This is a genomic window from Microvirga aerophila, assembly GCF_003332305.1.
Taxonomy (GTDB): Bacteria; Pseudomonadota; Alphaproteobacteria; order Rhizobiales; family Beijerinckiaceae; genus Microvirga; species Microvirga aerophila.
Map to the genome: position 1 here is coordinate 1 of NZ_QOIO01000044.1, position 51179 is coordinate 51179.

The 51179-nt window shown below is 63.5% G+C and carries 59 protein-coding genes; 18 read left to right on the forward strand and 41 right to left on the reverse strand.

The annotated features are described in order from the left end of the window. Window positions 1–387: 387 nt before the first annotated feature. From DRB19_RS20760 to DRB19_RS20815, 12 genes are all read left to right on the forward strand, one after another. The gene (locus tag DRB19_RS20760) at window positions 388–654 is read left to right on the forward strand and encodes a heavy-metal-associated domain-containing protein (RefSeq protein ID WP_114187942.1); all 267 of its coding nucleotides are present in this window, start codon (window positions 388–390) and stop codon (window positions 652–654) included. A 59-nt stretch (window positions 655–713) separates the two neighbouring features. Beyond that, window positions 714–944 carry a heavy-metal-associated domain-containing protein gene (locus DRB19_RS20765; RefSeq protein ID WP_114187943.1) on the forward strand — a complete coding sequence of 77 codons (231 nt, stop codon included), beginning with the start codon at window positions 714–716 and terminating at the stop codon, window positions 942–944. A gap of 10 nt (window positions 945–954) precedes the next feature. Further along, the gene (locus tag DRB19_RS20770; protein ID WP_114187944.1) at window positions 955–1461 is read left to right on the forward strand and encodes a DUF4396 domain-containing protein; all 507 of its coding nucleotides are present in this window, start codon (window positions 955–957) and stop codon (window positions 1459–1461) included. A gap of 108 nt (window positions 1462–1569) precedes the next feature. Further along, a complete protein-coding gene (locus DRB19_RS20775) occupies window positions 1570–2034 on the forward strand; it encodes a hypothetical protein (protein ID WP_147021860.1) in 465 nt (154 codons plus the stop codon). A 62-nt stretch (window positions 2035–2096) separates the two neighbouring features. Then, window positions 2097–3815, forward strand: coding sequence for an efflux RND transporter periplasmic adaptor subunit (locus DRB19_RS20780; RefSeq protein ID WP_114187946.1), 1719 nt, complete (start codon window positions 2097–2099; stop codon window positions 3813–3815). 7 nt (window positions 3816–3822) lie between these two features. Then, a complete protein-coding gene (locus DRB19_RS20785) occupies window positions 3823–6948 on the forward strand; it encodes an efflux RND transporter permease subunit (protein ID WP_114187947.1) in 3126 nt (1041 codons plus the stop codon). 21 nt (window positions 6949–6969) lie between these two features. Beyond that, complete coding sequence (locus DRB19_RS20790) at window positions 6970–7344, forward strand: hypothetical protein (protein WP_114187948.1); 375 nt, start codon at window positions 6970–6972, stop codon at window positions 7342–7344. A gap of 26 nt (window positions 7345–7370) precedes the next feature. Continuing rightward, a complete protein-coding gene (copM, locus tag DRB19_RS20795; RefSeq protein ID WP_174799981.1) occupies window positions 7371–7808 on the forward strand; it encodes a CopM family metallochaperone in 438 nt (145 codons plus the stop codon). A gap of 113 nt (window positions 7809–7921) precedes the next feature. Continuing rightward, the gene (gene dmeF, locus DRB19_RS20800) at window positions 7922–8890 is read left to right on the forward strand and encodes a CDF family Co(II)/Ni(II) efflux transporter DmeF (RefSeq protein WP_114187949.1); all 969 of its coding nucleotides are present in this window, start codon (window positions 7922–7924) and stop codon (window positions 8888–8890) included. Window positions 8891–8910: 20 nt separating this feature from the next. Next, window positions 8911–9396, forward strand: a complete 486-nt coding sequence (locus DRB19_RS20805; protein WP_373867376.1) for a DUF411 domain-containing protein — start codon at window positions 8911–8913, stop codon at window positions 9394–9396. Window positions 9397–9783: 387 nt separating this feature from the next. Next, on the forward strand, window positions 9784–10944 hold the full coding sequence (locus DRB19_RS20810) for a TAXI family TRAP transporter solute-binding subunit (RefSeq protein WP_162815787.1): 1161 nt from the start codon (window positions 9784–9786) through the stop codon (window positions 10942–10944). Between the two features lie 43 nt (window positions 10945–10987). Further along, entirely contained in the window at window positions 10988–11392 is a 405-nt protein-coding gene (locus DRB19_RS20815; protein ID WP_114187992.1) for a DUF5602 domain-containing protein, read from the forward strand. A gap of 237 nt (window positions 11393–11629) precedes the next feature. Here DRB19_RS20815 and DRB19_RS20820 read toward each other — a convergent pair whose 3' ends face one another. Both DRB19_RS20820 and DRB19_RS20825 read right to left on the reverse strand, forming a co-directional pair. Continuing rightward, window positions 11630–14758: a PAS domain S-box protein gene (locus tag DRB19_RS20820; RefSeq protein WP_114187993.1), complete on the reverse strand. Its 3129-nt coding sequence runs from the start codon at window positions 14756–14758 to the stop codon at window positions 11630–11632. A gap of 326 nt (window positions 14759–15084) precedes the next feature. Further along, the gene (locus DRB19_RS20825; protein WP_114187951.1) at window positions 15085–15999 is read right to left on the reverse strand and encodes an MBL fold metallo-hydrolase; all 915 of its coding nucleotides are present in this window, start codon (window positions 15997–15999) and stop codon (window positions 15085–15087) included. Between the two features lie 200 nt (window positions 16000–16199). Between DRB19_RS20825 and DRB19_RS20830 the strand changes: the two genes are divergently transcribed. The 5 genes from DRB19_RS20830 to DRB19_RS31560 all read left to right on the forward strand — a co-directional run bounded on the left by DRB19_RS20830 (window position 16200) and on the right by DRB19_RS31560 (window position 23205). Beyond that, window positions 16200–16742 (forward strand): DUF2243 domain-containing protein, encoded by a 543-nt coding sequence (locus DRB19_RS20830; RefSeq protein ID WP_114187952.1) that lies wholly within the window; start codon window positions 16200–16202, stop codon window positions 16740–16742. Window positions 16743–17106: 364 nt separating this feature from the next. Next, complete coding sequence (locus DRB19_RS20835; protein ID WP_147021859.1) at window positions 17107–18036, forward strand: ABC transporter substrate-binding protein; 930 nt, start codon at window positions 17107–17109, stop codon at window positions 18034–18036. After that, window positions 18033–21695, forward strand: a complete 3663-nt coding sequence (locus DRB19_RS20840) for a PAS-domain containing protein (protein ID WP_114187954.1) — start codon at window positions 18033–18035, stop codon at window positions 21693–21695. Before DRB19_RS20835 ends, DRB19_RS20840 begins: the two co-directional genes overlap by 4 nt. Next, complete coding sequence (locus DRB19_RS20845; RefSeq protein ID WP_114187955.1) at window positions 21692–22060, forward strand: response regulator; 369 nt, start codon at window positions 21692–21694, stop codon at window positions 22058–22060. The genes DRB19_RS20840 and DRB19_RS20845 overlap by 4 nt, the downstream gene beginning before the upstream one ends. Further along, entirely contained in the window at window positions 22057–23205 is a 1149-nt protein-coding gene (locus DRB19_RS31560) for a response regulator (RefSeq protein ID WP_114187956.1), read from the forward strand. The genes DRB19_RS20845 and DRB19_RS31560 overlap by 4 nt, the downstream gene beginning before the upstream one ends. Before the next feature lie 20 nt (window positions 23206–23225). On the opposite strand, the gene DRB19_RS20855 is transcribed toward DRB19_RS31560, so the two are convergent. From DRB19_RS20855 to DRB19_RS20870, 4 genes are all read right to left on the reverse strand, one after another. Beyond that, window positions 23226–26411: an efflux RND transporter permease subunit gene (locus tag DRB19_RS20855; RefSeq protein ID WP_114187957.1), complete on the reverse strand. Its 3186-nt coding sequence runs from the start codon at window positions 26409–26411 to the stop codon at window positions 23226–23228. Window positions 26412–26434: 23 nt separating this feature from the next. Further along, a complete protein-coding gene (locus tag DRB19_RS20860) occupies window positions 26435–27583 on the reverse strand; it encodes an efflux RND transporter periplasmic adaptor subunit (protein ID WP_114187958.1) in 1149 nt (382 codons plus the stop codon). 126 nt (window positions 27584–27709) lie between these two features. Then, entirely contained in the window at window positions 27710–28777 is a 1068-nt protein-coding gene (locus tag DRB19_RS20865) for a patatin-like phospholipase family protein (RefSeq protein WP_114187959.1), read from the reverse strand. Window positions 28778–28846: 69 nt separating this feature from the next. Next, window positions 28847–29431 (reverse strand): 3'-5' exonuclease, encoded by a 585-nt coding sequence (locus tag DRB19_RS20870; protein ID WP_114187960.1) that lies wholly within the window; start codon window positions 29429–29431, stop codon window positions 28847–28849. Between the two features lie 204 nt (window positions 29432–29635). Here DRB19_RS20870 and DRB19_RS20875 point away from each other — a divergent pair, with 204 nt between their 5' ends. After that, window positions 29636–29815 carry a hypothetical protein gene (locus DRB19_RS20875; RefSeq protein WP_245439707.1) on the forward strand — a complete coding sequence of 60 codons (180 nt, stop codon included), beginning with the start codon at window positions 29636–29638 and terminating at the stop codon, window positions 29813–29815. Between the two features lie 12 nt (window positions 29816–29827). Here the strand turns inward: DRB19_RS20875 and DRB19_RS20880 are convergent, their stop codons facing one another. The 35 genes from DRB19_RS20880 to DRB19_RS31940 form a co-directional block, all read right to left on the reverse strand. Continuing rightward, on the reverse strand, window positions 29828–30505 hold the full coding sequence (locus DRB19_RS20880) for a protein-L-isoaspartate(D-aspartate) O-methyltransferase (RefSeq protein ID WP_114187962.1): 678 nt from the start codon (window positions 30503–30505) through the stop codon (window positions 29828–29830). A gap of 141 nt (window positions 30506–30646) precedes the next feature. Then, a complete protein-coding gene (locus tag DRB19_RS20885) occupies window positions 30647–31252 on the reverse strand; it encodes a GNAT family N-acetyltransferase (RefSeq protein WP_114187994.1) in 606 nt (201 codons plus the stop codon). 124 nt (window positions 31253–31376) lie between these two features. Then, window positions 31377–31838 (reverse strand): hypothetical protein, encoded by a 462-nt coding sequence (locus tag DRB19_RS20890; protein ID WP_174799980.1) that lies wholly within the window; start codon window positions 31836–31838, stop codon window positions 31377–31379. Between the two features lie 109 nt (window positions 31839–31947). Beyond that, on the reverse strand, window positions 31948–33180 hold the full coding sequence (locus tag DRB19_RS20895; protein ID WP_114187963.1) for an RluA family pseudouridine synthase: 1233 nt from the start codon (window positions 33178–33180) through the stop codon (window positions 31948–31950). 42 nt (window positions 33181–33222) lie between these two features. Then, a complete protein-coding gene (crcB, locus tag DRB19_RS20900; RefSeq protein ID WP_114187964.1) occupies window positions 33223–33609 on the reverse strand; it encodes a fluoride efflux transporter CrcB in 387 nt (128 codons plus the stop codon). Window position 33610: 1 nt separating this feature from the next. Then, window positions 33611–34927: a replication-associated recombination protein A gene (locus DRB19_RS20905; RefSeq protein ID WP_114187965.1), complete on the reverse strand. Its 1317-nt coding sequence runs from the start codon at window positions 34925–34927 to the stop codon at window positions 33611–33613. A gap of 63 nt (window positions 34928–34990) precedes the next feature. After that, the gene (locus DRB19_RS20910; protein WP_114187995.1) at window positions 34991–36394 is read right to left on the reverse strand and encodes a Do family serine endopeptidase; all 1404 of its coding nucleotides are present in this window, start codon (window positions 36392–36394) and stop codon (window positions 34991–34993) included. A gap of 144 nt (window positions 36395–36538) precedes the next feature. Further along, window positions 36539–36958 (reverse strand): 50S ribosomal protein L17, encoded by a 420-nt coding sequence (gene rplQ, locus DRB19_RS20915; protein ID WP_114187966.1) that lies wholly within the window; start codon window positions 36956–36958, stop codon window positions 36539–36541. A gap of 114 nt (window positions 36959–37072) precedes the next feature. Further along, complete coding sequence (locus DRB19_RS20920; protein WP_174799979.1) at window positions 37073–38095, reverse strand: DNA-directed RNA polymerase subunit alpha; 1023 nt, start codon at window positions 38093–38095, stop codon at window positions 37073–37075. A gap of 87 nt (window positions 38096–38182) precedes the next feature. Beyond that, window positions 38183–38572 (reverse strand): 30S ribosomal protein S11, encoded by a 390-nt coding sequence (gene rpsK / locus DRB19_RS20925; RefSeq protein ID WP_047186967.1) that lies wholly within the window; start codon window positions 38570–38572, stop codon window positions 38183–38185. A 167-nt stretch (window positions 38573–38739) separates the two neighbouring features. Beyond that, window positions 38740–39108 carry a 30S ribosomal protein S13 gene (gene rpsM, locus DRB19_RS20930; RefSeq protein ID WP_114187967.1) on the reverse strand — a complete coding sequence of 123 codons (369 nt, stop codon included), beginning with the start codon at window positions 39106–39108 and terminating at the stop codon, window positions 38740–38742. Window positions 39109–39352: 244 nt separating this feature from the next. Then, complete coding sequence (locus DRB19_RS20935; protein WP_114187968.1) at window positions 39353–39934, reverse strand: adenylate kinase; 582 nt, start codon at window positions 39932–39934, stop codon at window positions 39353–39355. Window positions 39935–39988: 54 nt separating this feature from the next. Continuing rightward, entirely contained in the window at window positions 39989–41326 is a 1338-nt protein-coding gene (gene secY / locus DRB19_RS20940; RefSeq protein WP_114187969.1) for a preprotein translocase subunit SecY, read from the reverse strand. A gap of 102 nt (window positions 41327–41428) precedes the next feature. Then, on the reverse strand, window positions 41429–41902 hold the full coding sequence (gene rplO, locus DRB19_RS20945) for a 50S ribosomal protein L15 (protein WP_114187970.1): 474 nt from the start codon (window positions 41900–41902) through the stop codon (window positions 41429–41431). A 10-nt stretch (window positions 41903–41912) separates the two neighbouring features. Then, window positions 41913–42122, reverse strand: a complete 210-nt coding sequence (rpmD, locus tag DRB19_RS20950; RefSeq protein ID WP_114187971.1) for a 50S ribosomal protein L30 — start codon at window positions 42120–42122, stop codon at window positions 41913–41915. A 14-nt stretch (window positions 42123–42136) separates the two neighbouring features. Next, window positions 42137–42706 carry a 30S ribosomal protein S5 gene (rpsE, locus tag DRB19_RS20955; protein ID WP_114187972.1) on the reverse strand — a complete coding sequence of 190 codons (570 nt, stop codon included), beginning with the start codon at window positions 42704–42706 and terminating at the stop codon, window positions 42137–42139. A gap of 62 nt (window positions 42707–42768) precedes the next feature. Further along, complete coding sequence (gene rplR / locus DRB19_RS20960; RefSeq protein WP_114187973.1) at window positions 42769–43131, reverse strand: 50S ribosomal protein L18; 363 nt, start codon at window positions 43129–43131, stop codon at window positions 42769–42771. Between the two features lie 12 nt (window positions 43132–43143). Next, a complete protein-coding gene (gene rplF / locus DRB19_RS20965; RefSeq protein ID WP_114187974.1) occupies window positions 43144–43677 on the reverse strand; it encodes a 50S ribosomal protein L6 in 534 nt (177 codons plus the stop codon). A gap of 36 nt (window positions 43678–43713) precedes the next feature. Continuing rightward, the gene (gene rpsH / locus DRB19_RS20970) at window positions 43714–44109 is read right to left on the reverse strand and encodes a 30S ribosomal protein S8 (RefSeq protein WP_114187975.1); all 396 of its coding nucleotides are present in this window, start codon (window positions 44107–44109) and stop codon (window positions 43714–43716) included. Between the two features lie 13 nt (window positions 44110–44122). Continuing rightward, window positions 44123–44428 (reverse strand): 30S ribosomal protein S14, encoded by a 306-nt coding sequence (gene rpsN, locus DRB19_RS20975; RefSeq protein WP_114187976.1) that lies wholly within the window; start codon window positions 44426–44428, stop codon window positions 44123–44125. A gap of 39 nt (window positions 44429–44467) precedes the next feature. Continuing rightward, a complete protein-coding gene (rplE, locus tag DRB19_RS20980) occupies window positions 44468–45034 on the reverse strand; it encodes a 50S ribosomal protein L5 (protein WP_114187977.1) in 567 nt (188 codons plus the stop codon). Continuing rightward, window positions 45027–45344 (reverse strand): 50S ribosomal protein L24, encoded by a 318-nt coding sequence (gene rplX, locus DRB19_RS20985; RefSeq protein ID WP_114187978.1) that lies wholly within the window; start codon window positions 45342–45344, stop codon window positions 45027–45029. Before rplX ends, rplE begins: the two co-directional genes overlap by 8 nt. After that, on the reverse strand, window positions 45344–45712 hold the full coding sequence (rplN, locus tag DRB19_RS20990) for a 50S ribosomal protein L14 (protein ID WP_114187979.1): 369 nt from the start codon (window positions 45710–45712) through the stop codon (window positions 45344–45346). Before rplN ends, rplX begins: the two co-directional genes overlap by 1 nt. Before the next feature lie 163 nt (window positions 45713–45875). Further along, the gene (gene rpsQ, locus DRB19_RS20995; protein ID WP_114187980.1) at window positions 45876–46115 is read right to left on the reverse strand and encodes a 30S ribosomal protein S17; all 240 of its coding nucleotides are present in this window, start codon (window positions 46113–46115) and stop codon (window positions 45876–45878) included. Between the two features lie 12 nt (window positions 46116–46127). Next, a complete protein-coding gene (rpmC, locus tag DRB19_RS21000; protein WP_114187981.1) occupies window positions 46128–46340 on the reverse strand; it encodes a 50S ribosomal protein L29 in 213 nt (70 codons plus the stop codon). Window positions 46341–46350: 10 nt separating this feature from the next. Beyond that, on the reverse strand, window positions 46351–46764 hold the full coding sequence (gene rplP, locus DRB19_RS21005; protein ID WP_114187982.1) for a 50S ribosomal protein L16: 414 nt from the start codon (window positions 46762–46764) through the stop codon (window positions 46351–46353). Window positions 46765–46788: 24 nt separating this feature from the next. After that, entirely contained in the window at window positions 46789–47493 is a 705-nt protein-coding gene (rpsC, locus tag DRB19_RS21010) for a 30S ribosomal protein S3 (protein WP_114187983.1), read from the reverse strand. Window positions 47494–47504: 11 nt separating this feature from the next. Continuing rightward, window positions 47505–47885, reverse strand: coding sequence for a 50S ribosomal protein L22 (gene rplV, locus DRB19_RS21015; protein ID WP_114187984.1), 381 nt, complete (start codon window positions 47883–47885; stop codon window positions 47505–47507). A 1-nt stretch (window position 47886) separates the two neighbouring features. Then, the gene (rpsS, locus tag DRB19_RS21020; RefSeq protein WP_114187985.1) at window positions 47887–48165 is read right to left on the reverse strand and encodes a 30S ribosomal protein S19; all 279 of its coding nucleotides are present in this window, start codon (window positions 48163–48165) and stop codon (window positions 47887–47889) included. Between the two features lie 15 nt (window positions 48166–48180). Continuing rightward, complete coding sequence (gene rplB / locus DRB19_RS21025) at window positions 48181–49017, reverse strand: 50S ribosomal protein L2 (RefSeq protein ID WP_114187986.1); 837 nt, start codon at window positions 49015–49017, stop codon at window positions 48181–48183. Between the two features lie 20 nt (window positions 49018–49037). Beyond that, a complete protein-coding gene (locus DRB19_RS21030) occupies window positions 49038–49334 on the reverse strand; it encodes a 50S ribosomal protein L23 (RefSeq protein ID WP_114187987.1) in 297 nt (98 codons plus the stop codon). Beyond that, on the reverse strand, window positions 49331–49951 hold the full coding sequence (rplD, locus tag DRB19_RS21035) for a 50S ribosomal protein L4 (RefSeq protein ID WP_114187988.1): 621 nt from the start codon (window positions 49949–49951) through the stop codon (window positions 49331–49333). The genes DRB19_RS21030 and rplD overlap by 4 nt, the downstream gene beginning before the upstream one ends. Then, window positions 49951–50682 (reverse strand): 50S ribosomal protein L3, encoded by a 732-nt coding sequence (gene rplC, locus DRB19_RS21040; RefSeq protein WP_114187989.1) that lies wholly within the window; start codon window positions 50680–50682, stop codon window positions 49951–49953. Before rplC ends, rplD begins: the two co-directional genes overlap by 1 nt. A gap of 48 nt (window positions 50683–50730) precedes the next feature. Then, complete coding sequence (rpsJ, locus tag DRB19_RS21045) at window positions 50731–51039, reverse strand: 30S ribosomal protein S10 (RefSeq protein ID WP_009764298.1); 309 nt, start codon at window positions 51037–51039, stop codon at window positions 50731–50733. Window positions 51040–51103: 64 nt separating this feature from the next. Continuing rightward, window positions 51104–51179 (reverse strand): EF-Tu C-terminal domain-related protein (locus tag DRB19_RS31940; protein WP_162815788.1); only part of this gene is annotated, 76 nt, incomplete at its 5' end.

Sequence of the window (51179 nt, forward strand, 5' to 3'; positions counted from 1 at the left end):
ACTTGTTCGAGCCTCAGGAGTGCTGGAACTACCTCAAGGCAGCCGGATATGCGTCTGTTTAACCGTCCGATGCTTTAACACGGAACATTTCCTGAGCTCTGGATGAGGAGACCCCCATGCAGGGCGGACCCTGAAAACCCCCTGCCCTCCTGGAATATCCGGTGTTCCCCTTTGATGCAGACATTCGGTTCGGTTCAGCTCAGTGCCACATCCGGATGCTCCAAGTTCCCAATGGCAGTATGAAGTGTTCTCATAGCAGGAGTCGTTGCGAGGCTTCCGCGCGGGTTTCCGCCCTGCGTTCAAAAATCCTTCGCAAACCCACTTGACCTTCCCATGATGGGAAGGCGCACCGTCTGCACATTGTCAAAGCCAATCGGAGTTCATCCTATGTGCGGATGCAGTACCCACCAGCCTCATTCCAGCACGACCGCCGTGCTCCATCCGAACGCCGTGACCCTCAAGGTTGAGGACATGACCTGCGGGCACTGCGCAAGCACGATCATAAACGCCGTCGAGGCTGGCCTCCCGGGTGCCAAGGTGCAGGCTGACCCGGCAACGAAGCTTGTCTCGATCCAGAACACCCTAGACCTCGCAAAGGTCGAGTCCTTGATTACCGCCGCCGGCTACACTCCGACGCCTCCAGCACTCGGATAAGCGCAGGCGAGATCCTAGTTTCCTCTCGGATCCTGCCGTGTAAACCAAAGAGCTAGACCATGAACCGCTTCCAAGCCGACAACCTCTTTCGCATCCCAAAGATGATGTGCGCCTCCTGTGTCGCCGCCCTGACCAGCGCCCTGCATGCCCTAGACGGGGTCGCTCACGTCGAGGCTAATCTAATGGCACGGACGGTTCGTGTCGTCTCACGACACTACGAGTCCGCACTCCTGCGAACCTTACGTGAAGCCGGCTTCCCCGCCGAGCCTGTTCTACAGCCTCTCGGGTGAGGAGATCGTCATGCAAACCAACGCTCCTCACCACAATTCTCATCACGACTATCATGAGCACCAAGGCTCCACGGCCCCCGCCCCGAGCCTCAACCGCGTTGCGTTCAGCGCCACCGTCCACTGCCTCACGGGCTGTGCCATCGGCGAGGTGCTTGGCATGGTGATCGGCACCGCCCTGGGCTGGGGCGCCGGCGCGACAATCGCGCTGGCGGTGGCCCTCGCCTTCCTGTTCGGCTACGCCCTGACCATGCTGCCGCTCCTGCGCAGCGGCATGGTGTTCGGCACCGCGATCAGCCTCGCCTTAGCCTCGGACACCGCCTCGATCACGATCATGGAGATCGTGGACAATGCCATCATGCTGGTGATCCCGGGCGCCATGGACGCGCCGCTGTCGAGCCCGCTCTTCTGGGCGAGCCTTGCCTTCGCTCTCGTGATCGCCGGTGTGTTCGCCTTCCCGGTCAACCGGTGGCTCATCGCCCGCGGACAAGGGCACGCTCTCGTCCATACTCATCATTGAAGCAGTCCGCATGGCGGTCCGCCTCACATCCGCCATGTCTTCCGTCGAGGTAACCGCCTGGAAACCTTGCGTCTGCCAGGTCGTTTCCCAGCCTGAAGGAGTGATTCGTTGAGTGCTGTCTGGAACCACTTCCGTCGTCTTGTCGCGAGCCTCATGCTCGTGGTGATGACGTCGTTCGTGCTCCACGGCGGCGCCATGGCGGGCATGCATCAGCATGGCCCGGGTTCGACCGACTGCGCAACGAACGCTACGACGGGGCACGTGCACCAGGCCGCAGCCCATGACCACTCCTCCGAGCAAGTCCACCAGGCGGAGCATGACCACACCGGCAGTGTGACCTACCAGCATCTCGACGCGGCCCTGGACACGGCCGAGGCCGGCGATCCTGCCTCCGACGGGAAGCCTTCGCCCTGCTGTGCCAGCTTCTGCGCCATCGCCCTGACGGCGATCGGACCTGGCTCTATCTCCGCGCCGATAGGCATCGCGGTTGCACTCCTGCCCGTATCCCAGAACGGCACGGGCATGAGCCTCGACGGCCTCAAGCGCCCACCACGAACCCCCAGCATCGCGTAACCGAGCGACCGGCCGAAGCCGTGTCGCTCCCGACGACGTGCTCATGACCCGGGGTCTTCCCAATGTTTACCTGTTCCGACGGCGCCCTGCGCCGCATCCAGTCCACGCTTGCCGGCCTGGGCCTACTGGCTACCATTGCCACCGCGGCGGTTGCCCATGAGGGGCATGACCACAGCGCCCCGCCGCCCGCCGCAGTGACCACCAATCATCCGCGGGTTACTGCCCAGTCGGATGCCTACGAACTCGTTGGGGTCCTGCGTGGCGACCGTCTCGGCATTTACTTGGACCGGTTCGCCTCGAACGAACCTGTGAAGATTGCCAAGATGGCCGTGACCATCGGCGACGAGGAAGCCCAGGCTGAGGCGGCGCCCGATGGCACCTACACGGTGACATCGCCTAAATTTGCGGATGACGGCCCACTGGAACTCATCTTCGCCGTCACTGCGCCTAGTGGCCACGATCTTCTGATTGGCACCCTCCAGTTGCCGGGCAAGCCCGTTGCCGCAGCTCCAGCCCCGGCGCGCAGCTCACCGCTTCAGGTCTTGCAGAACGCACCAACTGTGCGGCTCGGCAGCATTGAGGTAGCCACTCCCTACGTGATCGCCGGCGTAGCGCTCGCACTCGGATTCCTGCTTGGCCTAGCGGCCCGGAGCCGGAGGAGGCTTGTGCCGGTGGCGGGCCTGGCGTTGGTCGTGCTCGTCGTCTCAACGGCTTATGCCTTTGCCCATGAGGGGCATGACCATGGGGCCGATGCAGCGAAGGCCGCTCTGCCCGCAGGCGACGCCCCGCGCCGCCTGCGGGACGGCACGGTGTTCGTACCTAAGCCGAGCCAGCGCCTACTCAATGTGCGGACAACCGTGACGAAACCGGAGGAGGCGCAGAAGGCGGTGAGCCTGATTGGACGGGTCATCGCAGACCCAAACCGGTCCGGCTTGGTGCAGAGCATCAATGGCGGCCGCATCATTGCCCCCGAAAACGGGCTGCCGCGCCTCGGTCAGGCGGTTAGGAAGGGCGACGTGATGGCCCTCGTCGAGCAGGCGGTCCCGCAGGCGGACCGCACCACATTGTCCGAGCGCGTCGGCGAGATCGAGCAGGAGATTGCGGTCGCCGAGACCAAGCTCAAGCGCGTGCGCCAGCTCTCGAATCGGGGCGTCGCCCCGCCAAGCCAGGTCACCGACGCCGAGATCGAGCTGGAGGGCCTGCGTCGCCGGCGCGAGATCGTGCGCCAAACCAGGATCGAGGCGGAGGTCCTGCGCGCGCCCATCGACGGCACCATCGCAGCCGCCCGCGTCGTTGCCGGCCAAGTGGTGGCGTCCCAGGACATCGTCTTCCAGATCGTCGACCCGAAGGGCCTCTGGGTCGAGGCCCTCGTCTACGGCGAGATCGATCCCGCGAAGGTCACCGGCGCCAGCGCCACCGCTGTCGACGGCACCCCCCTGAAGCTCGCCTTCCAGGGGTTCAGCAAGGCGCTCCAGCAGCAGGCCACCGTGGTGCAGTTTGCCGTCGAGAACCCGCCGGGCAACCTGTCGGTCGGCTCGCCGGTCACCGTGTTTGCGCAGAACGGGGCCTCCGTCCGGGACATCATCATGCCCCGGGATGCGGTCGTACGCGGTGCCAACGGCGAGGCGGTCGTGTGGCGCCACACGGATCCAGAGCGCTTCGAGGCCCGGCCGGTGCGGACCGAACCCTTTGATGCGACTCGGCTCGTCATTAGGGCTGGGGTCGGTGAGGGTGAACGGATCGTGATCCGCGGCTCCGAACTCATCAACCAGATTCGGTGAGGCTGCGATGTTCAACTTCCTCGTCAGCAGCAGCCTGAAGAACCGGCTTTTCGTCATCGCAGCGGCGCTCGTGCTCGTCGCCTACGGCTCGTGGATCCTGCCGCGGGTGCCGGTGGACGTGTTCCCGGACCTCAACCGGCCGACCGTCACCCTGATGACCGAGGCGGAGGGCCTCGCGCCGCAGGAGGTGGAGCAGCTCGTCACTTACCCGCTCGAGACTGCGATGAACGGCATGCCGGGTGTGACCCGGGTGCGTTCGGTGTCAGGCGTCGGCCTCTCCATCGTCTATGTCGAGTTCGACTGGAGCACGGACATCTACCGCTCGCGCCAATTGGTGGCCGAACGCCTGGCGCTCGTGGGCGAGCAGCTCCCGCGCGGCGTCACCCCGCAGATGGGTCCCGTGACCTCGATCATGGGCGAGATCATGCTGGTCGCCGTGACGAGCGATACGGTCTCGCCGATGGAGGTGCGCGAGATCGCGGATTTCATCATCCGGCCCCAGCTCCTCACCATTACGGGAGTGGCCCAGGTCATTCCCATCGGCGGCGAGGTGCGGCAGTACCGGATCGTACCCAACATCGCGGCCCTCCAGGCGCTCGACGTTACGCACGAGCAGATCGAGGCCGCCGTCACCCGCTTCGGTACCAACACCGGCGGCGGCTTCGTCGACCAGCACGGGCGCGAGTACCTGATCCGCAACGTCGGCATGACCCGGCGCCTGGAGGACCTGCGCAACACGGTGGTGGTTCACAAGCAGGGCCAGCCAGTCTTCCTGCACCAGGTGGCGCAGGTCGACTTCGCCCCGCGGGTGAAGCGCGGCGATGCGGGCTTCCAGGGCAAGCCCGCGGTGATCGTGTCGATCCAGAAGCAGCCCGGCGCCGACACGGTCGTCCTGACCGGCAAGATCGAAGCGGCGCTAGGCGAAATCCAGAAGACGCTACCGCAGGGCGTGTCGGCCACGAACCTTCAGTTCCGGCAGGCCACCTTCATCGAGACCTCGGTCGACAACGTGAAGCGGGTACTGCTGGAGGCCGCTGCTGTCGTCGCCATCATTCTGATCCTGTTCCTGATGAACGTGCGGGCGACCGTGATCTCGCTCACGGCGATCCCGATCTCGATCCTGGCGACCGTGCTCGTCTTCAACGCACTCGGGCTCACCATCAACACCATGACGCTGGGTGGCCTCGCCATCGCCATTGGTGAGCTCGTCGACGACGCGGTGGTCGACGTCGAGAACATCCTGCGCCGGCTGAAGGAGAACCGGGAGCTTCCGGAACCGCGGCCGGTGCTGGAGGTGATCGCGGCAGCAAGCCAGGAGGTGCGCTCGGGCATCGTCTACGCGACGATGATCATCATCCTGGTGTTCATCCCGCTCTTCGCGCTGTCCGGCATCGAGGGGCGCCTCTTCGCACCGCTCGGCGTGGCCTACATCGTCTCGATCCTGGCCTCGCTCGTCACCTCGATCACGGTCACCCCGGTGCTAGCCTACTACCTGCTTTCCAGACGGGTGAAGGGCCACGAGCACGACAGCTTCGTGGTGCGGCACCTCAAGCGCGGCAACGCGGCCCTGCTGCGATGGGCCTTTGCCCACCGGCGTTTCCTGTTCACCACGATCCTGCTGGGCGTCGGCCTCGCCGCCTACGGGGCGACCCTACTGCCGCGGGCCTTCTTGCCGCCGTTCAACGAGGGCACGCTTACCATCAGCCTCGCCTACAACCCCGGCATCGCGCTGGCGGAAAGTCACCGCCTCGGGCTTTTGGCCGAGACTCTGATCAAGGATGTGCCCGAGGTGATCTCGGTCGGACGTCGCACCGGGCGGGCTGAGCTCGACGAGCACGCGGAGGGCGTACACTCCTCCGAGATCGACGTCGACCTGAAACGGTCGGAGCGCTCGAAGGAGGAGGTGATGGGCGACATCCGCGCCCGTCTGGCCGTCCTGCCTGCGACGCTCAACGTGGGCCAGCCGATCTCGCACCGCCTCGACCACATGCTCTCGGGCGTACGCGCCGAGATCGCGCTCAAGATCTACGGCGAGGACATCGACACGTTGCGCACCCTCGCGGAGGGTCTGCGCGAACGCCTGTCGGGCGTGGAAGGGCTCGTCGACCTCCAGGTCGAGAAGCAGGTGCTTATTCCGCAGCTGCGCATCGACGTCGACTACGAGAGGGCCGGCCTCTACGGCCTCACCCCGGCGACGGTGACGCAAGGTCTGGAGACGATGTCGAACGGACGCACCGTCTCGCAGATCGTCGAAGGCAACCGCCGCTTCGACGTGGTGATGCGCCTGTCCGATCAGGACCGCTCCACGACCGGCCTCGGCAACGTGCTGATCGCCACGCCAACCGGCCACGTGCCGCTACGCATGATTGCGAATGTCGAGGAGACGGACGGACCCAACCAAGTCCTGCGCGAGAACGGCCAGCGCCGGATCGCGGTGCTAGGGAACACCGACGGCAAGCGCGACATGACGGCCATCATTGCCGACATCCGACGCGCCACCGCGGAGACGCAGTGGCCGCAGGGCTACGTCACCCGCCTGGAGGGCACCTTTCAGGCGCAGGAGGAGGCGACGCTTCGGATTGGGGCGCTGTCGCTCCTGTCGCTCGCGATGGTGTTCGTCGTGCTCTACAGCCGCTACCAGTCACCGGCGCTGGCGCTGATCATCATGGGCAACATCCCGCTAGCGCTCATCGGCAGCGTGATCGCCCTCAACATCGCCGGCCAGCCGCTCTCGGTCGCCTCGATGATCGGCTTCATCACGCTGGCCGGCATCTCGGCCCGCAACGGCATCCTGAAGGTCTCTCATTACATCAACCTCGCCCTCTATGAAGGCGAGCAGTTCGGCAAGGACCTCGTGATCCGCGGCAGCCTGGAACGGCTGACCCCGGTGCTGATGACGGCCCTGTCGGCCGGCCTCGCGCTCATTCCGCTGCTGATCGGAGCGGACGAGCCCGGACGCGAAATCCTGCATCCCGTGGCGGTGACGATCTTCGGCGGCCTGATTTCGGCGACGCTGATCGACACCTTCCTCACCCCGGTCCTGTTCCTGACCTTCGGCAAGAAGCCGCTGGAACGCATCCAGGCCAGCCGCGAGGGGCGCGCCGGCGGCCTCACCCCGGCAGAAGCCTTCTGATCCCTATCAAGGAGAAACACCGTGAAGCATCTCGTCCTAGCCCTTGCCATCGCAGCCGCTCCCCTAGGTGCGACGGCCCATGAGGTCGCCAAGGGACCGAACGGCGGCCCCGTTGTCGACAGCTCTGGCCATCACGTCGAGATGGTCGCCAAGGGTTCCGAGCTCGTCCTGTTCCTCACCGAGTCGGACGACAAGCCGCTCGCGTCCGCGGGCACGAAGAACGCCCGCGCCATCGTGCAGGACGGCGGCAGGACGGCGACCGTCCCGCTCCAGGCGGCCGAGCCCAACAAGCTCGTCGGCGCCCTGCCCCAGCCGCTCGGGTCGGGCGCCCGCGTCGTCGTCTCGGCCACCATGGCCGACGGTCACGCCGTGCAGGCCCGCTTCGTCAACAACTGACCTTCCCTCACGCCAAGGAGACAACGATGAAGACCATCACGAAGACCATAGCCGCTCTCGCGCTCACCACCCTGGCGGGCGTGGCGGTCGCGCAGACTTCGCACCAGGGCCACGGCAGCACGCCGCTGTCCGGCGCCATGCCCATGGGCCACATGGACCCGGCCGCGATGCAGAAGATGATGCAGGACATGATGCCGTCGCCGAACGATGTCGCCTCCACGAAGGAGTTCAAGGCGGCGGACATGCAGATGATGCACAACATGCACGTGCCCTACACCGGCAACCCGGATGTGGACTTCCGCACCCACATGATCCCGCATCACCAAGGGGCGGTCGAGATGGCGAAGGTCGCCTTGAAGCACGCCAAGGACCCCGAGACGAAGCGAATGGCCCAGAAGATCATCGACGATCAGGAAAAGGAGATCGCCGAGATGCAGGACTGGCTGAAGAAGAACGGCAAGTAGGATCCCCTGGGACGGTCGTCGAACAGGCGTCCGCCCAATACTCGAGCAACTACAGGCGGCTTCCCGTAACGAGCTGGGTTCCCCATCTAAGTCGGGACAACGAGAGCGATCAGATGCACCATGATGCCCTGCACCAGTGGCAACACGACCACGTCTTCCTTGGCGACGCCCACGACCGGCACGAGCAGCGCACCTGGCTGGTGGTCGGTCTGACTGCGGCCATGATGGTCGCCGAGATCGTCGCCGGAACGATCTTCGGGTCCATGGCGCTGATGGCCGACGGCTGGCACATGTCGACCCATGCTGCGGCGCTCGCCATCGCGGCGCTGGCCTACCGCTTTGCCCGCAAGCACGCGCACGATCCCCGTTTCTCGTTCGGCACCGGCAAGGTCGGCGAGCTCGCGGCGTTCTCCAGCGCGATCATCCTGGCCCTCATTGCCCTGCTAATCGGCTACGAGAGCCTCGTGCGCCTGATGAACCCGGTGCCGATCCAGTTCGGTGAGGCGACGGTGGTGGCGGTGATCGGGCTTGCCGTGAACCTTGTAAGCGCCTGGCTGCTGGCCGGCGACCATCATCATGGGCATCACCATCATGATCACGGACACCATCATGCCCATGGGCATGAGCATCATCATGGCGGCGACATGAACATCCGCGCCGCCTACCTGCACGTTCTCGCCGACGCCCTGACCTCCGTGCTTGCCATCGTGGCGCTGCTTGCCGGGCGGTTCTATGGCTGGACCTGGCTCGACCCCGTGATGGGCGTGGTGGGCGCGCTCGTGATCGCGCAATGGTCATGGGGGCTGATCCGGGCGGCCGGCGCCACTCTCCTCGACACGGTCCCAGATCAGCAGCTTTCCAGGTCGGTCCGTGAAAGGATCGAGGTCGGGAACGATCGCGTGACAGACCTCCATCTCTGGCGCCTGGGTCCTGGTCATACAGGCTTGATCGTCTCGGTCGTGTCGGACACCCCTCAGCCGCCCGACGTCTACAAGCAGCGTCTGAGCGGCATCGAAGGGCTGTCGCATGTGACCGTCGAGGTGCATGCTTGTCCCAACCACCCGCAGCGCGAGGCAGCCTGATCGGCTGCCGGAAAGGCGATCTGATGAACACCATGCATATGACCCGGCGCAGCCTCGTGACCGGTTTGGCGGCATGCGCCCTGCTTGCGTATTCCCGTCCCTTGCGAGCTGAGGATCTTCCGAAGATCGTCGTCAGCAAGGATCCGACCTGCGGCTGCTGCACCGGCTGGGTTCAACATCTGCGCCAGGCGGGCTTCACCGCGGACGTGGTCGAGACCTCCGAGATCAACCGCGTGAAGGTGCGCCTGGGGGTGCCCCAGGATCTTGCCTCCTGCCACACCGCAGAGATCGGCGGCTACGTCATCGAGGGCCATGTACCGGCCGACGCGATCAAGCGCCTCCTCGCCGAGAAGCCGGTGGGCAAGGGACTGGCTGTTGCCGGTATGCCGATGGACTCGCCGGGCATGGAGATGGAGGGCATGGGGCCGGAGACCTACGAGGTTATCCTGTTCGGACCAGCCGGACACAGGGTGTTTGCTCGCTATTCCGGAGCACAAGCCCTCTGATGCTTGAGGCAAAACGCAATAGCCTTTGCCTGGCATGCCCGGATGATCGCTCACGCCAAACCAGTGCACGAGCCTCAAGAATGGAGCTGATTTCCTTGTATGTCCGCTCTGGTCAAACTAGGAAATGCCTGTTCTCCAGGAACGTCCGGTATTCCTTGCTGGCCAACGTTTCATTTACTTCAGCTCAGTGCCGGCAACCGATCATCCGACGTTCGATGCGCAACAAACTGAACTTGCATCGCTCGTAAACGGCTGCTGAAGCGCTTTTGCCGACGAATCTGTGTTCAACATCCGCCGGGCTAACCCTTGAGTGTAGGCGCAAGGAGATAAAGGCTTGTGCTACTGTCTGATCCGCCACCGGTTTAGGTGCCCATGCGGGAGGCCAGCATGGTTCCTGGTAGTGTATCACCGTCCTGGGCAGGGGTACTGGCCGCCGTGCTGCTCCTGCTGACTGGGCTGATCCCGCCGCCGGTCATGGGGCAAACTCCACCATCGACATCATCCGGCAAACAGGCCGCACCAGCCCGGGACCCGAACACAATCGGGATAGTCGCAGGAAGCTCCGAAGGGGGCCAGCTTTCGCTGGTCAATGAGATCGCGAGAGTCCTCGCAGGAGGTCAGGAGACTGGCCCGCGTGGAGAGCTGGCGTTGCGCGTTCTCCCGATTGTCGGCCGCGGCGGGATCCACGACATCCAGGATGTCCTTGCGCTTCCCGGCGTAGACATGACGATTACACAGGAACACCTGCTCTCACGCCTGCAGGAGAGCAAAGAACTCGGGGATCTCAAGAGCAAGCTCGTCTACATCACCAAGCTGTTCAACGAAGAGCTTCACCTGATTGCCCGAGAGGAGATCCGGCAGGTCTCGGATCTTGCGGGTAAGCCCGTCAATTTCGGAGATTATGGCGGTAGTGTTGAGAACATCGCACGCGACCTCTTCAGAACGCTTGGCGTTGCGGTTTCAGAGGTCCACCTGGGCCCGGACGAGGCCATTGAAGAAATGCGCCAGGGCAGGATTGCCGCAACTGCCGTTCTAGCCTCGAAGCCGTCAGCCGTCGTGGAGAACCTCACCCGCGACGGCGGATTTCGTCTTGTTCAAGTTCCTTTCCCGGCCCAAGCAACACTCTACCTGCCCGCCGCGTTGCATCACGAGGACTATCCAACGCTTATTCCAGCCGGCGAGAGGGTAGAGACGATCGCCGCAGGAACGGTCCTCATTGCCTATAATTGGCCTGAGAAGAGCGCCCGCTACCAACTGCTCGGCAATTTCGTTGAATCCTTCTTCTCTCGCCTCTCCGAGTTTCAGGCGGCTCGGCGAAATCCCAGGTGGCAGGAGGTCAACATCGCGGCTGTTCTCCCGGACTGGAGGAGATTCAAGCCAGCCGAGCGCTGGGTTCAGACTTGGCAGGCGCGCCAAGCAGGCGCCGCTTCCACAGGATCGGTACCGCGCGAGACGCCTGGAGGGGCAACGTCGGAAGGGAGAAACAGCGAAACGGAACGTCTGTTTGAGGAATTTCTGCAATGGCGTGAACAACGAGGGAAACGCTGAAGAAGCCCATGCTGTACGGCCCGGAGTCTGAGGGATGATGGCCATGAAAAAGCAGTTAGCTGCGGCAAGCCTGTTGGCAATCTTGGCGGCTTCGGCGGTTGAGGCCCAGACCCCTCTCGGGCCGCCCCGTGGCTTTAAGAGGGTCAGCGATCTCGTGAAGATCCCACGTTTCCTGCCTGGGTTGGGCGTTCTCTACGTCCGGCCCGATACGCTACCGGCAGGCCCCTTCCTTGCTTACGACCGGCGAGGAAGGCGGGTGAGCACCATCTACATGATCCCGGTCGAGGATATCGGAAACCGGAAGAAGTTCGATCTGGCAGGCTTCGCAGGCCGGAATGATCATGTCTCAATCTATTTCAATGAGGGCCATCCTGGTGTCGAGGTGCCTCATTACCATGTCGTGATCTGGCATGTGAACAAGGCGGGTGAGGCGCGGGTCGCGAAGTAAGACACCACGTCGATCGTTCAGCGGGTCGAGGAAAACCCACCGACATCGAAGAAAACGAGCTTCAAGGATGCAATCCTGATGGAGTTGTGAGTCGCGGATTATAGGGGCCGAGAAATGGCACACGGCCGAACGCACCGGGCCTGCCACACGCATTGGACCGCGTGGGGGACAGGCGCGAAATGCGTCTACGGCCGGGTCTTCTGCCGACTAGCTCCATCGAAAACGTACGCTCGGCTCTCACCCGTTCTGGATGATGTCCCGGATTCTCGTCGCCAGCGCCTCGACCGCGAACGGCTTCGTGATCATCTCCATGCCCGGCTCCAGGAAGCCGTTGGCCAGCGTGGCGTTTTCGGCATAGCCCGTGATGAACAAGACCTTCAGGTCCGGACGCGTGACCCGCGCCTGGTCGGCGAGCTGGCGCCCGTTGATTCCAGGGAGCCCCACGTCGGTCACGAGAAGGTCGATGTTCTTGGGGGATTGCAGGATTTTGAGACCCGAGGGACCATCGGCTGCCTCCAGCGCTTGGTAGCCGAGCCCCTGGAGTACCTCGACGGTCAGGTTCCGGATCACGGGTTCGTCCTCGACGACCAGAACCGTTTCACCCGCCTCGGCCCGAGGAGCTTCGGTGACCGGCTCGCTGGGCAGCTCGTCCTCGGCGGCGCCCCAATGGCGCGGCAGGTAGAGCTTGATCGTCGTGCCTTGGCCCACCTCCGAGTAAATCTTGAGGTGACCCTCCGACTGCTTGGTGAACCCATAGACCATGGACAGGCCGAGCCCCGTTCCCTGCCCCAGGGGCTTGGTCGTGAAGAACGGCTCGAAGGCGCGAGCGATCACTTCGGGCGGCATTCCCGTCCCGGTATCGGTGATGCAGATCGCCACGTATTGCCCGGGCGTCACGTCACGCTGGGCAGCCACATAGGCATTGTCGAGATGCGCATTCGCGGTCTCAATCGTGAGCTTGCCGCCGTCCGGCATGGCATCTCGGGCGTTGATCGCAAGGTTGAGGATCGCGCTCTCGAGCTGGTTGGGGTCGCACAAGGTTGTCCACAGCCCGCCTGCGGTGACGATCTCCAGGGCATGTAGCGGGCCGATGGTGCGGCGGAGCAGGTCCTCCATGGATGCGACCAGCCGGTTGACGTTGACCGGCTTCGGGTCGAGTGGCTGGCGCCGCGAGAAGGCGAGGAGCCGATGGGTCAGCGCCGCGGCCCGCTGGGCCGAGCTCATCGCAGCCTTGGCGTAACGCTCGATGTTCTCGGTCCGGCCCTGGCTCATACGGATCTGCATCAGGTCGAGGGAACCGACGATCCCGGCGAGAAGATTGTTGAAGTCATGGGCGATGCCCCCGGTGAGCTGGCCCACTGCCTCCATCTTCTGCGCCTGCCGCAAGGCCTCTTCAGCCTGCCGCAGCGCTTCGGCCTGCTCCTTTTCGGCGTTCACGTCCCGCCCGACCGCATGGATGAACTGCTCATCCGGAACCGCGATCCAGGAGAGCCAGCGATAGGAGCCATCCTTGTGGCGGTAGCGGTTCTCGAACCGAAGCGTTGTGATTCCCTCGGACAGCCGCCCTGCCTCGGCCACCGTGGCGGCATGATCGTCAGGGTGGACAAGGCCCAGGAAGTTCGCGCCGATGAGCTCATCCTCGCGCCAGCCCAACAGGGTCGCCCAGGCCGGATTGACCGCCATGATCGTTGCATCGAAACGCGCCACCAGCATGACATCGGTGGACAGCCGCCACATCCGATCCCGGTCCGCGGTCCGTTCGGCCACCTGCGCCTCGAGGGTCTCGTTCAGCTTGCGGAGTGCATCGGCGGCAGTTTTCTGATCCTCGATGTCCGTGTTGGTGCCGACCCAGCGCACCACGGCGCCATTGTCGCCGCGGATGGGAACCGCCCTTGCGATGTGCCAGCGGTAAGCCCCGTCCGAACGCCGAAGCCTAAACTCGGTCTCGTACGGGATCCCCGACGACAGGGAGACGGCCCACCGGTCACCCACTAAGGCCAAGTCGTCGGGATGCACCATGTAGGTCCAGCCGTCCCCATCAAGCTCACCCGGCAAGGCTCCGCCGTATTCATAGACTTGGTCGTTGAACCAGTCGAGCTGCCCACTGGGAGGCGAGGTCCACACATGGTTCGGCATCGCCTGCGCGAAGGTCCGGAACTGCGCCTCGCTGGCGCGCAGCGCCGCCTCGGCGTGCTTGGTCGCGCTGATGTCGCGGTAGAAGGCAGCCACCCCGCCCAGCACCGGATAGATGCGCAGCGCCAGCCAGAGGTCGTGGCCCCTGCCCTCATCCACGTACCGGTGGTCAAGCTCCACCGGAACTCGTTCGGTCATCGCACGACGATAGGCAGCCTCCATAGGCGTGCCCATGGAGCTGGGGAAGACTTCCCAATGGCTCCGCCCGACGACCTCGCTCTCCGTGCGGCGGTCAAGCCGCAGCCCCTCCGCATTGATCTCGGTGATGCGAAACTCCTCGTCTAGAACGATGAACCCCTCGCTCATGGCAGCCAGCATGCTCGCATAACGCGCGTTGCTCGCGTTGATGGCCGCCTGGGCTAAATGCGCCTCGGTAACGTCGTGGCCTTCGCAGAAGATGCCGGTGACCTTGCCGGCCTCGTCGAGCATGGGTTCGTAGATGAAGTCGAGAAAGAGCTCCTCCATGACAGCATCGGGCGTCACCTGGAGGCGAACAGGGATGTGATGGGCGACGAACCGCTCTCCCGTGGCGTATACTTGGTCGAGCAACTCGTAGAAGCCTTGGCCGGCGAGTTCCGGGAAGACCTCGCGCACGGTCCTGCCGACGAAGTCACGGGCGCCGAACAGGCGTGAATACGCCTGGTTGACGAACTCGAATACATGCTCCGGCCCATCCAGGATCGTGATGAAGCCCGGGGCCCGCTCGAACAGGCGCCGCTGCCGGGCGGTCTCGGCCGCGAGCCGCCGCTCGGCCATGACCTGTCCGGTGATCTCCATGCACGGGCAGAAGAATCCGGCCACCTCTCCGGTCTCATCACGCACCGGCGTATAGGAAAAGGCGAAATGCGTCTCCTCCGGGTAGCCGCGGCGCTCCATAACGAGGGTGATGTCGTCCATGTGGACCGGCTCGCCCGCATACGCCTGCGCGACAATCGGCAGGAGGTCTGACTGAATCTCATGCCAAACAGCGAGGAAGTCACGACCCAGAGCGGCCGGATGCTTGCGCGCGAGGACCTCCACATAGGCATCGTTGTAGAGCAGTGTGCGCTCCGGCCCCCAAGCAATGAACATGGGCTGGTTCGACCCCAGCATGACCCCGACGAGGGCTTTGAGGCCTTGCGGCCACCCCTCGGGAGAGCCAACAGGCGTCGCGGACCAGTCGTGCGCACGCATGAGGGCGCCCATCTCCCTGCCACCAGAGAGAAAGTCCAGCCTTTTGCTTGGCTTAGACCTGCCGTGCATACTGCCTCGTTTCCTTGTTCGCGACGATCCGGGCTATCCCAGCTTCACGCGCTCGATTCCAAGAGTGTGACCCCGCGCCCCGGACCTTAGTGACAGGATGCTGTATCGGCTGCAACAATGCTTAGCGCGAGGAGAGCCCCCCGGCAGAGGTTGTTCCGTCCAAAAACGTTGACGGCGGCGTGAACACGCCCCCGGAGCTCAGGGACATGCCTGCCATTCGAAGACAAGCGTTTGCGGGCTTCCCTATGGTCGGCCCCTCATGCATCGCCCCACGGGGCGTCGTCCAGAGCATTGAGCGGCACCTTGAGGTAGCGCTTGCCGTTGCTCTCCGGTTCCGGTAGGCGCCCCCCGCAGATGTTCACCTGGAGCGCGTGGAGGATGAGCTTGGGCATCGGCAGCTCACGGTCGCGCGCCTCGCGGATTTCCACGAACTCCTCCTCGGACCGGGCCTTGACGAGATGCTTGTTCTCGCGTCGCTGTTGCGCAACCGTGCTCTCCCATTGCGGCTCACGGCCGCCGGGCATGTAGTCGTGCCCGGTGAACAGGCGCGTATCGTCCGGCAGGGCCATGATGCGCTGGATGCTTTGCCATAGGGCGCGGGCTGAGCCGCCGGGAAAGTCGGCGCGAGCCGTGCCCGCATCAGGCATGAAAATCGTGTCGTGAATGAAGGCCGCGTCGCCGACCACGTAGGTGACGGAGGCGAGCGTGTGGCCGGGCGTGAACATCACCTCCACGTCCAAGGAGCCGATCTTGAAGCGCTCGCCATCGGCGAAGAGCTTGTCCCAGTGAGAGCCGTCGGTCGGGAAGCTGTCCGGCCAGTTGTAGATACTTTTCCAGAGCTTCTGGACCTCGACGATCTTCTCGCCGATGGCAGTTAGTGCTCCAGTCCTTTCCTTAAGATAATCAGCCGCCGAAAAGTGGTCGGCATGGGGATGCGTGTCGAGGATCCACTCCGGGACATAGCCCTCACGTTCGATATGAGCGAGCAACCTGTCAGCCGAGGCCGTTGCAGTAGCGCCGGATTTTGGGTCGAAATCCAACACCGGATCAATGACGGCGCATTTCCTCGTCTCGGGATCCGCCACAACGTACTGAACGCTGTTGGTTCGCTTCTCGTAGAAACCCGTCACGAGCGGTCGAGCGTTCAACGGCAGTGAAGTCGGGGTCGACATACCCATGGCTCCTGTTCTCGCCCATGGCTCCTGTTCTCGGCGGGCGGCTCCCGATGCCTTCAGCCGTCCAGCTAGGCTTTACGCCGAAACGTGACTCAGGGTCGGCCCACCGGCAAGAGGCGAAAAATGGCCATGCCCAGGAGGGAAGCACCGGGCTGCCGCCGAGGAACCGCGCCCGCGAAGCACCGTTGCCCTCGTTGATGCAGGAAGCCGAGCATGGTTGCGAGGTTCACAGGGTGACGATCAACGGCAACGGACGAACCGAGGGCGGTTTTCCGGTTTCGGCCGGAATCCTGTTCGGCCTTGGCCTCGGTGGATTCTTCGACGGCATCGTGCTGCATCAGCTCCTGCAATGGCATCACCTGGTCACCAGCGCTGGATACCCGCCACATTCCGTCGAGAACCTGAAGGTCAACACGTTCTGGGACGGCGTCTTCCACGCCGGCACCTACGTGTTTACGATGCTGGGTCTGTATATTCTCTGGCGATACTCGCGAAAGAACCACGTGCGCTGGTCCGGGAAGCTGCTGCCGGGCACTTTCCTAATGGGCTTTGGCATCTTCAACCTCGTCGAAGGCCTCATCAACCACAACCTGCTCGGCCTTCACCATGTGAATGAAACGGTGCCGCGGGAGCAGTGGATCTACTGGGACATCGGCTTCCTGGTCTGGGGCGCCTCGATGCTGATCGGCGGCTGGCTGCTGCTGCGGGCCGGCCGCCGGGATACTGCAGCTAGGCGATAAACCCCTGCTGGCAACTTATCCGGGCCAAGAGAAGCCGTCGGCCCTGCATGGGCTTCGTCTGTTCCAGCCTCGGCCGCCATTCGGCCTCGATGGTGCGCTATCCATTCGGGGTAACCCCGATGCCAAATGGTTGAGCGCCTTCTCATCAGCGAATAGAATCCGCAAAGCTTGAATGTTGCCTGCGAGGCGTAAGTCCAAGGCGATCGACCATTGATCGACCCTCTCGCACAGGATCAGCCGAACGTTTGTACAAGGGCCATCTGCCATGCTGCAACGTATCGAGATGTTCTCGTCTTGCATGCTCCGGCCGAGCTCCCTCCGTCGGACACTGAAGCTTTGCGCGCAGATCCTTGCGCTGATCTGGATGGTTTTTCTCAGTATCGGGTGGCCCGCCGGCAGCCCAAGGGCTGCCGAGCCCACCCGCAGGGTCATCCATGTCGATTCCTATCACCAGGGGAACGAATGGAATGATCGAATTCTGACGGCGCTCCAATCCACCCTGAAAGACAAGAACGTGGAGTTGCGCGTGGTCTATCTGGATGCCAAGCGCCGTTCTTCCAATGAGGAAATCAAATCCTCCGCCGAAAACGCCAAGCGCATCATCGATGAGTTCAAGCCCGATGTGGTGACGATCAGCGACGACCCGGCCGCGCAGTATCTCGTCATGGGCCATCTGCGGGATGTGGAGATCCCGGTTCTGTTCTGCGGCCTCAACTGGGATGCATCCGTGTACGGCCTGCCCTACCGCAACACCTCAGGAATGGTCGAAGTCTCGCCGATCCCGCAGATCATTCGCCTGTTGCGTCAGCACGCACGAGGTTCGCGGCTCGGGTTCCTGGCAGAGGACACAGACGTGAAGCGCAAGGAACTCGAGTATCACCAGCGGCTCTTCGGCATCACCTACGAGCGCGCATATTTCGTCCGCTCCCATGCGGAGTGGAAGGACGCCTTCCTGCGCGCGCAGCAGGAGGTGGACATGCTGCTGATCCTCGGGGTCGGCGCGCTCCCCGACTGGGACCCGGCAGATGCCCGGAAGTTCGCCGAGGAAAAGAGCCAGATCCCGAGCGGCACCGATTTCGAGTGGTTGACTCCGGTCACGCTGATTGGCGTCGCCAAGTATCCCGAGGAACAGGGACGTTGGCTCGCACAGGCCGCCCTGCGCGTCCTCGAAGGGGTTCGACCCAGCGACATTCCCCTCACCTATAACCGGGAAGGCGAACTCTTCTTCAACGCGCGGATCGGCAAGCGGCTCGGCGTGATGACTTCTCCCCCTCTGGCGAGGATTGTGCCATGACGGCGCTCACGGATGCAGCGCCGCCGGATGCGGAAGCCGGACCGAAGACGTCCATCACCCGCTTGACCCTGCGCAAGATCGCGGTGCGCATCAGCATCGTGGTGGCGATCGCCACGATCCTGAGCTACTGGCACGTGCGGACCGGGTACGAGCAGCAGGCGCTTGAAAACCTCGAGCAATACGTCGAGCAGCGGCGCCAGCGCGAAAGCGCGGTGTTCGACCTGGCCAGCGGCAACGTGCGCACGTTCGCCGACGCCTATCTGCGAGAAATCCGCCAACTGGATCCGAGGGATGCGGAGCAGCGCTTCACCGCCCTGTTCGAGCAACGGCCCGATGGAACGGTTCGGCTAACCGAGGATGTGTTCAAAACCTATGGCGTGACCGGCTTCATCGGAAAGCACGTCAGCGTCGACCGGGATCTGAAGCGGCGGCTCATGGCCGCCTTCGACCTGATCACCCAGTTCGGCCCGGCCTGGGCGAGCCAGTTCGCCAACCTGTACGTGGTCACGCCCGAGGGCGCAGTGATCATGTACTGGCCAGGGCAGCCTTGGGCCCTGCGGGCGGGTGACTGGGAAATCTCCGGTAAGCTGAACCTCCTTTCCGACACCAAGGAAGAGGTCATCGTTGCTGGTTCAGGTGCTCCCTCCGCCTCCGACAAGGAACGGTGGTCGGAGCTCTATTACGATTATGGGATCAACGACTGGCTGGTATCGATCACCCGCCCAGCCATCGCGGATGGCCGCCCGCTCGTTCGCGTCGGGCAGGACATTCTCATGCACGACCTGATCGGGCGGGCCACCAGCGCCGACCTCAGGGGCACCTACAGCCTGTTGTTCTCCGATGACGGACGCCTCATCGCCCATCCGCGATTCATGGACGCGATCCAGGCGCGTAGCGGCTCCCTCCCCATCAGCGAGACGGGCGACGCCGATCTGGCGCAGATCCACAAGCTCGCAATGGAGCGCTCCGCCGACCAGACGGTTCTTCGCAACCCGTCCTACGACGAGATCGTGGCCGTCACGAAACTCGCGGGTCCCGGATGGACCCTTGCGACCATCTTCCCGCTGTCGCTCGCCGCGGACAACGCCTGGCAGGCAGCCCGTATCGTCCTGATCATGGGCGCGATCGCCCTGCTCCTCGAGATCATCATTCTCAGCTCCACACTCCGAACCCAGATCGCCGTACCCCTGCGCCAGCTCGTGCGCGCCACGGGGGCAGTCGCCGAGGGACGCCCTGGCACGCATCTCGACCTTCATCGAAATGATGAAATCGGGGAGTTGGCAGAGGCGTTCACGGCCATGGTTGAGCAAGTGGACGCCCGTGAAACGGCTCTGAGCGAGAGGAGCGCCAGTCTCGCGGCCCTCAACAACCAGCTTGCGCACGAACTTGCCGAACGAGAGCGCGCGGAGCGCGAGCTGGCTCATCACCGGGAGCTGAACGCCCTTCTCGACACCATCGATTACGGCATCCTTTTCCTCGATGCCGACCTGAAGGTGCGTCTTGCAAACCGCGCCTATAAGCAGATGTGGACCTTGCCCGATGGGCTGATAGCCAAGGGTACGTCAATCGAGGACCTGATTGCGCATCATTGCCGCATCATGGGCGGAGCCGACTTCGCGGAGGCGATCGAACGGGAGATCGAACAGATCTGCCGCTGCGCCGACGCTCCTGTGGAGATCAAGAGTCCGGATGGACGCGTGCTCCGCTATCACTGCGTGCCCTTGGCCGATGGCGGACGAATGCTCACCTACCTGGACATTACGGAGCAGAAGAGGGCCCTGGAGGCGACCGAAGCCGCCGCGCAGCGCCAGCAGCGCCTCCTGGAGCTCGCCCCGTTCCCGCTTGCAGTCACGCGCCTGTCGGACGGGATGGTTCTCTACGCCAACGCCCGCACGGTGGAAGTGACCGGAGTGCCGCCGGAGAGCATGATCGGGACCCAAGCGCCCGATTACTACGCCAACATGGAGGACCGGAAACGGGTTCTCGACCTCCTGTCCCGCGAAGGCCGGGTCAGCGACGTGGAAGTGGTGATGAAGCGTCCTGACGGCCACCATTTCTGGGCCCTGATCAACGCGTCCATTGCGGATTACGAGGGTACGCCTGCGCTGCTCTCCGCGTTCAACGACATCTCGGAGCTGAAGCAGCGGGAGCGGCAGCTCAAGGCCGCCAAGAAGGAAACCGAGGCGGCACTCGGCGATCTCAACGCCGTGTTGGAGACCATTCAATACGGCGTCCTGTTCCTCGATCCCAGTCTGCGCATTCGCTTGGCGAACCGCGCTTACCGCGAATTGTGGGAAATGCCGGCGGACTTTTACGACGTTCCTCGCGAGCTCGAGGAGGACATGGAGGAAAGCCGCGCCCACGAGGCCTACGAGGTGCCGGACGACGAATGGGAAGCCTACAAAGCCTTCCGGATCGCCGCGATCCGGAGCGGCACGATAGACCCTACCGAATTGCGGCTGAGGAACGGCAAGATCATCCAGTACCGCTGCATCGCCCTGCCCGATGGCGGCCGCATGCTCACCTACTTCGATATCACTGAGCTCAAGCGCATCGAAGAGATCCTGCGCAGGCATCTGGCCGCCATGGAAGCGTCCATGGACGGAATGGCGATCCTGGGGCCAGACGCCACTTATGAATACATCAACGCAGCCCACCTCAGAATCTTCGGCTACGAAGATCCATCCGAACTCGAAGGGCAAAGCTGGCGAAAGCTCTACACGCCGGACGAGCAGCAACGCCTCGACGTGGAGGGGATGCAGACGCTTTTCCGGGAAGGCCGCTGGAGCGGCGAGGCCGTCGGACTGAAGCGGGACGGCACGACTTTTCCGCAGGATGTCTCGCTCACCAAGATCGAGGGCGGCGGCCTGATCTGCGTGGTCCGCGACATCGCCGAACGCCACGCGCGGGACGAAGCGCTCCGTCAGGCCAAGCAATATGCCGAGCAGGCAAGCCGGGCTAAGTCGAACTTCCTTGCCAACATGAGCCATGAACTGCGCACGCCGCTCAATGCCGTGCTCGGCTACACGGAACTGCTCATGGACGGCATCTACGGCCCGCTGCCGGACAGGGCCCAGGGCATTCTCGGTCGCGTACAGACCAATGGCCGCCATCTCCTGTCGCTCATCAACGACGTGCTCGACCTCTCCAAGATCGAGGCGGGGCAGCTATCGATCGTCAACGAGCCTTATTCGGTTCCTGGCTTGGTACAGGCCGTCGTCTCGTCCATGGAGCCGCTCGCGAAAGCCAAGAACCTTGCTCTCAAGACCTCGGTGGTGGAAGGCCTGCCTGCCGGCTACGGCGACGAGAGGAGATTGACGCAGGTGCTTCTCAACCTCATCGGCAACGCCATCAAGTTCACGGAGGAAGGTTCCGTCGAGATCGCGGCCCGGGCCCAGAACGGGCGGCTGCGGATCTCCGTCACCGATACGGGGATCGGTATACGTCCCGAAGACCAGGCGCTGATCTTCGGAGCCTTCCACCAAGGCGGCAACGTCGACGCGCATGGACAGGGTGGGACCGGCCTGGGCCTGGCGATCTCCAAACGCATTGTCGAACTTCATGGCGGCTCGATCGATGTCCGCTCGGCGATCGGCGCCGGCTCCACCTTCATCATCGACCTTCCTCTGGTGGTCGACGCCAAGACGGAGGCGGCATGAACGCCAAGCGCATCCTGATCGTGGAGGACACCGAGGACAACCGGCAGATCATGCGGGACCTCCTGTCGAGCGTCGGCTTCGAGCTTATGGAGGCTCATGACGGCGAACAGGCCGTGACGGCTGCCGCCGCGTTCCTGCCCGATCTCATCATGATGGACATTCAGCTACCGATCATCGACGGCTACGAGGCCATCCGCCGCATCAAGGCGAACGGCGCGCTGCGCCACATCCCGATCGTGGCCGTTACGTCCTATGCGTTGTCGGGAGATGAAGAAAAGGCGCGGGCCGTCGGCTGCGACGGGTACATCGCAAAGCCATTCAGTCCCCGCCACCTGCTTGCAACCGTCTGCGGGCTCCTGAAATGACCACCAAGGCTCCCACCCTTCGCGAGCGTCCCCTCATCCTGGTGGTGGATGATATCGCCGAGAACCTGGACATCGTCACCACGCGCCTGGAGGCGCAAGGATACGATGTTGAAACCGCCCGGAACGGTCAGGAAGCGATAGACAAGACCCGAAAGCGTCATCCCGACCTGCTCCTCCTCGACGTCATGATGCCCGGAATGGACGGAATCGAGGTGACGCGGCGGTTGAAGGGGGACGAGGCCACGCGAGCGATCCCGATCCTGCTCCTGACCGCGAGATCGAGCGTCGAAGACGTGGTGATGGGCCTTGATGCCGGCGGCGACGACTATGTGACGAAGCCCTTCGACCAGGTAACGCTGGTGGCGCGGGTCCGGTCGCTTCTGCGCACCAAGCGCCTCTACGACACCGTCCAGCAACAGGCGGCCGAACTCGCGAGCCTGAACCGGAACCTCGAGGACCGGGTCCGCCAGCAGGTGGAGGAACTCGGGCGGGCCAAGGAGCTCAAGCGCTTTCTGCCGCCACAGCTTGCTGGCATGATCATGTCGGAGGGCAGCGAAGCGCGGATCCTGGAACACCACCGCCGCGAGATCGTGGCGCTGTTCTGCGACCTGCGCGGTTTCACCAGCTTCGCGGAAATCGCGGAGCCGGAAGACGTGATGGATTTCCTGAACGCCTATCATGTCGCCCTCGGGCCTCTGGTGCACGAGGCGGAAGGCACGCTCGAACGGTTTCTCGGCGACGGCATGATGGTGATCTTCAACGATCCCCTGCCCTGCCATGATCCCGCGAACCGTGCCGTACGGCTTGCCGTCGCCATGCGGGACAAGTTCCTTTCGCTCGCGCAGAATTGGGAGCATCGCGGCTACAGGGTCGGTTTCGGGATAGGCATTGCGCAAGGCTATGCCACCATGGGCCGGATCGGGTTCGAGGGACGGCTGGACTACGCGGCCATCGGCACGGTTACGAACGTGGCGGCGCGGCTCTGCGCGAAGGCCCGGGACAGCGAGATCTTCGTGACCCAGCGCATCGCAACCGAGGTCGAGGACATCGCCTCGACGGTTCTGATCGGCGAAATCCCCCTGAAGGGTCTCAGTCGGCCGATCGCCGTCTATAACATAGAAGGCCTCAAGACGCCGGCTCACTGACGGAGCCGGCGCCCTCTTGCTCACTCAGCCGGAGCTGGCGCGGGCGCCCCCTCCTTGGTCGCGTCCGGCGGCGACTTGCGGGAGAATCTCAGAACGATCAACCGCAGGGCGACGTAGAACACCGGCGTCAGGAACAGACCGAACACCGTCACGCCGATCATGCCGGAGAACACCGCTGTCCCCAGGGCCTGACGCATCTCTGCGCCGGGTCCGGTCGCGATCACGAGGGGCAGCACACCGAGGATGAACGCGAAAGCGGTCATCAGGATCGGCCGCAGCCGCATGCGGGACGCCTCGATGACGGCGTCCACGGGAGTCATTCCCCGCTCCTCCGCCTGCTTGGCGAACTCCACGATCAGGATGGCGTTCTTCGCCGCGAGACCCACTAGAACCACGAGGCCGATCTGCGTCAGGATGTTGTTGTCCTGCCCGCGCAGCATCACCCCGACGAGGGCCGAGAGAACGCTCATCGGCACGATCAGAATGATGGCCAGCGGAAGGGACCAGCTCTCGTACTGCGCCGCCAGCACGAGAAAGACGAACAGCACCGACAAGGCAAAGATATAAACCGCCGTGTTGCCCGTCTGGCGCTCCTGGAACGCCAGTTCCGTCCACTCGAAACCCATTCCGCGGGTCAAGTTCTGCCGGGCCAGCTCCTCCATGGCGTTCAGGGCCGACCCCGAGGAAACACCCGGCGCCGCGTCCCCCTGCAGGGCCACGGATGTGTACATATTGTAGCGCTGAACGAGGTCCGGCCCCGAGACCTCCCGCATCTCCACCAAAGTTCCCAGCGGCACCAAGGCCCCCGTGGAGGAGCGCACGCGCAGCCGGTTGATGTCGGTCTGGTCCACGCGGAAGCGCTGATCGGCCTGCGCGCGAACCTGATATACCCGGCCGAACGCGTTGAAGTCGTTGACGTATGCGGCCCCGAGATTGACCTGGAGCGTCTCGAAGATATTGGGGATGGGAACGTTGAGGATGCTGGCTTTCTGGCGGTCTATTTCCAGAAAGACCTGAGGCGAATTCGCCGAAAACGTCGTGAAGACGCCCGCAAGGTTCGGGTTCTGGCGCGCTTGCCCCATCATCTGGTACGCGGCCGCCAAGACACCCCGGACATCATCCCCTGTCCGGTTCTGGAGCTGGACCTTGAACCCGCCCGAATTGCCGAGCCCACGGACCGGCGGCGGCGGGATGGCGATGATGAACGCCTCCTCGATCTGCTGCATGCGCCCGAAAAGATCCCCAATGATCTTAGTAGCCGAGTCACCGCTCCTGACGCGTTCCTCGAAAGGCTTGAACGCGGCGAAGATCGCCGCCGCGTTGGTGGCGTTGGTGAAGGTCGCCCCGGAGAAGCCGGCGAACGCCACGGCATTCTGCACGCCGGGCGTCTCCTGCATGATCTTGGAGGCACGCTGCACCACGGCGTCGGTGCGGGAAAGCGCGGAGCCGTCCGGCAGCTGCACGACCACGATGGCATAGCCTTGATCGAGGGAGGGGATGAACCCCCGCGGCACATGATTGGCGATCCAGACAGTGCCGGCCAGAAGACCTGCGTAGATCGGCAGAACGATCAGCTTGTGCCGGACGAAGGAGCCGACAGACCTGGAATAGCCATGGGACATCGCATCGAAGCCCCGGTTGAAGCCCCCCGCTAAGGCATTGCCGAAACGCCAGATCGGATTTCTCGACTGCTCGTGACTGTGCGGCTTCAGAAGCCATGCGGCGAGAGCCGGCGACAGGGTGAGCGAGTTGAACGCCGAGATTACCGTCGAGACCGCGATGGTCAGGGCGAACTGGCGATAGAACTGGCCCGATATGCCCGGAATGAAGGCGGTGGGAATGAAGACCGCCACGAGGACCAGGGCGATGGCCACGACCGCGGTGCCGACCTCGTCCATAGTCCGATGAGCCGCGTCCCTAGGCGACAGGCCCATGGCGATGTTGCGCTCCACATTCTCGACCACCACGATGGCGTCGTCCACCACGATGCCGATTGCCAGCACCATGCCGAACAGCGTCAGGGTGTTCAGCGAGAAGCCGAGGGCCGCCATGATGGCGAAGGTGCCGATCAGGGACACCGGAATGGCCACGATCGGGATGATCGCCGTGCGCCAGCTCTGCAGGAACACGATGACGACCAGCACCACGAGCGCAGTGGCCTCGAACAGGGTCTTGTAGACCTCGTTCACGCTCTGGGCGATGAACTCCGTCGGATTATAGACGATCTGATAGTCGATGCCCGGCGGGAAGTCGGCCTTGAGCTGCTCCATCGATTGGATGATCTGGTCTGCCGCCGCGAGCGCATTGGTGCCGGGTCTTTGGAAGATCCCGAGGGCGACGGCCGGACTGCCGTTGAGATATGAGTTCGTCACGTAATCCTGCGCGCCAAGTTCGACGCGAGCGACGTCCTGCAGGCGGACGAGCCGTCCGTCCGGTGTGGATTGTACGATGATCTGCCTGAACTGGCGCGGGTCCTCGAACCGCCCTTGCGTCGTGACCGTGAGCTGGAAGGCCGCATCCGACGGGGTCGGCTCCTGGCCGAGGGCGCCGCCTGACACCTGGACGTTCTGCTCCTGGATCGCGCGTACCACCTCGCCGGAGGCCATGCCGTAGGCCGCGAGCTTTTCGGGATCGAGCCAGACGCGCAGTGAATACTGGCGTTCGCCGAAGATGATGAGATCGCCGACGCCTTCGAGCCGCATAATCACGTCGCGGACGTTGTTGCGGGCATAGTTCGACACATAGAGCTGGTCATAGGTGCCGTTGGGCGACAGCATGTGCACGACCATCATGAGGTCGGGTGAACTCTTGAGCGTCGTCACCCCGAGGCGTCGCACGTCCTCGGGCAGGCGCGGCGTCGCGATGGCGACGCGGTTCTGGACAAGCACCTGAGCCTTGTCGAGGTCGGTCCCGAGCTTGAACGTAACGGTCAGCGCCATGGAGCCGTCGCCCGTGGAGTAGGAGGACATGTACAGCATGTCCTCCACGCCGTTGACCTGCTGCTCCAAGGGAGTCGCCACCGTCGCCGCGACCGTCTGGGCGTCCGCGCCCGGATAGTTGGCGCGAACCACGATCGTGGGGGGCGTGATGTCGGGATATTGCGCGACCGGAAGCGTCGTATAGGCGATTCCGCCGACGATCAGCATGAGGATCGACAGGACCGTCGCGAAGATGGGACGGTCGACAAAGAAATGGGCAAAGCGCATGGGATGATCCTCGCCAGGCGAATTCAGGTGCCGTTCCGCTCCCGAGTGGGCGGCAACGTGGACATCTGCGGTGTCACGGGCATGCCAGGTCGAACGCGGACGAGCCCATTCACCACCACGGTCTCATCACCCTTCAGGCCCTCGCGGATGACCCGATATCCGTCGATCCTGGGACCGGTTCGCACCGGCGTGATGTTAACGACGTTGTCGGGCCCGACGACATAGACCACCCGCCGATCCTGATCGCTGCCGACCGCCTCGTCCGGGAGGAGAACGCCCTTGTATGGATCCGACCCGCCGATGGTCACGCGTCCGAACAGCCCGGGGGTCAGAAACAGGTCCTTGTTGTCGAAGACAGCGCGAGCCCGGATCGTGCCGCTCGCCGCATCGAGCCTATTGTCCACGAAGTCGAGCCGCCCGGTGCGTTCGCCCTGGCGCTCGTCGGTGAGGGTCAGGGTGACTTCATTCGCGGCCTCGCCGGTGGATGTCCTCGTTCCGCCCTGGGTCTGGCGCGAATAGGCAAGGTACGAGCGCTCATCCACGTCGAAATAAAACTGGATCGGATCGAGCGACAGGACATTGGTCAGGATCGTCTCGTTGGCGTTGATGAGATTGCCCTCGGAGACGAGTTTGCGGGAGATGCGCCCGCTCAGGGGCGACTTGATCTGCGTGAACTCCACATCGAGCTGCGCCTGCCGCAGGAAGGCCTGTGCCCGGTCTAGGTCGGCCTTGGCGGTGAGATATGCCTGCCGCCGCTGATCGAGCAGCTGGTCGGCGATGTTGCCGGTCCGGCGCAGCTGTTCGGCCCGATCGAGATCGCTCTGTGCGAAGTTTAGGCGCACCTCGGAGGACGTCACGGTGGCCTGGGCCTGCTCCAGGGCGTTCTGGTAGGGACGCGGGTCGATGGTGAAGAGCAGATCGCCCGCCTTGACCAAGGTGCCGTCCTGGAAATGCACCTTATCGAGATATCCTGACACCCGCGCCCTGACATCGACCTGATCGACCGCCTCGAACCGTCCGATGAAGTCATCGCGCTCGATGATGTCCTTGACCACGGGCTTCGCCACGGTCACAGGCGGCGCCTGCGGCGGCCCGCCCTGGGCGAGCGCCGGCGCGGCGGCGAGTAAGTAACTCAGCGAACCAAACACATAAACGGACCGGAGAAAGCTCATAGGGAAGGCCTCCAGATCGGCAGCATCAGCGCGGCACTATACGCTGACCCTGAAGATTTGTGACTTGCCCTTAAGTTCTGTCGTGCGCTGGCGCACCTTGCGTGACCTGACATCCCCAGCCAGCGCTCACGAATAGGCCCCCCGCAGATCAAGAGTGCTTTTGTGGCCGATCGCCTCGTAGTTCTCGGAAAGCCAGTTCCTGGCGGCGGACCGCCCAAGATCCTTGAGTTCCTTGAAGAACGCCCACTTGGCGTTGAGGCGGGACGATGCCGCGAACGCGTCGAGGTCATGGCCGCCATGAAGGCAGTGCATGAAGACCCGCTTGTAGTCCTTGGTCGAAAGCTTTCCCTCCTCGATCAACCGGGTGACGAACTCGACTGCCCTGAGCTCGTGCAGCAGGTTGGAGTTGAACGTGATCTCGGTCAGGCGGCTCTGGATCTCCCGCGCCGTGCGGGGCGTGGAGCGGCGTTCCAGCGGATTGATCTGGACCAGCAGGACATCGTCGGTGCGCGTCTCGTAAAACAGGGGGAAGAGCGCCGGGTTGCCGGAATAGCCCCCGTCCCAGTAGGGCTCGCCCTCGATCTCCACCGCCTTGAAGACCATGGGCAGGCACGCCGAGGCCAGGACGTGGTCCACCGTCAGTTCCGAGCCGTTGAAGATTCGGATTTTCCCGGACCAGACATTCGTCGCCGCGACAAAGAGTTTTGCATCGGTGCAGGCCCGTACGCGGTCGAAATCGATGAGGCTGCCGAGCGCATCCTTCAGGGGATTGATGTCGAGCGGGTTCAGGTCGTATGGGCTCGCGACCTTCGACCAGGCATCGATCCACAAGCGGGCTGGGGATCCGTCCGGGTTCCAGTAGTTCAGGAACTGGTCGAAGACCGAGCGCTGAACGGGCGATAGCGCGCCGTCGAGGCTGACCCGCTTCCAGAACTGGCGCAGTTGCGCCCGCGCCCCCTCGGGTCCGCCCTCCACCCAGCCCTCCAGGAGCACCACGGCGTTCATGGCGCCTGCGCTCGTGCCCGTGATGGCCTCGATAGCCAGCCGCCCGTCCTCGAGAAGATAGTCGAGGACGCCCCACGTGAAGGCCCCGTGGGCTCCACCGCCCTGCAGGGCAAGCGAAATTGATTTCTCCGCCTTCGGGCCGGCCATGCCGCGCAGGGTCTTGTGACGGTTCTCGGCGCGGCCGGTCATCGCGAGCTCCCGCGTTCATCGAAGCGCAGGTTCACGCCGGGTATCCAGATTGTCATCAATGTTCCTTCGTCAGGCCGAATGTCCGAAGCGCGCCGCGACGTCTTCGGCACGGCGGCGGATATCCTGCCAGAGTTGCCGCTCGCGCTTGGCGTCCGCGAGCGCCCGGTGCTCAGGCGCGCCCAGTTCCTCATCCCTGCGCTTGGCCCCTGCCAGAATCTCCCGTAGGAGGCCCTCATGCAAGTGGGCTGAAACGCCAGCGGCGCGCAGCACGTCGGTTGCTGCCTCCTGGTGAGCCACATCGGTATCCTGGAGACGCAAGGAATGCCGCGGCAGTCCCGCCGCCCGCAGCAGCTTGCTCAGCCACTGACCGTCCCAGGAAGGCGCCGTTGCATAAAGAGAATGGCCGGTAAGGGCCGCAACCATGCGGTTGGCCACGTCTTCGACGGACGCCCCATCGGCTATCAGGCGATCGCGCGTGATGCCGTGAACGGCCTCCGCGTCGGCGGCCCAGTCCGTCCAGGCCTCGGCGGGCCGGATGAGATGGCTCTCCTCCTCGCCGGTTGCGAAAACCCACGCGACCTCGATGGGATACCCGTGCTTTCCAAGCGATGAGGCTTCGAAGTCGAGGAACGCGATGCCCGTCAAATCAATCACCGAGGTTCAAGTCACGTACACGATGCGGCAACGCATGGAGCCCGCAACCGAGATCGGCTCCGCGAACAGGCCCGGCCTCACTAGATATTTAGGGTAGGACCGGCGCTCTAGAAGAGTGGACACCGTGTGGACAAGCTGTGCAGAGCTCCGACTGCCCTGCTTGCGCCATACTGCCCATCTGTACTCGGGCGCATGAGATACGACATGCGAGCCGACCAGACCGGGTGGACCGTCTATGACGTGGCGACCGACCGCCCTGTGATCCTCGACGACGTCCCTCTTACGGGGATCAGCTTCGAGGACGCGGACAGACTCGTGAACCTGCTCAACGCGCTCGATACCCAGAGCATCCGCAAACTCGCCGGAGCCCGGCGGTATCGGTGACGTTTCCTCGGGCTACGCGACCGTCTCAAGGCGGCTGAACCGGACCGGAATCAGGTTGCGGGTCTCGGGACGCCCCTCCTGGTCCTTGTCCGTCACGGTCAGGCGCTGCATTTCCTCAGGTCCCAGGGGCATGACCAGGCGTCCTCCGGGCTTGAGCTGGTCCAGCAGGGCCTGCGGCACCTGTTCGGCGGCGGCTGTCACAAGGATCTTGTCGAAAGGGGCATGCTCGCGCCAGCCGCGCGAGCCGTCGCCAACACGGATTTCGATATTCGGGTACCCGAGCTGATCGAGCAGCCCCTGAGCATGGCCGGCGAACTCCTCGACGACCTCGATGCTCCGCACCTGTCCGGCGAGCTCCGTCAGGACAGCGGCCTGGTACCCCAGACCCGTGCCGACCTCGAGCACCGTCTCATTTGGCTGCGGGCTGAGCAGATCCGTCATGAGGGCGACAATGAACGGCTGGGAGATGGTCTTGTCGAAGCCGATCGGCAGCGGCGTGTCCTGGTAGGCATAGGCGGCCAGCTGCACCGGGACGAAGAGGTGGCGTGGCACCCGCAGCATGGCGGCCATTACCCGCTCGTCCAGCTTGTCCTTGCCGATCTCCTCGCTTGCCAGATCGACATGGATCGCAATGACCTCGACCATATGCCGACGCAAAATGGCCAGATGGCTTTCGTTCATCGGCTTCATGATGGTCAGGCTCTCCTCGATGGCTGCCTTGCATGGGCTGGCGACATGGCCCCTGTCGGGGTAACGCGCATCAAGGCCCTTGGGTTTGCCACCACATGACGCGCCTGCCCGTCGGCGACCCGCCGCGAGACCGCAGGGGCGTCAGGCAGCCCTGGAATCCATCTCGGCCATTCGGCGTTGAAGGCCGTCTTTCACGTCGGGCCATTCATCGCGAATGATGCTGTACACCACCGTGTCGCGCACGTGGCCGTCCGGCATGATCATGTGCTGGCGCAGGATGCCGTCGAGTTTTGCCCCGAGCCGTTCGATCGCGGCCCGCGACTGGTCGTTCAGGCGGTGGGTCCGCAGCTCCACGGCATTGCAGCCGAGCGTCTCGAAGGCGTGCTGGAGCATCAGGAACTTCGCGTGGGTGTTCACGAATGTCCGCTGCCAGGACCGGGCAATCCAGGTGGCGCCGATCTCCACCCGGTGGTTGGCGGCATCGATGTTCATGTAGCGCGTAGAGCCGACGACAATAGAGCCATCGTTCACAACGGTCGCGAACGGAAGAGCCAAACACGACGCCTGAATTTCAAGAGCCTTCTGCACATAGGCTTCGAAGCCCTCGGGCATCGGCACCGTCGTGGTTCTCTTTTGCCAAAGTTCGCCGTCGCTGGCGGCTCTCGCCAGCGCGGGAGCATCATCGAGCCCGAGGGGTCTCAGAGTCAGTCGTTCGGACGAGAGCGTCACAGGCTCGATGTGAAGCATTTTGCCATGCCCTTTGATCGGTGTCGCGTCATCCATGATCGATGACGGCGCAACAGTCAAAGGCGGCGCAGATCAGGAGACAGGCCATGCCTCCTGATCATTCGTTGAAAGCCGGTCGGCCTGCTTACTGTAGCAGGTAGGCGACTCCCGGCAGGGTCACGGCCAGTCCAGCAAGAGCCCATGCGCCCGCTGCGGAACGCCATCCAGCGCCGCCGGTCGTGTTGCGGAGCCGTTGCGCGAAAGATGCGGCTTCCATGCTGCGACCGCTGAGGCAAGAGCACAGAGCATAGTGCGCCTGGCCGTCCGATAGTTCGAAGTAGTTCATGACGTCGCCGAGCCTATCGCTCGCCAAGCCGTCTGCCCGAAGAACCGGATCTTCATAGGCCACCGTCAACGGCGAGTCGTCTTGCCGGATGAGGGCCCGTTCTGCCGGTGGTTTGTATTCGATTTCGCCAAGTGAGTTGAGGCGCCGAGAGGGATTGCGCTCGAGAAGCTCAATCCAACGTTCGATGCGTTCTTGCCTGGTCAGGGACCGGGGTTGAACGTCGGCTACGCTACGGAGCTGATCCAGATGCTTGTGTTCCATCGATCTCCTCCTTGCCAATGGCCCGGCTGTTTGGCCGAGACAAGGAAGGTTACGCCTCTGTGGCGGCAAAAGTGCGACAAGGAGGAGATACGAAAATGAACGGAATGCCTTATTCCTCGGGTGCGTCGATGATCGGATCGTAGCGCTTCACGTCGAACCCTAAGAGATTGAAGCTCTGTTGAATATGCGGCGGCAGAGGAGCCGTCACATCGATCGGTTTTCCAGTTCTGGGATGCGCGATCACGATCCGGCGAGCCATAAGATGCAGCTTGTTCTGGATGCCGCCCGGCAATTCCCAGTTTTCTATATCGAAGTACTTCGGATCCCCCACGATCGGATGGCCGATGTGGGCCGTATGCGCGCGCAGCTGGTGGGTACGCCCCGTCACCGGCTTCAGCGAAATCCAGGACAGCTTCTGCCCGGCGGTTTCGACCACCGCGTAATAGGTCAGCGCATGGCTTGCGCCTTCGTCGCCATGTTGGGCAACGCGCATGCGGGCATCGCCCTCGTCGCCTTCCTTGGACAGATAGGTCGAGATCCGCCCCTGCCGCACGCGCGGGACGCCTGCGACCAACGCCCAGTAGATCTTGCGCGTCGTGCGGGCCCGGAACGACTTCGCCATGGTGGACGCGGCAAAGCGCGTCTTGGCGATCACGAGGCAGCCCGAGGTGTCCTTGTCGAGGCGGTGAACGAGGCGGGGCTTCTGGCCGTCTTCCCCCGTCAGCGCATCGAGCATTCCGTCCACGTGACGCTTGGTGCCCGAGCCGCCCTGCACCGCAAGCCCCATGGGCTTGTTGATGACGAGAACGTCCTTGTCCTCGTAGAGCGTGATGGATTTCAGGAACTCGCGTTCGTCCTGATCCTTCGCGGCGCTGCGGGCGACGGGTCGTGGCTGGTCGAGTTTCAGCGGCGGCACACGAACCTTCTGCCCGGCCGTCAGGCGCTCGTTCGGCTGCGCCCGCTTGCCGTCGATGCGCAGTTCGCCCTTCCGGACGATGCGCTGAATGTGCGTGAAGGCGAGCTGCGGGAAGCGCGCGACCAGAAAGCGGTCCACCCGCATGTCGGCCTCGTCCGGCTCCACGGTGAGCGTCTGCACGCCAGTCGCCAGGGTCTCCTGCGCCTCGGCTCGGGCCTGAGCCCTCGTGGGCTTTGGCGCCGCATCCGCCACGGGCGGCATTGCCTTCACGGGCGCCGCCGGACGGGCCTTGCTTACCGGCCTCGGGGCCCGTTGTTTCGTCAGCCCGTTCTTGCGCGCGGGTTTCTCGTCACGGGAGCGGAAGCCCTGCCGTGATCCTGCCCGCCCGCCACGGGCGTCATTTCGTCCTGAACCGCTTTTCTTCATGAGGATTGGGTACCAGAGCGCCGCGCAGGCGGCAATCGAGCTCTACGCAGCAACCGCCCTGATCAGCGCAAGACCCGCTATCAATCCCCCGATGGACAGCACGACGGACGCCGCCACATAGCCCGCGGCCAGTGCCGTAGCGCCGCGCTCCCAGAGGAGGACCGCGTCGAGGGAGAAAGCCGAGAAGGTGGTGAAGCCGCCAAGAATGCCGGTGGTCAGGAACAGCCGCAGGGGCTGGCTCCACCCCTCCCCGGCCTTAAAGGCCAGCCATCCAGTCAGCGCGCCCATGATGAAGGAGCCGAGGACGTTCACCGTCGCGGTGCCCCAGGGGAATGCGATCCCGCAGTAACGGGCGCAGCCGAGATTAACCGTATGCCGGAGAGCGCCGCCGATCCCGGCGCCGAGGAAGACGAGGAGGTAGCCGTTCATGCTAGTCGGTCTCGTCCCGCCGCTCGGCCCGCAGCTTTTCCCACCAGTCGAGCCGCTTGCGGATCTCGCGCTCGAAGCCCCGGTCCACCGGCTCGTAGAAGTTTTGGGGCTCCAGCTTCTCCGGCCAGTAATCCTGGCCCGAAAAGGCGTCCGGTTCGTCGTGATCGTAGCGGTAGGTCGCCCCATATCCGATGTTCTTCATGAGCTTCGTCGGCGCGTTGAGGATGGTCTTGGGCGGCATGAGGGAGCCGTGCTCCTTGGCCACCCGGGTCGCAGCCTTGTAAGCGTTATAGACCGCGTTCGATTTTGGCGCGGTCGCGAGATAGACCGCCGCCTGGGCCAGGGCGAGCTCCCCCTCCGGCGTGCCGAGAAAATCGAAGGCGTCCTTGGCGGCGTTGGCGACCACCAGGGCCTGGGGGTCGGCCAGACCGATATCCTCGATGGCCGCCCGGACGAGCCGACGGGCGATGAAGAGACGGTCCTCGCCGGCATCCAACATGCGAGCGAGGTAATAGAGCGCCGCATCAGGGTCCGAGCCCCGGATGGTCTTATGCAGGGCCGAGATGAGGTTGTAGTGTCCCTCCTGCCCCTTGTCGTAGATGGGGGCGCGTCGCTGGATGATCTCCTGCAGCTGCTCCGCATCGAACATCTCGTCCGGTTTGGCCGAGCGCCAGACCTCCTCGGCCAGGGTCAGCACCGCGCGTCCGTCCCCGTCGGCCATGCGCACCAGGGAAGCCCTCGCCTCTTCGTCGAGCGGCAGGGACTTTCCGGAGATCTCCTCGGCCCTGAGCAGGATCTTGTGGATCGCTTCCTCGTCGAGCGCTCTGAAAATGAGCACCCGGGCCCGAGAGAGGAGCGCCGCGTTCAGCTCGAAGGATGGATTCTCGGTTGTCGCACCCACAAGCGTGATGGTGCCGTCTTCCATGACGGGCAAGAAGGCGTCGAGCTGAGCCCGGTTGAAGCGGTGGATCTCATCCACGAAGAGGAGCGTGCCCGTTCCCATCGACCGGCGGTGTCGGGCCGCCTCGAACACCTTCTTGAGATCGGCGACCCCCGAGAAAATCGCGGAGATCTGCTCGAAATGCAGGTCGGTCTCATGGGCCATCAGCCGCGCGACGGTTGTCTTGCCAGTGCCTGGCGGCCCCCAGAAAATCAGGGACCCGAGAGACTTGGAGGCGATCAGTCGGGTCAGGATGCCGTCCGGCCCGACCAGATGATCCTGGCCGACAACCTCCGCGAGCTTGGTCGGCCGCATCCGGTCGGCCAGCGGGCGCGGCGCGTTCTGGTCGAGGCCGGCGGAAGAGAAGAGGTCGCTCATGATTTCAAAGGACTCGGGCGCACAAGTCTTCAATACCTGATCGGCGCGCCGGAGTCCCTGCCCTCATCGACCGACCACGGTGGTGAAGACCCGCCCGCCCCGGCTGATGGTGATCTCCCAATAGCCGCCCGCCCGATCGATCTCACGCTGCGCGTCACGGGTCGAAGCCAGGCGCTCGCCGTTGATGGCCACGATCTGGTCGCCCTTCTGGAAGCCGAGGCTCGCCGCAACCCCGCGCTCCTCCACGTCTGCCACGATGACGCCGTCATCAGAAATGTCGATCTGCAATTCCTCAGCCACCGCCGGGGACATGTTGACTAGGGTCGCGCCCGCAAGCGGTGACCGGGACCGAATGCGCACCGGCTCCCGTGGCGGAATTTCCGGCGGCGGCATGAGCTTGACCATGATGTCGGTCCGCTTGCCCCCTCGCAGCACGGTGAGCGGGGTCTGCCCCTGCGTTCCCTTGAGGGTGAAGCGATAGCCGAAGGCGTCCGGGCTATCGACCGGTTGTCCATCCACGGCGAGAATCGCATCTCCGCGCTTCAGCCCTGCCTCCGATGCCGGCCCCTTGTCGTAGATCGACGTTACCAGAACGCCGGTCGGACGCTCCAATCCCAGAGTCGTGGCGATTTCCCCGTCCACCGGTTGCAGCCGGGCCCCCAGCCACGGCCGGACCACGTTGCGCGAGCCGCCCTTGGCCGAGTTGAGAACGACCCGGACCATGCTTGACGGGATGGCGAAGCCGATGCCCACATTGCCGCCCGAGCGGGAGTAGATCGCCGTGTTGATTCCCACGAGCCGGCCGCTCATGTCGATGAGAGCGCCGCCCGAATTGCCCGGGTTGATGGCGGCGTCCGTCTGGATGAAGAACTGGTAGTCGGAAATCCCAACCTGGGTTCTGGCCAGGGCCGACACGATACCTTGCGTGACGGTCTGCCCGACGCCGAACGGGTTGCCGATGGCGAGCACCAGATCGCCGACCTGCAAAGCCTCGGAATCTCCCAGTTCGATCGTCTCGAGGTTGGACGGGTTCTTGATCCTCAAAACTGCAAGGTCCGTCCGGGAGTCCCGCAATACGATATCGGCCTCGAACTCCCGGCGGTCCGCCAGAGCCACCTTCACGTCGTTCATGTTCTCGATGACGTGGTTGTTGGTGATCACGAGGCCCGACGGGTCGATGATCACGCCCGAGCCGAGGGAACTCTGCGAGCGCCCCGGGGGCACGCTGGGGCCGCCGTCGCCGAAATAGCGGCGGAAGAACTCCTCCATGGCGGCGTTCTGCCGGCGCTCCGACCGGGTGGCATATACGTTCACGACCGCGCCGGTTGTCTGGCGGACGATAGGCGCGAAGGAGAGTTGGACCTGCGCCCGGCTCTCAGGCACGACCCTGGTCTGCGCCTGCACAGCCACCAAGCCAAAGATCAGGGATGCGGCGACAACCAAAGGGCGGAGCGGAGAAATGCGCATGGCAGGCGAATCCATTCAAACGAGTCACGTTTCGATAAGACGTGGTGGCCGAAACACCAAATTCCAGCACCGGGATAATAGCCTTCCGCAAAAACAAAAAGGGCGGCCCACAGGCCGCCCTTGATGAGATTGATCCGGTCAGGCTTATGCCGCTTCGACCATTTCGGTCTTCTGCGACGGGCCAGAATCCTGGCCCCGCGCATCGACGTCGCGCTCGACGAACTCGATCACGGCCATCGGGGCGTTGTCACCGTAGCGGAAGCCGGCCTTCAGGACGCGGGTGTAGCCGCCCTGGCGGGCCTGGTAGCGCGGGCCGAGCACAGCGAAGAGCTTCTTGACCATATCCTCGTCGCGGAGCTGCGACATGGCCAGACGACGGGCATGCAGGTCGCCGCGCTTGCCGAGGGTGATCAGCTTCTCGACGACCGGACGCAGGTCCTTTGCCTTCGGCAGGGTCGTGACGATCTGCTCGTGCTTGATGAGCGCAGCCGCCATGTTGGCGAACATTGCTTTGCGGTGTTCGGTCGTGCGGTTGAACCGACGGCCGCGGAATCCGTGACGCATGGCTTTCTCCTAAATCTTCCGGCCGCCGTGCCAAGGTACGGCCGTCTCTCTTTTGATCCCGCCCTTGAGCGGGGATGAAATCAGGGCCGCCTTAGGCCGGCGGCCCTGGCAGGCTTAGTAGTGCTCTTCGAAGCGCTTTGCGAGATCTTCGATGTTCTCAGGCGGCCAGCCGGGCACGTCCATGCCCAGGTGGAGGCCCATGGACGCGAGAACTTCCTTGATCTCGTTGAGCGACTTGCGGCCGAAGTTCGGGGTGCGGAGCATTTCCGCCTCGGACTTCTGAATGAGGTCGCCGATATAGACGATGTTGTCGTTCTTCAGGCAGTTCGCCGAACGGACAGACAGCTCGAGTTCGTCGACCTTCTTGAGCAACGCCGGGTTGAAAGGCAGCTGCGGCGCGGCGGCGGCAGTCTCTTCCTTGCGGGGCTCTTCGAAGTTGACGAACACCTGAAGCTGGTCCTGGAGGATGCGGGCCGCGTAGGCCACCGCGTCTTCCGGCGTGACCGCGCCGTTCGTCTCGACCGTCATGATCAGCTTGTCGTAATCGAGAATCTGGCCCTCGCGGGTGTTCTCGATGCGGTACGAAACCTTTTTCACCGGGCTGTAGAGCGAGTCGACCGGGATGAGGCCGATCGGAGCGTCCTCAGCGCGGTTACGCTCGGCCGGGACGTAGCCCTTGCCGGTGTCGACCGTGAACTCCATGCGGATTTCCGCGCCCTCGTCGAGGGTGCAGAGCACGAGTTCCGGGTTCAGGATCTGCACGTCGCCGACCGTGTTGATGTCGCCTGCCGTCACGGCGCCCGGGCCGGTCTTGCGAAGCGACATGCGCTTCGGACCTTCGCCCTGCATCTTGATGGCGATCGTCTTCACGTTGAGCACGATATCCGTCACGTCCTCGCGGACGCCCGGAATGGACGAGAACTCATGCAGCACGCCGTCGATGTGAATCGACGTCACAGCAGCGCCCTGGAGGGACGACAGCAGAACGCGGCGCAGGGAGTTGCCCAGCGTGGTGCCGAAGCCACGCTCCAGCGGCTCGGCCACGACCGTGGCGATACGCTTCGGATCGTCGCCGGGAGCAACTTCGAGCTTGTTCGGCTTAATCAGCTCTTGCCAGTTCTTTTGGATCACAACCACACCTCTTGCAGGTACGGAATGAGGGCAGGCGCTGCGCCCACCCCCAAAACCGGAATGCGCCCAGGGAGACCCGGGCGCAGGATGAGCTTAGACGCGGCGACGCTTGCGCGGCCGGCAGCCATTGTGCGGGATCGGCGTCACGTCACGGATCGACGTGACGGTGAAGCCCGCCGACTGGAGCGCGCGGAGCGCCGATTCGCGGCCGGAACCGGGACCGGACACTTCCACCTCAAGGGTGCGCATGCCGTGCTCGGAAGCCTTGCGGGCCGCATCCTCGGCCGCAACCTGCGCGGCGTACGGGGTCGACTTACGCGAGCCCTTGAAGCCCATCGCGCCAGCCGAGGACCACGAGATCGTGTTGCCCTGAGCGTCCGTGATGGTGATCATGGTGTTGTTGAACGAGGCGTTTACATGCGCCACGCCGGAGACGATGTTCTTGCGTTCGCGGCGGCGAACGCGGGTCGCTTCTTTAGCCATTCAAGTCGGTCCTTCAAACGCGCCCGTCATGCCAGGCGCTCGGGAGTTTCGATTTCGTCGTGACCGGGCTCGGCCCGGCCATCACCTTCAAATTGGCGCGCCACACCTGGCGGCAGATCCCCGGGTTAGGCCTGGAGACGACCTTGGGCGGAAAAACCGCCCGAAGATTACTTCTTCTTGCCGGCGATCGGCTTGGACTTGCCCTTGCGGGTGCGGGCATTCGTGTGTGTGCGCTGACCGCGAACCGGGAGGCTACGGCGGTGACGCAGGCCACGATACGCACCGAGATCCATGAGACGCTTGATGTTCATGGAAACGTCGCGGCGCAGGTCGCCTTCGACCATGTAGTCACGGTCGATTGTCTCACGGATCTGGAGCACTTCGGCGTCGGTCAGCTGGTTCACGCGGCGCTCGGCCGGGATGTTGACCTTCTCGACGATCTCCTGGGCCTTCTTGGGCCCGATGCCGTGGATGTACTGGAGCGCGATGACGACGCGCTTGTTGGTCGGGATGTTGACGCCTGCAATACGGGCCATTGTCCGTCTCCATGTAGCGAAGCCTCAGGCTTCAGGTGGTGTTATCGCGCGTCCGGTGGAGGCCGGCCCCTGCGCGGGTTTAGAGAACACAAGAATCCGGAGCGGCTTCTCACGAAACCCTCCGGATAAGCAAGTTCTTTCTCAAGAGGCTTGCCCGTAGCGCACGAACGCTTCGACGTCAAGCCCTTTTGTAACATGCCGCAACTTTTTATGCCGCTACGACAGGGCGGGTCGAACCGACTGCTTAGCGCCCGAGGATGCCGTGAATTGCCTCGGTGACCTCGTCGATGGGCTGCATGCCGTCAACGGTCCTGAGGGCCCCTTTGCCGGCATAATAGGCTGAAAGCGGTGCCGTCTGGGTGCGATAGGCTTCCAAGCGGGTCTTGAAGACGTCCGGGTTGTCGTCCTTGCGCACCGGTTCGCCCCGGGCTTCCGTTTCCTTGGCACGCTTGACAATGCGGTCGACGAGTTCGGTCTCGTTCACCTTGAACTCGATCACGGAATCGAGCTTCAGGCCCTTCTCGGCCAGCATGGCGTCGAACGCCTCGGCCTGGGCCACAGTGCGCGGGAAGCCGTCGAGGATGAAGCCGTTCTTCGCGTCCGGCTCCTCAATCCGGTCGGCGATGATGCCGACCACGATGTCGTCCGACACCAGAGCGCCCGAATCCATCACTGCCTTGGCTTTGACGCCGATAGGCGTGCCCGCCGCCACGGCGGCCCGGAGCATGTCGCCGGTGGAAAGCTGGGGAATCCCCAGCCGCTCGACCAAACGCACAGCTTGGGTGCCCTTCCCGGCCCCTGGCGGTCCCAGCAGGATAATTCTCATCGACGCCCCCCTGACACGGTCGAGTATCCGCGCCGGAGGGCGCGGATCAAGATCTTACCGTCGCCGTCCGCCCTTGAGCTTCGCCTTCTTGACGAGGCCCTCGTACTGGTGCGCCAGCAGATGGCCGTGAACCTGCGCAACCGTATCCATGGTGACCGACACCACGATGAGGAGCGAGGTGCCGCCGAAATAGAACGGAAGCGCCGCGTATGAGACCAGGAGCTCTGGAATCAGGCAGATGATGACCAGATAAGCTGCACCGAGAACCGTGATGCGAGTCAACACCTGATCGATGAACTCGGCTGTGCGCTCACCCGGGCGGATGCCTGGAATGAAGCCGCCCTGCTTCTTCAGGTTGTCGGCGGTCTCGGTCGGGTTGAACACGATCGCTGTGTAGAAGAACGCGAAGAACACGATAAGCGCAGCATACATGAACATGTAGGCGGGACGCCCGTGGCCCAGGTAAGTGGTGAGCATCGAGATGATGCCGCCGCCGTCCTGAGTGCTCTGGAAGCTGGCGATGGTGGCCGGCAGGAGCAGAAGCGACGACGCAAAGATCGGCGGAATCACACCAGAGGTGTTCAGCTTGAGCGGCAGGAACGAGGTCTGACCCTCGTACATCCGGTTGCCGACCTGGCGCTTGGGATAGTTGATCAAAAGGCGGCGCTGGGCGCGCTCCATGAAGACCACGAAATAGATGATGGCGATCGCCATCACGATGACGCCGATGATTAGGGGAGTGGAGATTGCGCCCTGGCGGCCAAGCTCCAAGGTGCCAGCGATCGCGGAAGGCAGGTTCGCCACAATGCCAGCGAAAATGATCAGCGAGGTGCCGTTGCCGATGCCCCGGGACGTGATCTGCTCGCCCAGCCACATGAGGAACAGGGTGCCGCCGGTGAGGGTGATCACCGTCGAGATCAGGAAGAATGGGCCCGGCGTCTGAACGATGTTGCCCGACGCCTGAAGACCAACGGCGATGCCCCACGATTGGAAGACCGCGAGAAGCACGGTCAGGTAGCGGGTGTACTGGTTGAGGATCTTGCGACCCGCCTCGCCTTCCTTCTTCAGCGCCTCGAGCGACGGCAGAACCGACGTCAGCAGCTGAACGATGATGGAGGCCGAGATGTACGGCATGATGTTGAGGGCAAAGATCGCCATGCGCTCTACAGCGCCGCCCGAAAACATGTTGAACAGGCCGAGCATGCCGCCGCTGGCGCTCTGGAAGCTCTGCCGCAGGGCCTCGGGATCAATGCCAGGTAGTGGGATGTAAGTGCCGAGACGATAGACGATGAGCGCGCCAAGCGTGAACCAAATGCGCTTCTTCAACTCCTCGGCTTTGGCGATCGAACCAAAATTGATGTTTGCCGCAAGTTGTTCGGCTGCTGAAGCCATGTTTCGTCCCCGAAATCTTCAATTACGTGATGTCGATCACGCAAACGGCGGCCTCGCGATCAGACGCGGGCCGCCGCTTGGTTATTCAATGTGGGCGCTGGCTCACGCCTGCGCAACGGCGCCCAGCAGGGTTACCGAGCCGCCCGCCTTTTCGATCGCCTCGACGGCAGACTTGGACGCGCCGGCGACCTGGAACGACAGCTTGGCCTTGAGCTCGCCGACGCCGAGGATCTTCACGCCATCACGGGGCTTGGAGACGACGCCTGCCGCGACCAGAGCCTCGTTGGTGACCGGGGTGCCCTGATCGAGCTTGCCAGCCTCCACGGCCTCCTGAATGCGGCCGATATTGACCTCGTTCAGGTGGATCGCGTTCGGCTTGTTGAAGCCGCGCTTGGGCAGACGACGATGCAGAGGCATCTGGCCGCCTTCGAAGCCCTTGATGGCCACGCCCGAACGGGACGTCTGACCCTTGACGCCGCGACCGCCCGTCTTGCCCTTGCCGGAGCCGATACCACGGCCGACACGCATCCGGTTCTTGGTAGCGCCTTCGTTGTCACGAATTTCATTGAGTTTCATGACGCTCTCCTCACTGCCCGTCGACAACGCGCACGAGGTGCTTGACCTTCTCGATCATGCCGCGAACCGCAGGCGTGTCTTCCAAGGTCGAAGTACGGTGGAGCTTGTTGAGCTTGAGGCCGCTCAGCGTCTGACGCTGCTTGCCCTCGCGGCGGATCGGGGATCCAACCTGCACAACGGTGATGGTTTTCGCTTCAGCAGCGGAAGGCTTCTTCGCCATGGATCAAGCCTCCTTTACGCTTCTGCGCCGACAGCTTCGCCGTCACCGGCGTCACGACGGCGAGCCTGCAGGGTCGAGACCTTGAGGCCACGACGAGCAGCGACCGAACGCGGGCTATCCTCGTTCTTCAGCGCATCGAAGGTCGCGCGGACGAGGTTGTACGGGTTCGACGAGCCGAGCGACTTGGCGACCACGTCCTGCATGCCTACGACTTCGAAGACAGCACGCATCGGGCCGCCGGCGATGATGCCGGTACCCTGCGGAGCCGAACGAAGCACGACCTTGCCGGCGCCATGGCGGCCGTTCACGTCGTGATGCAGCGTGCGGCCCTCGCGGAGCGCGACGCGGATCATCGAGCGCTTGGCAGCGTCAGTTGCCTTGCGGATAGCCTCAGGCACCTCGCGGGCTTTGCCGTGGCCGAAGCCCACGCGGCCCTTCTGGTCGCCGACCACCACGAGAGCAGCGAAGCCGAAGCGACGGCCGCCCTTCACGACTTTCGCGACGCGGTTGATGTGTACCAGCCTGTCGACGAATTCGCTGTCGCGCTCTTCGCGATCAGCACGTTCTCTTGGTTCTCTTGCCATGAGACCTCTCACTTGCGCGGGCGGCGGGCCCGCTCGCTAAGGGTGTTTCGATTTACCCGCCGTTAGAAATCGAGACCGCCTTCACGGGCTGCGTCGGCCAGAGCCTTCACGCGGCCGTGAAACAGGTAGCCGGAACGGTCGAAAATAACCTGCGTCACGCCGGCAGCAGCCGCGCGCTCCGCTACGAGCCGCCCAACTTCCTTTGCCGCATCGACGGTGGCGCCAGTCTTGAGCTTGCCCCTGAGGTCCTTCTCGAGGGTCGACGCAGCGGCGACCGTATGGCCGCGCTCGTCATCGATGATCTGGGCGTAGATCTGCTTGGACGAACGGAACACCGACAAACGCGGACGTCCATTCGCAGCTTTCCGGATCGCACGGCGCACACGGGCCTTGCGGCGATCTTCGGCGCCTTTCTTCTCAGCCATGATACGTCGTCCTTACTTCTTCTTGCCTTCCTTGCGGAAGATGAACTCGTCGGAATACTTGACGCCCTTGCCCTTATAGGGCTCCGGACCGCGATAGTCGCGGATCTCGGCGGCGGTCTGTCCGACCTTCTGCTTGTCGATGCCGGTCACGACGACTTCCGTCGGCTTGGGCGTGGTGATGGTCACGCCGGCCGGGATCTCGTAGTCGATGTCGTGGCTGTAGCCGAGCGACAGCTTCAGCACCTTGCCGGCGACCGCGGCCCTGTAGCCGACGCCGTTGATCTCAAGACGCTTCTCGAAGCCCTTGGACACGCCCTCAACCAGGTTCGCCACCTGAGCGCGGGACAAGCCCCACTTCGCGCGGGCCGTCTTGGAGGTGTCGCGCGGATTAACCGACACGGCGCCATCCTCGAATGCAACCGACACTTCGTCAGGCACGCGGAACGAAAGCTCGCCCTTGGTGCCCTTCACCTTAACCATCTGACCGTCGACGGTCGCCGTCACTCCGGACGGAACCGCAACTGGCTTTTTACCTACTCGGGACATATTCGAATCTCCGTGGTTCTGTGCTGTTGCTTAGTCTTAGAAGACCTTGCAGAGCACTTCGCCGCCCACGTTCTTCTCCCGGGCCTCATGATCGGCCATCACGCCCTGGGGCGTCGAGAGAATGGTGATGCCGAGACCGTCGGCCACGCGGGGCATGGTGTCGACGGATGCGTACACGCGGCGGCCGGGCTTGGAGACGCGCTCGATCGAGCGGATCACCGGCTGACCGTCATAGTACTTCAGCTCGATCGAAAACTCGGTCCGGCCATTGCCGAACTCCGTCTGCGAGTAGTCGCGGATGTAGCCTTCGGTCTTGAGGACCTCGAGCACACGGGCGCGCAGCTTCGAGCCCGGGGTCATGACGGTGCCGCGACGGCGCATCTGCGCGTTGCGGATACGGGTGAGCATATCGCCCAACGGATCGTTGATCATCAGATGCCCTCCCTTACCAGCTGGACTTCACGAGGCCCGGGATCAGACCCTGGGAGCCGAGTTCGCGCAGAGCGATGCGCGACATGCCGAGCTTGCGGTAGTAAGCGCGCGGACGGCCGGTCACTTCGCAACGGTTGCGAATGCGGGTCGGGCTCGAGTTGCGCGGCAGTTCAGCCAGCTTGAGGCGCGCCTCGAAGCGCTCCTCCATGGACCTCGCCTCGTCGTTGGCAACAGCCAGCAGACGCTCGCGGCGGCCGGCATATTGCTTCGCGAGCTTGCGACGAAGCTTGTTCTTCTCGATAGAGCTTTTCTTAGCCATTCGTTTATCTCCAGTGTCCGCGTCTGAGGACAGCTATCCTCACTGCCGGAACGGGAAGTTGAAGTGACGCAGGAGCGCACGGGCCTCGTCGTCGGTCTTCGCCGTGGTGGCGATGATGACGTCCATGCCCCAAACCTGCTCGACCTTGTCATAGTTGATCTCAGGGAACACCAGGTGCTCCTTGATGCCAAGCGCGTAGTTTCCACGGCCGTCGAACGACTTGGGGTTAAGGCCCCGGAAGTCGCGGACGCGGGGAAGCGCGATCGTCACGAGACGATCCATGAACTCGTACATGCGAGCCTTGCGCAGCGTAACCTTGGCGCCGATCGGCATGTTCTCGCGGACCTTGAACTGCGAGATCGCCTTGCGGGCCTTGGTGATCACCGGCTTCTGGCCGGCGATGAGCGCGAGATCGCCAGCTGCGACCGAAGCCTTCTTCGAGTCAGCCGTCGATTCGCCGACGCCCATGTTGAGGACGATCTTGGTGATCGTCGGCACTTCCATGGGGTTCTTGTAGCCGAATTCTTCGATCAGCTTGGGACGCACCACTTCCTCGTAGTGCTTCTTAAGCCGCGGCGTGTAGCCGTCCACCTGAGCCTTAGCCATCGATCAGGTCTCCCGAACGCTTGGCGAAACGGACCTTGCGGCCGTCGTCCAGAACTTTGAAACCAACCCGGGTCGGCTTGCCGTCCTTCGGGTCTGCGTAGGCCAGGTTCGACAGATGGATCGGCGCCTCTTTCGAGATGATGCCGCTCTCTTGATTTGCCGTCTGGCGCTGGTGCCGCTTCACCAGGTTGACGCCACGGACGAGCGCACGCTCCTCCTTCGGCATCACCTGCACGACTTCACCGGTCTTGCCCTTGTCGCGACCGGTCAGGATGACGACCTTGTCGCCCTTCTTGATCTTCGCGGCCATTAGAGCACCTCCGGTGCCAGCGAGATGATTTTCATGTGGTTCTTGGCGCGCAGTTCACGGGGAACGGGGCCGAAGATACGCGTGCCGACCGGCTCTTTCTGATTGTTGATCAGAACCGCGGCGTTCTTGTCGAACCGGATGACCGATCCGTCGGCGCGACGGATGTCCTTGGCGGTGCGAACGACGACCGCCTTCATGACGTCGCCCTTCTTCACGCGGCCGCGCGGGATAGCTTCTTTCACGGAGACGACGATGATATCGCCGACGGAAGCGTACTTACGCTTCGAACCGCCGAGAACCTTGATGCACATCACGCGACGGGCGCCGGAATTGTCGGCGACGTCAAGATTCGTCTGCATCTGGATCATGGCTTTGATCCTTTCCTTTGTTTCAGACAGGTTTCCGGGCCAAGGCAGGATTGCCTCCCCGGACTACGCCTGACGGGGATCTGACGTCCCCTGCCCTTCATGTCGAGAAAGGCGGCCGTATACACGAGCCGCCCTTGTTAGACAACCCCAAAACGAAGGCTTTTTAAGCCTTCGCCTCGTTGACGAGCACCCAAGTCTTGAGTTTGGAGAGCGGCTTGGACTCCTCGATGAAGACCGTGTCGCCAACCTTGGCTGTGTTGTTCTCGTCGTGAGCGTGGTAGTTTTTCGTCTTACGCACGGTCTTTTTCATGACCGGGTGCGTGAAACGACGTTCCACCTTCACGACGACCGTCTTGTCCTGCTTATCGCTGACAACGACGCCCTGCAAAACGCGCTTTGGCATCTTGATTTCCTCTTAAGCCTTCGCCGACGCCGACTTCTGGCGCTGCAGCGTCTTGACGCGGGCGATGTCCTTGCGGACCTCACGGACGCGTCCCGTATTCTCGAGCTGGCCTGTCGCGCGCTGGAACCGAAGGTTGAACTGCTCCTTCTTCAGGTTCAGCAGTTCGTCCGACAGCTGGTCGTTCGACATCGCGTTGAGGTCAGAGGTTCTCTGCTTCGTCTTCATGATTCCCTCCTTACTCAGCAATGCGCTGGATGAAGCGCACCTTGATCGGGAGCTTGGCAGCGCCGAGACGGAGCGCCTCGCGGGCAACGTCCTCCGGCACGCCGTCGATCTCGAACATGATACGGCCCGGCTTGACCTTGGCGGCCCAGAACTCGGGAGCGCCCTTGCCCTTACCCATACGCACCTCGGTCGGCTTCGACGACACCGGCACGTCCGGGAAGATCCGGATCCACACACGGCCCGCGCGCTTCATGGCGCGGGTGATCGCGCGGCGAGCCGCCTCGATCTGACGAGCGTTCACACGCTCGGGTTCCATCGCCTTCAGGCCGAACTGGCCGAAGTTGAGGTCCGTACCACCCTTCGCGGTGCCGGAAATCCGGCCCTTGAACTGCTTACGGAACTTGGTTTTCTTCGGTTGCAACATGGCAAACCTCTCCTGACCTCTCGGTTACGCCGCTTGCTCGCGGCGACCACCGGAACGGCCACCCTCGTCGTTCATCCGCTTGTCCTGAGCCATCGGATCGTGCTCAAGGATTTCGCCCTTGAAGATCCAGACCTTAATGCCACAGGTGCCATAGGTCGTGAACGCCGTCGAGGTGCCGTAATCCACGTCCGCGCGCAGCGTGTGCAGCGGAACGCGGCCTTCACGGTACCATTCCTGACGGGCGATCTCGGCGCCGCCGAGACGACCGGAGCAGTTGATCCGGATGCCCTCGGCTCCAAGACGCATCGCCGACTGAACGGCGCGCTTCATGGCGCGGCGGAACGCGACGCGGCGCTCCAGCTGCTGGGCAATCGAATCCGCCACCAGCGTAGCGTCGACTTCCGGCTTGCGGACCTCGACGATGTTGATCGCCACATCCGCATCCGTCATCTTGCTGACGAGCTTGCGGAGCTTCTCGATGTCGGCGCCCTTCTTGCCGATCACCACGCCCGGGCGACCCGAGTGGATGGTGACGCGGCACTTACGGTGCGGACGCTCGATCACGATCTTCGAAACGGCGGCCTGCTTGAGCTGCTTCATGAGAGCATCGCGGATCGCCATGTCCTCATGCATCAGCTTCGCGTACTCGCCCTTGCCGGCGAACCAGCGCGAGTCCCAGGTCCGGTTGATGCCGAGCCGAAGACCAATCGGGTTAACTTTCTGACCCATCTGGTTCTCCTTTACGCCTGTTCGGCGACTTCCCGAACCACGATCGTGAGGTTCGAGAACGGCTTCATGATACGAGCGCCCCGGCCACGGGCCCGGGCATGGAAGCGCTTCATGACGAGCGCCTTGCCGACGAAAGCCTGGCTCACGACGAGATCGTCCACATCGAGGTTGTGGTTGTTCTCGGCGTTCGCAATGGCGCTCTCGAGGCACTTCTTGACGTCACGAGCAATCCGCTTGCGGGAGAACTCGAGATCGGCAAGCGCCGTGGAAACCTTCTTGCCGCGGATAAGGGCCGCAACAAGATTGAGCTTCTGAGGGCTGACGCGCAGCATGCGAGCGACGGCTTGAGCCTCTTGATCGCTCAGTGCGCGAGGAGTCGCGGCCTTACCCATCTTACTTCCTCTTCGCCTTCTTGTCCGCCGCGTGGCCGTGGAAGGTGCGGGTCGGCGAGAACTCGCCGAACTTGTGACCCACCATTTCCTCGCTCACGTAGACGGGAATGTGCTTCTGACCGTTGTAGACCCCGAATGTGAGGCCCACGAACTGCGGGAGGATCGTGGAGCGACGGCTCCAGATCTTGATGACCTCGGAGCGGCCCGCACCACGGGCAGCCTCGGCCTTCTTGAGGAGGTAACCGTCGACGAACGGACCCTTCCAAAGCGAACGTGCCATGACGTGCCTCTATCCTTACTTCTTCCGAGCGTGGCGGCTCGACACGATGAACTTGTCGGTCCGCTTGTTCGAACGGGTTTTCTTGCCCTTGGTCGGAATACCCCACGGGGTCACCGGATGGCGACCGCCCGAGGTACGGCCTTCACCACCACCGTGCGGGTGGTCGATCGGGTTCATGGCGACGCCGCGGTTGTGCGGGCGCTTGCCGAGCCAGCGATTACGGCCGGCCTTACCGATCGAGGTGTTCATGTGGTCCGGGTTCGACACGGCGCCGACGGTGGCGAAGCACTGGCCATGGACTAGACGCTGCTCGCCGGAGTTCAGGCGAACCGTGACGTAGCCTTGGTCGCGACCCACGATCTGGGCGTAGGTACCGGCGGAGCGGGCGATAGCGCCGCCGCGACCGATCTTCAGCTCCAGATTGTGGATGATCGTGCCCACCGGCATGTTGCCGATCGGCATTGCGTTGCCGGGCTTGATGTCGACCTGCTCGCCGGCCGACACCTGATCGCCGACAGCCAGACGCTGCGGGGCCAGGATGTAGGACAGCTCGCCATCGGCGTAGCGGATCAGGGCGATGAAGGCGCTGCGGTTCGGATCGTACTCGATCCTCTCCACGGCAGCCACATCCCCCATGCGCCCGCGGCGCTTGAAGTCGACGTTGCGAAGGGTGCGCTTGTGACCACCGCCGCGGAAGCGGACGGTGACGCGGCCCAGGTTGTTACGGCCGCCGGAGGAGCTCTTGCCCTCCGTCAGCGCCTTGACCGGCTTGCCCTTGTAGAGCTCGCTGCGGTCGACGATCACCAACTGGCGCAGGCCGGGGGTGATTGGTTTGAAAGTCTTCAAAGCCATCGGATCACTCTCTCGTCGGATCAGAGGCCCGTCGTGACGTCGATGGTTTGGCCCTCTTCGAGGGTCACAACCGCCTTCTTCACGTCCGACCGCTGGCCGCGGGTGCCGCGGAACATCTTCACTTTGCCCTTGGTGACGAGCGTGTTGACGCTCTTCACCTTGACATCGAACAGCTTCTCAACCGCTTCCTTGATCTGCGGCTTCGTCGCATCCCGGCTAACCTTGAAGACGACCTTGTTCTGATCGGACAGGGCCGTGGCCTTCTCGGTGATGACCGGGCTCACGATTACATCGTAATGGCGCGGGTCCAGGCTCATTTGAAGCGCGCCTCCAGCGCATCGACAGCCGCCTTCGTGAGAACGAGCTTCTCGCGACGCAGGATGTCATAGACGTTGATGCCCTGCACCGGCAGGACGTCGATGTTCGGGATGTTGCGAGCAGCCCGCTGGAAGTTCGCCTCGATCTCGGCGCCACCGATGATCAGGGCGTTCGCCAGGCCGAGCTTGCCGAAGCGCTCCACCAGAGCCTTCGTCTTGGCCTCGGAGAGCTGCACATCGTCGACGACGATGAGCGAAGCGTCCTTCGCCTTGGACGAGAGCGCATGCTTCAGGGCGAGAGCGCGAACCTTCTTGGGCAGATCGTGCGCATGGCTGCGAACGACCGGACCGAAGGCGCGACCGCCGCCCCGGAACTGGGGAGCGCTCGCAGCACCGTGGCGTGCGCCGCCGGTGCCCTTCTGCTTGTAGATCTTCTTCGTCGTGCGGTCGATCGCCGAACGATTCTTGACCGCATGGGTGCCGGCCTGGCGCTTGGCGAGCTGCCAGCGAACGCAACGGGCCAGCAGGTCAGCGCGGGGATCGAGACCGAAGATGGCCTCGTTCAGATCGACCGATCCAGCCTTCGCGCCCTCGAGCGTGGTGACATCGAGTTTCATCACGCGTTCTCCTCTTGGGCTTCAACAGCCGGAGCGGCCGGTGCAGCGTCATTGGCCCCCGAGCGGAACGCGCCGGGCATCGGCACTTCCTTCGGCAGCTTGCGCTTCACCGCGTCACGGACGTAGATCCAGCCGCCGGCCACGCCGGGAACGGCGCCTTCGACGAGGATCAGACCGCGCTCGACGTCGGTCGAAACGACGCGCAGGTTCTGCGTCGTGACGCGCTCGACACCAAGGTGACCCGGCATCTTCTTGTTCTTGAAGGTCTTGCCTGGATCCTGGCGACCACCGGTCGAACCGATGGAGCGGTGCGAGACCGACACGCCGTGGGTGGCGCGAAGACCACCGAAGTTCCAGCGCTTCATACCGCCAGCGAAGCCCTTACCGGTGGTGATGCCCGTGACGTCCACGAACTGACCGGCAATGAAGTGATCAGCGGTGATCTCGGCGCCCACGGGGATGACAGCATCCTCGGTGACGCGGAACTCCGCGAGCTTGCGCTTCGGCTCGACCTGAGCGAGTGCGAAACGCCCGCGCTCGGCCTTCGAAACGTTCTTGACCTTGGCCTTGCCGACGCCGACCTGCAGCGCGGTATAGCCGTTCTTTTCCATGGTCCGATGGGCGACGACTTGGCACTGGTCGACCTTCAAAACCGTGACCGGGACATGCTCGCCGGCATCCGTGAAGATGCGGGTCATCCCGAGTTTCTGTGCAATGACGCCTGAGCGCATGTGCGTATCCTCTCGACGTGTCTACCGTAAGCTCCAAACCCAGAGGGCTTAGAGCTTGATCTCCACGTCCACGCCCGCCGCGAGGTCGAGCTTCATCAGCGCGTCCACGGTTTGGGGGGTGGGGTCCACGATATCGAGAACGCGCTTGTGGGTGCGCATCTCGAATTGCTCACGCGACTTCTTGTCGATGTGAGGCGAGCGAAGAACCGTAAAGCGCTCGATGCGCGTCGGCAGCGGGATGGGCCCGCGAACCTGCGCCCCGGTCCGCTTCGCGGTCGACACGATTTCGCGTGTCGATGCGTCGAGGATCCGGTGGTCGAACGCCTTAAGGCGAATGCGAATATTCTGACCGTTCATGGTTGAACCTCAACAAGGGAGCAGCCCGACCGTGGCCGGCCTGCTCCTTTGATCCTCTTAAAAATTAATCCATGACCTGTGCGACGACGCCGGCGCCGACGGTGCGGCCGCCCTCGCGGATGGCGAAGCGCAGCTTCTCC

Bases quoted from the DNA above. Each gene is read 5' to 3' on its own strand.
- DRB19_RS21030 (WP_114187987.1), bottom strand. From the start codon at position 49,334: ATGAGCCTGGACCCGCGCCATTACGATGTAATCGTGAGCCCGGTCATC.
- DRB19_RS20910 (WP_114187995.1), bottom strand. From the start codon at position 36,394: ATGCGCATTTCTCCGCTCCGCCCTTTGGTTGTCGCCGCATCCCTGATC.
- rpmC (WP_114187981.1), bottom strand. From the start codon at position 46,340: ATGAAGACGAAGCAGAGAACCTCTGACCTCAACGCGATGTCGAACGAC.
- DRB19_RS20855 (WP_114187957.1), bottom strand. From the start codon at position 26,411: ATGCGCTTTGCCCATTTCTTTGTCGACCGTCCCATCTTCGCGACGGTC.
- DRB19_RS20880 (WP_114187962.1), bottom strand. From the start codon at position 30,505: ATGAAGCCGATGAACGAAAGCCATCTGGCCATTTTGCGTCGGCATATG.
- rplP (WP_114187982.1), bottom strand. From the start codon at position 46,764: ATGTTGCAACCGAAGAAAACCAAGTTCCGTAAGCAGTTCAAGGGCCGG.
- rpsQ (WP_114187980.1), bottom strand. From the start codon at position 46,115: ATGCCAAAGCGCGTTTTGCAGGGCGTCGTTGTCAGCGATAAGCAGGAC.
- rplX (WP_114187978.1), bottom strand. From the start codon at position 45,344: ATGGCCGCGAAGATCAAGAAGGGCGACAAGGTCGTCATCCTGACCGGT.
- rpsM (WP_114187967.1), bottom strand. From the start codon at position 39,108: ATGGCCCGTATTGCAGGCGTCAACATCCCGACCAACAAGCGCGTCGTC.
- rpsS (WP_114187985.1), bottom strand. From the start codon at position 48,165: ATGGCACGTTCGCTTTGGAAGGGTCCGTTCGTCGACGGTTACCTCCTC.
- DRB19_RS20815 (WP_114187992.1), top strand. From the start codon at position 10,988: ATGAAAAAGCAGTTAGCTGCGGCAAGCCTGTTGGCAATCTTGGCGGCT.
- rpsH (WP_114187975.1), bottom strand. From the start codon at position 44,109: ATGATCAACGATCCGTTGGGCGATATGCTCACCCGTATCCGCAACGCG.
- DRB19_RS20875 (WP_245439707.1), top strand. From the start codon at position 29,636: ATGCGAGCCGACCAGACCGGGTGGACCGTCTATGACGTGGCGACCGAC.
- rplO (WP_114187970.1), bottom strand. From the start codon at position 41,902: ATGAAACTCAATGAAATTCGTGACAACGAAGGCGCTACCAAGAACCGG.
- DRB19_RS20825 (WP_114187951.1), bottom strand. From the start codon at position 15,999: ATGTCGACCCCGACTTCACTGCCGTTGAACGCTCGACCGCTCGTGACG.
- DRB19_RS20865 (WP_114187959.1), bottom strand. From the start codon at position 28,777: ATGACCGGCCGCGCCGAGAACCGTCACAAGACCCTGCGCGGCATGGCC.
- rpsC (WP_114187983.1), bottom strand. From the start codon at position 47,493: ATGGGTCAGAAAGTTAACCCGATTGGTCTTCGGCTCGGCATCAACCGG.
- DRB19_RS20890 (WP_174799980.1), bottom strand. From the start codon at position 31,838: ATGGAACACAAGCATCTGGATCAGCTCCGTAGCGTAGCCGACGTTCAA.
- DRB19_RS20810 (WP_162815787.1), top strand. From the start codon at position 9,784: ATGGTTCCTGGTAGTGTATCACCGTCCTGGGCAGGGGTACTGGCCGCC.
- DRB19_RS20905 (WP_114187965.1), bottom strand. From the start codon at position 34,927: ATGAGCGACCTCTTCTCTTCCGCCGGCCTCGACCAGAACGCGCCGCGC.
- rplD (WP_114187988.1), bottom strand. From the start codon at position 49,951: ATGAAACTCGATGTCACCACGCTCGAGGGCGCGAAGGCTGGATCGGTC.
- DRB19_RS20765 (WP_114187943.1), top strand. From the start codon at position 714: ATGAACCGCTTCCAAGCCGACAACCTCTTTCGCATCCCAAAGATGATG.
- DRB19_RS20840 (WP_114187954.1), top strand. From the start codon at position 18,033: ATGACGGCGCTCACGGATGCAGCGCCGCCGGATGCGGAAGCCGGACCG.
- DRB19_RS20835 (WP_147021859.1), top strand. From the start codon at position 17,107: ATGGTTTTTCTCAGTATCGGGTGGCCCGCCGGCAGCCCAAGGGCTGCC.
- rplE (WP_114187977.1), bottom strand. From the start codon at position 45,034: ATGGCTAAGGCTCAGGTGGACGGCTACACGCCGCGGCTTAAGAAGCAC.
- DRB19_RS20785 (WP_114187947.1), top strand. From the start codon at position 3,823: ATGTTCAACTTCCTCGTCAGCAGCAGCCTGAAGAACCGGCTTTTCGTC.
- rplN (WP_114187979.1), bottom strand. From the start codon at position 45,712: ATGATCCAGATGCAGACGAATCTTGACGTCGCCGACAATTCCGGCGCC.
- secY (WP_114187969.1), bottom strand. From the start codon at position 41,326: ATGGCTTCAGCAGCCGAACAACTTGCGGCAAACATCAATTTTGGTTCG.
- DRB19_RS20780 (WP_114187946.1), top strand. From the start codon at position 2,097: ATGTTTACCTGTTCCGACGGCGCCCTGCGCCGCATCCAGTCCACGCTT.
- rplF (WP_114187974.1), bottom strand. From the start codon at position 43,677: ATGTCCCGAGTAGGTAAAAAGCCAGTTGCGGTTCCGTCCGGAGTGACG.
- DRB19_RS20820 (WP_114187993.1), bottom strand. From the start codon at position 14,758: ATGCGTGCGCACGACTGGTCCGCGACGCCTGTTGGCTCTCCCGAGGGG.
- rplV (WP_114187984.1), bottom strand. From the start codon at position 47,885: ATGGGTAAGGCCGCGACTCCTCGCGCACTGAGCGATCAAGAGGCTCAA.
- rplR (WP_114187973.1), bottom strand. From the start codon at position 43,131: ATGGCTGAGAAGAAAGGCGCCGAAGATCGCCGCAAGGCCCGTGTGCGC.
- rpsE (WP_114187972.1), bottom strand. From the start codon at position 42,706: ATGGCAAGAGAACCAAGAGAACGTGCTGATCGCGAAGAGCGCGACAGC.
- rplC (WP_114187989.1), bottom strand. From the start codon at position 50,682: ATGCGCTCAGGCGTCATTGCACAGAAACTCGGGATGACCCGCATCTTC.
- DRB19_RS20760 (WP_114187942.1), top strand. From the start codon at position 388: ATGTGCGGATGCAGTACCCACCAGCCTCATTCCAGCACGACCGCCGTG.
- DRB19_RS20935 (WP_114187968.1), bottom strand. From the start codon at position 39,934: ATGAGAATTATCCTGCTGGGACCGCCAGGGGCCGGGAAGGGCACCCAA.
- DRB19_RS31560 (WP_114187956.1), top strand. From the start codon at position 22,057: ATGACCACCAAGGCTCCCACCCTTCGCGAGCGTCCCCTCATCCTGGTG.
- DRB19_RS20895 (WP_114187963.1), bottom strand. From the start codon at position 33,180: ATGAAGAAAAGCGGTTCAGGACGAAATGACGCCCGTGGCGGGCGGGCA.
- DRB19_RS20770 (WP_114187944.1), top strand. From the start codon at position 955: ATGCAAACCAACGCTCCTCACCACAATTCTCATCACGACTATCATGAG.
- DRB19_RS20885 (WP_114187994.1), bottom strand. From the start codon at position 31,252: ATGCTTCACATCGAGCCTGTGACGCTCTCGTCCGAACGACTGACTCTG.
- DRB19_RS20830 (WP_114187952.1), top strand. From the start codon at position 16,200: ATGCAGGAAGCCGAGCATGGTTGCGAGGTTCACAGGGTGACGATCAAC.
- rpsN (WP_114187976.1), bottom strand. From the start codon at position 44,428: ATGGCTAAGAAAAGCTCTATCGAGAAGAACAAGCTTCGTCGCAAGCTC.
- copM (WP_174799981.1), top strand. From the start codon at position 7,371: ATGAAGACCATCACGAAGACCATAGCCGCTCTCGCGCTCACCACCCTG.
- dmeF (WP_114187949.1), top strand. From the start codon at position 7,922: ATGCACCATGATGCCCTGCACCAGTGGCAACACGACCACGTCTTCCTT.
- rplB (WP_114187986.1), bottom strand. From the start codon at position 49,017: ATGGCTTTGAAGACTTTCAAACCAATCACCCCCGGCCTGCGCCAGTTG.
- DRB19_RS20845 (WP_114187955.1), top strand. From the start codon at position 21,692: ATGAACGCCAAGCGCATCCTGATCGTGGAGGACACCGAGGACAACCGG.
- rpmD (WP_114187971.1), bottom strand. From the start codon at position 42,122: ATGGCGAAGAAGCCTTCCGCTGCTGAAGCGAAAACCATCACCGTTGTG.
- crcB (WP_114187964.1), bottom strand. From the start codon at position 33,609: ATGAACGGCTACCTCCTCGTCTTCCTCGGCGCCGGGATCGGCGGCGCT.
- rplQ (WP_114187966.1), bottom strand. From the start codon at position 36,958: ATGCGTCACGGATTCCGCGGCCGTCGGTTCAACCGCACGACCGAACAC.
- DRB19_RS20860 (WP_114187958.1), bottom strand. From the start codon at position 27,583: ATGAGCTTTCTCCGGTCCGTTTATGTGTTTGGTTCGCTGAGTTACTTA.
- rpsK (WP_047186967.1), bottom strand. From the start codon at position 38,572: ATGGCTAAAGAAGCGACCCGCGTTCGCCGCCGCGAACGCAAGAACATC.
- rpsJ (WP_009764298.1), bottom strand. From the start codon at position 51,039: ATGAACGGTCAGAATATTCGCATTCGCCTTAAGGCGTTCGACCACCGG.